46 protein-coding genes, 2 tRNA genes, 3 rRNA genes, 1 other RNA gene and 4 pseudogenes (1 of these 56 running past the window's edge) are annotated in these 57,671 nt (G+C 31.4%); 29 read left to right on the top strand and 27 right to left on the bottom strand.

The features are described 5' to 3' along the window. Both ung and AJ882_RS08040 read left to right on the top strand, forming a co-directional pair. On the top strand, positions 1–256 hold the 3' end of the coding sequence (gene ung, locus AJ882_RS08045) for a uracil-DNA glycosylase (RefSeq protein ID WP_002859767.1). It extends 440 nt beyond the left edge of the window; 256 of the gene's 696 nt are visible here — the last part of the coding sequence; its start codon lies off the left edge, out of view; it ends in the stop codon at positions 254–256. Between the two features lie 119 nt (positions 257–375). After that, positions 376–1,071 (top strand): aspartate/glutamate racemase family protein, encoded by a 696-nt coding sequence (locus tag AJ882_RS08040; protein WP_002867827.1) that lies wholly within the window; start codon positions 376–378, stop codon positions 1,069–1,071. 193 nt (positions 1,072–1,264) lie between these two features. On the opposite strand, the gene cydB is transcribed toward AJ882_RS08040, so the two are convergent. The 3 genes from cydB to AJ882_RS08020 are packed head-to-tail and all read right to left on the bottom strand — an operon-like array spanning position 1,265 to position 4,185. Next, positions 1,265–2,389 (bottom strand): cytochrome d ubiquinol oxidase subunit II, encoded by a 1,125-nt coding sequence (cydB, locus tag AJ882_RS08030; protein WP_002867829.1) that lies wholly within the window; start codon positions 2,387–2,389, stop codon positions 1,265–1,267. Next, on the bottom strand, positions 2,389–3,951 hold the full coding sequence (locus AJ882_RS08025) for a cytochrome ubiquinol oxidase subunit I (protein ID WP_002859765.1): 1,563 nt from the start codon (positions 3,949–3,951) through the stop codon (positions 2,389–2,391). Before AJ882_RS08025 ends, cydB begins: the two co-directional genes overlap by 1 nt. After that, on the bottom strand, positions 3,952–4,185 hold the full coding sequence (locus AJ882_RS08020) for a DUF4492 domain-containing protein (RefSeq protein ID WP_014517161.1): 234 nt from the start codon (positions 4,183–4,185) through the stop codon (positions 3,952–3,954). Positions 4,186–4,297: 112 nt separating this feature from the next. Here AJ882_RS08020 and cdtA point away from each other — a divergent pair, with 112 nt between their 5' ends. The 8 genes and pseudogenes from cdtA to AJ882_RS09680 all read left to right on the top strand — a co-directional run bounded on the left by cdtA (position 4,298) and on the right by AJ882_RS09680 (position 12,077). Next, positions 4,298–5,104, top strand: coding sequence for a cytolethal distending toxin subunit Cj-CdtA (gene cdtA, locus AJ882_RS08015; RefSeq protein ID WP_002854626.1), 807 nt, complete (start codon positions 4,298–4,300; stop codon positions 5,102–5,104). Further along, on the top strand, positions 5,101–5,898 hold the full coding sequence (gene cdtB / locus AJ882_RS08010) for a cytolethal distending toxin nuclease subunit Cj-CdtB (protein WP_011049588.1): 798 nt from the start codon (positions 5,101–5,103) through the stop codon (positions 5,896–5,898). Before cdtA ends, cdtB begins: the two co-directional genes overlap by 4 nt. Positions 5,899–5,908: 10 nt before the next feature. Further along, positions 5,909–6,478, top strand: a complete 570-nt coding sequence (gene cdtC / locus AJ882_RS08005; protein WP_002851967.1) for a cytolethal distending toxin subunit Cj-CdtC — start codon at positions 5,909–5,911, stop codon at positions 6,476–6,478. 171 nt (positions 6,479–6,649) lie between these two features. Continuing rightward, a complete protein-coding gene (locus tag AJ882_RS08000) occupies positions 6,650–8,332 on the top strand; it encodes an L-lactate permease (protein ID WP_002851907.1) in 1,683 nt (560 codons plus the stop codon). A 124-nt stretch (positions 8,333–8,456) separates the two neighbouring features. Beyond that, positions 8,457–9,197: a (Fe-S)-binding protein gene (locus AJ882_RS07995; RefSeq protein WP_002860572.1), complete on the top strand. Its 741-nt coding sequence runs from the start codon at positions 8,457–8,459 to the stop codon at positions 9,195–9,197. Next, positions 9,194–10,633, top strand: a complete 1,440-nt coding sequence (locus tag AJ882_RS07990) for a LutB/LldF family L-lactate oxidation iron-sulfur protein (RefSeq protein ID WP_011049586.1) — start codon at positions 9,194–9,196, stop codon at positions 10,631–10,633. Before AJ882_RS07995 ends, AJ882_RS07990 begins: the two co-directional genes overlap by 4 nt. Then, entirely contained in the window at positions 10,626–11,282 is a 657-nt protein-coding gene (locus AJ882_RS07985; RefSeq protein ID WP_011049585.1) for a lactate utilization protein C, read from the top strand. The genes AJ882_RS07990 and AJ882_RS07985 overlap by 8 nt, the downstream gene beginning before the upstream one ends. Positions 11,283–11,455: 173 nt before the next feature. After that, positions 11,456–12,077 (top strand): annotated as a pseudogene (locus tag AJ882_RS09680) (bacteriohemerythrin). A 240-nt stretch (positions 12,078–12,317) separates the two neighbouring features. On the opposite strand, the gene AJ882_RS07965 reads toward AJ882_RS09680, so the two are convergent. The 3 genes from AJ882_RS07965 to AJ882_RS07955 all read right to left on the bottom strand — a co-directional run bounded on the left by AJ882_RS07965 (position 12,318) and on the right by AJ882_RS07955 (position 15,539). After that, positions 12,318–13,337 carry a Cj0069 family protein gene (locus AJ882_RS07965; RefSeq protein ID WP_138143194.1) on the bottom strand — a complete coding sequence of 340 codons (1,020 nt, stop codon included), beginning with the start codon at positions 13,335–13,337 and terminating at the stop codon, positions 12,318–12,320. Between the two features lie 88 nt (positions 13,338–13,425). Further along, the gene (gene sppA / locus AJ882_RS07960) at positions 13,426–14,322 is read right to left on the bottom strand and encodes a signal peptide peptidase SppA (protein WP_011049582.1); all 897 of its coding nucleotides are present in this window, start codon (positions 14,320–14,322) and stop codon (positions 13,426–13,428) included. Next, the gene (locus AJ882_RS07955; RefSeq protein WP_002867896.1) at positions 14,310–15,539 is read right to left on the bottom strand and encodes a metal-dependent hydrolase; all 1,230 of its coding nucleotides are present in this window, start codon (positions 15,537–15,539) and stop codon (positions 14,310–14,312) included. The genes sppA and AJ882_RS07955 overlap by 13 nt, the downstream gene beginning before the upstream one ends. 90 nt (positions 15,540–15,629) lie before the next feature. On the opposite strand from AJ882_RS07955, the gene aroQ reads away from it, so the two are divergent. Genes aroQ through fliY form a run of 8 tightly spaced genes read left to right on the top strand, consistent with a single transcriptional unit; the run spans position 15,630 to position 21,874 of the window. Next, on the top strand, positions 15,630–16,109 hold the full coding sequence (gene aroQ, locus AJ882_RS07950; protein WP_002852001.1) for a type II 3-dehydroquinate dehydratase: 480 nt from the start codon (positions 15,630–15,632) through the stop codon (positions 16,107–16,109). Positions 16,110–16,111: 2 nt separating this feature from the next. Beyond that, entirely contained in the window at positions 16,112–16,585 is a 474-nt protein-coding gene (gene folK, locus AJ882_RS07945) for a 2-amino-4-hydroxy-6-hydroxymethyldihydropteridine diphosphokinase (protein ID WP_002851803.1), read from the top strand. A 9-nt stretch (positions 16,586–16,594) separates the two neighbouring features. Further along, positions 16,595–18,049, top strand: coding sequence for a flagellar biosynthesis protein FlhF (gene flhF / locus AJ882_RS07940; protein ID WP_011049581.1), 1,455 nt, complete (start codon positions 16,595–16,597; stop codon positions 18,047–18,049). Then, on the top strand, positions 18,042–18,908 hold the full coding sequence (gene flhG / locus AJ882_RS07935) for a flagella biosynthesis ATPase FlhG (protein WP_002851985.1): 867 nt from the start codon (positions 18,042–18,044) through the stop codon (positions 18,906–18,908). The genes flhF and flhG overlap by 8 nt, the downstream gene beginning before the upstream one ends. 18 nt (positions 18,909–18,926) lie before the next feature. Next, positions 18,927–19,283 carry a membrane protein gene (locus AJ882_RS07930; protein ID WP_002851727.1) on the top strand — a complete coding sequence of 119 codons (357 nt, stop codon included), beginning with the start codon at positions 18,927–18,929 and terminating at the stop codon, positions 19,281–19,283. After that, positions 19,264–19,956, top strand: coding sequence for an RNA polymerase sigma factor FliA (locus tag AJ882_RS07925; RefSeq protein ID WP_002851943.1), 693 nt, complete (start codon positions 19,264–19,266; stop codon positions 19,954–19,956). Before AJ882_RS07930 ends, AJ882_RS07925 begins: the two co-directional genes overlap by 20 nt. Next, positions 19,956–21,035 carry a flagellar motor switch protein FliM gene (gene fliM / locus AJ882_RS07920; protein WP_002851710.1) on the top strand — a complete coding sequence of 360 codons (1,080 nt, stop codon included), beginning with the start codon at positions 19,956–19,958 and terminating at the stop codon, positions 21,033–21,035. The genes AJ882_RS07925 and fliM overlap by 1 nt, the downstream gene beginning before the upstream one ends. Further along, on the top strand, positions 21,032–21,874 hold the full coding sequence (gene fliY, locus AJ882_RS07915) for a flagellar motor switch protein FliY (RefSeq protein WP_002859752.1): 843 nt from the start codon (positions 21,032–21,034) through the stop codon (positions 21,872–21,874). The genes fliM and fliY overlap by 4 nt, the downstream gene beginning before the upstream one ends. A 48-nt stretch (positions 21,875–21,922) precedes the next feature. On the opposite strand, the gene AJ882_RS07910 is transcribed toward fliY, so the two are convergent. Both AJ882_RS07910 and AJ882_RS07905 read right to left on the bottom strand, forming a co-directional pair. Further along, the gene (locus tag AJ882_RS07910) at positions 21,923–22,519 is read right to left on the bottom strand and encodes a C39 family peptidase (protein WP_002867895.1); all 597 of its coding nucleotides are present in this window, start codon (positions 22,517–22,519) and stop codon (positions 21,923–21,925) included. Continuing rightward, positions 22,504–23,358 (bottom strand): hypothetical protein, encoded by an 855-nt coding sequence (locus tag AJ882_RS07905; protein WP_070279729.1) that lies wholly within the window; start codon positions 23,356–23,358, stop codon positions 22,504–22,506. The genes AJ882_RS07910 and AJ882_RS07905 overlap by 16 nt, the downstream gene beginning before the upstream one ends. Positions 23,359–23,490: 132 nt before the next feature. Here AJ882_RS07905 and AJ882_RS09390 point away from each other — a divergent pair. The 4 genes and pseudogenes from AJ882_RS09390 to mnmA all read left to right on the top strand — a co-directional run bounded on the left by AJ882_RS09390 (position 23,491) and on the right by mnmA (position 26,965). Beyond that, a pseudogene (locus tag AJ882_RS09390) lies at positions 23,491–24,005 on the top strand (hypothetical protein). Between the two features lie 69 nt (positions 24,006–24,074). Then, positions 24,075–25,223, top strand: a complete 1,149-nt coding sequence (locus AJ882_RS07890) for a Cj0814 family flagellar-dependent secreted protein (protein ID WP_014517158.1) — start codon at positions 24,075–24,077, stop codon at positions 25,221–25,223. Between the two features lie 120 nt (positions 25,224–25,343). Next, entirely contained in the window at positions 25,344–25,949 is a 606-nt protein-coding gene (locus AJ882_RS07885; RefSeq protein WP_002867890.1) for a TIGR00730 family Rossman fold protein, read from the top strand. Beyond that, positions 25,949–26,965, top strand: coding sequence for a tRNA 2-thiouridine(34) synthase MnmA (mnmA, locus tag AJ882_RS07880; protein WP_002851977.1), 1,017 nt, complete (start codon positions 25,949–25,951; stop codon positions 26,963–26,965). The genes AJ882_RS07885 and mnmA overlap by 1 nt, the downstream gene beginning before the upstream one ends. Before the next feature lie 51 nt (positions 26,966–27,016). Here mnmA and AJ882_RS07875 read toward each other — a convergent pair whose 3' ends face one another. From AJ882_RS07875 to ffs, 6 genes are all read right to left on the bottom strand, one after another. Further along, positions 27,017–27,238 carry an anion permease gene (locus AJ882_RS07875; protein ID WP_002887116.1) on the bottom strand — a complete coding sequence of 74 codons (222 nt, stop codon included), beginning with the start codon at positions 27,236–27,238 and terminating at the stop codon, positions 27,017–27,019. Positions 27,239–27,360: 122 nt separating this feature from the next. Continuing rightward, positions 27,361–27,624: an anion permease gene (locus AJ882_RS07870; RefSeq protein ID WP_002867888.1), complete on the bottom strand. Its 264-nt coding sequence runs from the start codon at positions 27,622–27,624 to the stop codon at positions 27,361–27,363. Next, positions 27,539–27,754 carry an anion permease gene (locus AJ882_RS09275; protein WP_002867887.1) on the bottom strand — a complete coding sequence of 72 codons (216 nt, stop codon included), beginning with the start codon at positions 27,752–27,754 and terminating at the stop codon, positions 27,539–27,541. Before AJ882_RS09275 ends, AJ882_RS07870 begins: the two co-directional genes overlap by 86 nt. Beyond that, positions 27,697–28,041: an anion permease gene (locus tag AJ882_RS07865; protein ID WP_002851927.1), complete on the bottom strand. Its 345-nt coding sequence runs from the start codon at positions 28,039–28,041 to the stop codon at positions 27,697–27,699. The genes AJ882_RS09275 and AJ882_RS07865 overlap by 58 nt, the downstream gene beginning before the upstream one ends. Positions 28,042–28,263: 222 nt before the next feature. Further along, positions 28,264–28,413 carry a hypothetical protein gene (locus AJ882_RS09730; RefSeq protein ID WP_002857729.1) on the bottom strand — a complete coding sequence of 50 codons (150 nt, stop codon included), beginning with the start codon at positions 28,411–28,413 and terminating at the stop codon, positions 28,264–28,266. A gap of 226 nt (positions 28,414–28,639) precedes the next feature. Continuing rightward, positions 28,640–28,736, bottom strand: an RNA gene (gene ffs / locus AJ882_RS07855) — signal recognition particle sRNA small type. A gap of 183 nt (positions 28,737–28,919) precedes the next feature. Between ffs and AJ882_RS07850 the strand changes: the two genes are divergently transcribed. Both AJ882_RS07850 and AJ882_RS07845 read left to right on the top strand, forming a co-directional pair. After that, the gene (locus AJ882_RS07850; protein ID WP_004315859.1) at positions 28,920–29,684 is read left to right on the top strand and encodes a hemerythrin family protein; all 765 of its coding nucleotides are present in this window, start codon (positions 28,920–28,922) and stop codon (positions 29,682–29,684) included. Continuing rightward, entirely contained in the window at positions 29,641–31,512 is a 1,872-nt protein-coding gene (locus AJ882_RS07845) for a FapA family protein (protein ID WP_002851645.1), read from the top strand. Before AJ882_RS07850 ends, AJ882_RS07845 begins: the two co-directional genes overlap by 44 nt. Positions 31,513–31,515: 3 nt before the next feature. On the opposite strand, the gene AJ882_RS07840 is transcribed toward AJ882_RS07845, so the two are convergent. The 4 genes from AJ882_RS07840 to AJ882_RS07825 are packed head-to-tail and all read right to left on the bottom strand — an operon-like array spanning position 31,516 to position 36,226. Continuing rightward, positions 31,516–33,153 (bottom strand): flagellar hook protein FlgE, encoded by a 1,638-nt coding sequence (locus tag AJ882_RS07840; RefSeq protein WP_002805291.1) that lies wholly within the window; start codon positions 33,151–33,153, stop codon positions 31,516–31,518. A 3-nt stretch (positions 33,154–33,156) separates the two neighbouring features. Beyond that, positions 33,157–34,041: a flagellar basal body rod modification protein gene (locus AJ882_RS07835; protein ID WP_032584451.1), complete on the bottom strand. Its 885-nt coding sequence runs from the start codon at positions 34,039–34,041 to the stop codon at positions 33,157–33,159. Between the two features lie 52 nt (positions 34,042–34,093). Continuing rightward, the gene (locus AJ882_RS07830) at positions 34,094–35,887 is read right to left on the bottom strand and encodes a flagellar hook-length control protein FliK (protein ID WP_072233161.1); all 1,794 of its coding nucleotides are present in this window, start codon (positions 35,885–35,887) and stop codon (positions 34,094–34,096) included. Positions 35,888–35,902: 15 nt separating this feature from the next. After that, a complete protein-coding gene (locus AJ882_RS07825; protein WP_002782892.1) occupies positions 35,903–36,226 on the bottom strand; it encodes a hypothetical protein in 324 nt (107 codons plus the stop codon). 134 nt (positions 36,227–36,360) lie between these two features. On the opposite strand from AJ882_RS07825, the gene typA reads away from it, so the two are divergent. From typA to AJ882_RS07810, 3 genes are all read left to right on the top strand, one after another. Then, entirely contained in the window at positions 36,361–38,169 is a 1,809-nt protein-coding gene (gene typA / locus AJ882_RS07820; protein ID WP_002859745.1) for a translational GTPase TypA, read from the top strand. Further along, positions 38,169–38,816 carry a hypothetical protein gene (locus AJ882_RS07815; RefSeq protein WP_002851804.1) on the top strand — a complete coding sequence of 216 codons (648 nt, stop codon included), beginning with the start codon at positions 38,169–38,171 and terminating at the stop codon, positions 38,814–38,816. Before typA ends, AJ882_RS07815 begins: the two co-directional genes overlap by 1 nt. A gap of 177 nt (positions 38,817–38,993) precedes the next feature. Then, positions 38,994–40,037, top strand: coding sequence for a c-type cytochrome (locus AJ882_RS07810; protein WP_002851947.1), 1,044 nt, complete (start codon positions 38,994–38,996; stop codon positions 40,035–40,037). 23 nt (positions 40,038–40,060) lie between these two features. Here the strand turns inward: AJ882_RS07810 and AJ882_RS07805 are convergent, their stop codons facing one another. After that, a complete protein-coding gene (locus tag AJ882_RS07805) occupies positions 40,061–41,410 on the bottom strand; it encodes a DUF2130 domain-containing protein (protein WP_002876427.1) in 1,350 nt (449 codons plus the stop codon). Between the two features lie 103 nt (positions 41,411–41,513). Here AJ882_RS07805 and AJ882_RS07800 point away from each other — a divergent pair, with 103 nt between their 5' ends. Together AJ882_RS07800 and AJ882_RS07795 are read left to right on the top strand one after the other, a co-directional pair. Then, positions 41,514–42,716, top strand: coding sequence for a multidrug effflux MFS transporter (locus AJ882_RS07800; RefSeq protein ID WP_070279727.1), 1,203 nt, complete (start codon positions 41,514–41,516; stop codon positions 42,714–42,716). Further along, positions 42,713–43,414 carry an SIMPL domain-containing protein gene (locus tag AJ882_RS07795; protein ID WP_052801279.1) on the top strand — a complete coding sequence of 234 codons (702 nt, stop codon included), beginning with the start codon at positions 42,713–42,715 and terminating at the stop codon, positions 43,412–43,414. The genes AJ882_RS07800 and AJ882_RS07795 overlap by 4 nt, the downstream gene beginning before the upstream one ends. Before the next feature lie 29 nt (positions 43,415–43,443). On the opposite strand, the pseudogene AJ882_RS07790 reads toward AJ882_RS07795, so the two are convergent. The 8 genes and pseudogenes from AJ882_RS07790 to AJ882_RS07750 form a co-directional block, all read right to left on the bottom strand. Then, positions 43,444–46,174 (bottom strand): annotated as a pseudogene (locus AJ882_RS07790) (pentapeptide repeat-containing protein). Between the two features lies 1 nt (position 46,175). Further along, a complete protein-coding gene (locus AJ882_RS07785) occupies positions 46,176–49,922 on the bottom strand; it encodes a class I SAM-dependent DNA methyltransferase (RefSeq protein WP_070279725.1) in 3,747 nt (1,248 codons plus the stop codon). A gap of 60 nt (positions 49,923–49,982) precedes the next feature. After that, positions 49,983–51,379, bottom strand: a pseudogene (locus AJ882_RS07775) (PD-(D/E)XK nuclease family protein). A gap of 105 nt (positions 51,380–51,484) precedes the next feature. Beyond that, positions 51,485–51,601: ribosomal RNA gene (gene rrf, locus AJ882_RS07770) — 5S ribosomal RNA — on the bottom strand. A 256-nt stretch (positions 51,602–51,857) separates the two neighbouring features. After that, positions 51,858–54,913, bottom strand: a 23S ribosomal RNA gene (locus AJ882_RS07765). Positions 54,914–55,446: 533 nt separating this feature from the next. Next, positions 55,447–55,523 (bottom strand) — tRNA-Ile (locus tag AJ882_RS07760). 8 nt (positions 55,524–55,531) lie between these two features. Continuing rightward, positions 55,532–55,607, bottom strand: a tRNA-Ala gene (locus AJ882_RS07755). Between the two features lie 102 nt (positions 55,608–55,709). Then, positions 55,710–57,222, bottom strand: a 16S ribosomal RNA gene (locus AJ882_RS07750). Together the 16S, 23S and 5S rRNA genes with 2 tRNA genes alongside form the textbook arrangement of a ribosomal RNA operon. Between the last annotated feature and the right edge of the window lie 449 nt (positions 57,223–57,671).

The raw sequence follows: 57,671 nt of genomic DNA, 5'->3' as shown, positions 1-57,671 counted from the left end.
GTGGGGTTGGCAAGAATTTAGTGATGCTATAATACATAAATTAAGTAATGAAAAATCAGGGCTTGTTTTTATGCTTTGGGGAAATTACGCAAAAAACAAGGAGATTTTGATTGATAATACTAAGCATTTGATTTTAAAAGCAGCTCACCCAAGCCCTTTAGCTAGAACAGGATTTTTAGGTTGTAAGCATTTTTCAAAGGCTAATGAATTTTTAAAAAAAGTTGGTAAAATTCCTATAGATTGGAAAATAGTTTAAAAAATTATTTTAAACTTTAATAAAAATATTAAAATATATTTATTTATTTAAAAATAAATCATATTTCTATGAAATATATTGTAATAAAACGACTCAAAAATTAATTCTTAAGGAGAAAAATGAAAACCATTGGTATTATAGGCGGAATGAGTTTTGAAAGCACTATTACTTATTATAAAACAATAAATCAAGCTATAAATGATAAATTAAAATCTTTAAATTCTGCAAAAATTTTACTTTACAGTGTTAATTTTGAAGAAATAGAAAATTTACAAAGCCAAGATAAATGGCAAGAAGCTGCACAAATTTTGACTCAATGTGCTAAAAAATTAGAACTTGCAGGGGCTAATTTTATAATAATTGCAACTAATACTATGCATAAGGTTTTTGATGAAATTCAACAAAATATAAATATCCCTATTTTACATATTGCAAAAAGTTCTGCTAAGGCTTTAAAACAAGAAAACATACAAAAAATTGGTTTATTGGGTACTAAATACACAATGACTCAGGATTTTTATAAAAAAATGCTGATTGAAGAAAATATTAGCGTTATTATTCCTAGCGATGAAGATATAAAAATCGTTAATGATATTATTTTTAATGAGCTTTGTAAAGGTGAAATCAAGCAAGAATCTAAAGAAAAATATTTAAATATTATAAAAAAACTACAAGAAAAAGGGGCAAAGGGAGTGCTTTTAGCTTGCACTGAAATTGGTTTATTAATATCCAAAAATGATACAAATATCAAAATTTTTGATACAAGTCTTATTCACGCCCTTGATGCTGCTAATGAAGCTTTAAAAGATTTATAATTAAAAGATGCCCAAAAATGGGCAAATTGCAATATTTTGAAAAGATTTATACTTATATCGGTTTAAATCTTATCTTGCTTTATAGTTTGCTATCTTTTTCTAATTGATTGATATTTAGCATGATAAATTTATAGCTTAGATAAATTACTAAAGGCCAAGCCAATAAAAACAAAGCATGTAACATTTTTTCTCCTTAATATGCGTGATCATCGTTTGCGATTTCTTCGCGTGTGATTTTTACTTTATCCATTGCATTCCAAACATAGATAATATAAGCTAAAACAAAAGGTACAAGTAAAGACACATAAGCCATGACGCTTAGAGTATAATAGCTTGAACTTGCATTTTTTAAAGTTAAAGAACTTTGCAAATCACTTAAAGATGGGTAAAAAGCACTTTGACCTAAACCAATGCTTGATAATAAAGCAAAAACTGTTAAAACCGTTCCAAGTCCTAGGGTAAAAATAGCTTTAGAGCAACCTTTTGCTCCTTGAACCATACCTAAAAGCACTAAAATCACACCAACAACAAGCAAGATAGCAAAAATCATTTGATTTAAGAAATTATATAAATACAAATTCGCACTCATGCTTACAACTCCATTTGCATCTACACTAAAACCATCTTTTAAGAAAATCCACACTAAAAAACCTAAGAAAAAAGGTAAAAATAAAATGCTATTGACCATGAGTTTTTTCATAGCTCTTATTTTGATATTCTCATCATTGATATTGTTCATAAAATACGCTGCACCTAAAAGCCTTGCTAAAAATACTAAAGCTAAGCCTAAGAGATAATTAAAAGGATTAAGTAAAAGTTCTAAGCCATGCAAAGGATTTTGCCAAGAAACAAAATTATGCTCATTTAAGATAAATTCAGAGCCGCTAAAAAAGCTACTTACCGCAACTCCGATTAAAAACACACCTAAATAGCCATTGATTTTAAGAAAAATTTCATAGGTTTTAGAGCCATAAACATTATTTTCTTTTTTGCGATATTCATAAGCTACAGCTTGCAAGATAAAACAAAATAAAATACAAAGCCAAGCCCAATAAGCACCGCCAAAACTTGTACTATAAAAAAGTGGAAAAGCCGCAAAAGCTGCTCCACCAAAAAGTACGAGAGTTGTAAAACCAAGCTCCCATTTACGCCCTAAAGAATTGACTAGCATGGTTTTTTCAAGCTCATCCTTGCTAAGCTCATCGATTAAAGTCTGTCCACCTTGGACAAAAAACATAAAAACCAAAAGTCCGCCGAGTAAACTTAAAATCAACCACCAATAAATTTGCAAACCTTCAAGTTCTAAACCAAAAAACATTATTTTTCTCCTTTGCCCATAAGTGGAGTATGTCCTGCATGTGCGTCAAAACCTTTTTTAATCTGAGTAAGCATGATTTTAACTTCTGCAATCAATAAGGCTGTAAAAAGTACTGCAAAAATCCAAAATGAAATTTGAACATTGACTTTTCCAAGTTGTGTTGCTGCGATATGTACAGGAAGCAAGTCTTGAATTGCCCAAGGTTGTCTGCCTACTTCAGCAACAATCCAACCTGCTTCAGCGGCAATATAACCCAATGGAATGGATAACAAACACACCCAAAGTACTTTTCTAAATTTCTCAATATCATTTGCCATGGTAAGATAAAGCGTAACGATGAAAAGTAAAAAGAAAAAACTTCCTAAAGCAACCATGATATGAAAGCTATAAAAAGTTAAAGCCACAGGTGGAATAGTATCGCTTGGTTTTTCTAAATATCCATAACCAAAATCTTTAAAATGAGTTTCTAAAATGGATTTGTGATTTGCCATAGCTATTGTATCATTGTTTTCTTTAGCAAGTTTATAGTCTTTTAGAGCTTGTATAGCGATTTTTCCTCTATCGATACGATTTTGCATAGGTTCTATACCTTTGCTTTCATTTCCATAGATCAAATCTTCAATTCCTGGAACAAAAGAATTTGGATCACGGTTTCCTAATATAGAAAGAGCGTAAGGTATAGTAATGTCAAATAAAAACACACTTTCGTTATTATCTATGGTTTTTTTAGGATTTAAAATTCCAAAAGGTACAAGTCCTGCACGATGTTCACCTTGATAAACCCCTTCCATAGCTGCAAGTTTCATAGGTTGAGTTTGAGTTACACGGTAAGCGCTTTCATCTCCGCTGAAAAACAAAAAGATTGAACAAACCAAACCAAAACTAGCTCCTACAACTAAGCTTTTTTTAGCCTCGATAATATGGCGTCCTTTTAACATAAACCAAGCTGAAATTCCCATTACAAATAAAGCTGAAATCACATAACCACTGCCTATGGTATGTAAAAATTTTGAAATAGCTACAGGAGAAAGTGCTACTTCAAAAAAGCTTTGCATTTCATTTCTTGCTGTGTCAGGGTTAAAGCTCATTCCTACAGGATATTGCATCCAACCATTTGCCACTAAAATCCAAAAAGCAGAAAGATTACTTCCTATAGCCACACACCAAGTTGAAAGTAAGTGAAAACCCTTGCTTACTTTATCCCAGCCAAAAAACATAACTGCAAAAAAAGTAGCCTCTAAAAAAAATGCCATAATACCTTCAACCGCCAAAGGTGCACCAAAAATATCACCCACAAACCAGCTATAATTTGCCCAGTTTGTTCCAAATTCAAATTCCATTATAATGCCTGTAGCTACACCGATAGCAAAATTTATAGCAAATAATGAAAGCCAAAATTTGGTGATTTTTTTCCATCTTTCATTTTTAGTTTTTACATAGATGGTTTCCATGATAGCGATCATAAAAGACAAGCCTAAGGTTAAAGGCACAAACAAAAAATGATAAAGTGCAGTTAAAGCAAACTGCGCTCTTGACCAATCAACGCTACTAAGTTCGTTCATTTATTTTCCTTCGAATGTAAGATTTTTGAGTACAAAAGTGCTTTTTTCTTTGTCGCTTTTAAAAATAGAATTAAAATTTACATCAAAAACAAAAAGTTTTAAAATCACAAACATAACAAAAAGTTTGATAAAAATAATTTTCCAAAGGGTCTTTCCAAGAGTTAAATTTTTAAAACCTTCTTTGTAAAAATTAAAAATTTGAGAGATGCTAAAATATAAGTGTTTAAGATACATGTAAATTCTACCTTTAAAAACAACAAAATAAAACATTTTTAAAAAGCGGAAAATTATAATGAAATTTATGTTATTATTTTCTTAAAAATTTAAATACATATCAAGGTTTTTAATGCAAAAAATTATAGTTTTTATTTTATGTTGTTTTATGACTTTTTTTCTTTATGCATGTTCTTCTAAATTTGAAAATGTAAATCCTTTGGGGCGTTCATTTGGCGAATTTGAAGATACTGATCCTTTAAAACTAGGACTTGAACCTACTTTTCCTACCAATCAAGAAATTCCAAGTTTAATTAGCGGTGCTGATTTAGTACCTATTACTCCTATTACCCCACCTTTAACTAGAACAAGCAATAGTGCCAACAATAATGCAGTAAATGGGATCAATCCTCGCTTTAAAGACGAAGCTTTTAATGATGTTTTAATTTTTGAAAATCGCCCTGCGGTTTCTGATTTTTTAACCATTTTAGGCCCTAGCGGAGCAGCTTTAACGGTTTGGGCTTTAGCACAAGGAAATTGGATTTGGGGCTATACTTTAATCGATAGTAAAGGATTTGGCGATGCTAGAGTTTGGCAACTTTTGCTTTATCCTAATGATTTTGCAATGATTAAAAATGCCAAAACCAATACTTGTCTTAATGCTTATGGTAATGGAATTGTCCATTATCCTTGCGATGCAAGCAATCACGCACAAATGTGGAAACTTATCCCTATGAGCAATACAGCGGTTCAAATTAAAAATTTAGGAAATGGAAAATGCATACAAGCACCTATTACAAATCTTTATGGTGATTTTCACAAGGTTTTTAAAATTTTTACCGTAGAGTGTGCAAAAAAAGATAATTTTGATCAACAATGGTTTTTAACTACTCCGCCTTTTACTGCAAAACCTTTATATCGCCAAGGAGAGGTACGATGAAAAAAATTATATGTTTATTTTTATCTTTTAACCTTGCTTTTGCAAATTTAGAAAATTTTAATGTTGGCACTTGGAATTTGCAAGGCTCATCCGCAGCCACAGAAAGCAAATGGAGTGTTAGCGTAAGACAACTTGTAAGTGGAGCAAACCCCTTAGATATCTTAATGATACAAGAAGCAGGAACTTTACCAAGAACAGCCACTCCAACAGGACGCCATGTGCAACAAGGTGGAACACCTATTGATGAATATGAGTGGAATTTAGGAACTCTTTCAAGGCCTGATAGGGTTTTTATTTATTATTCTCGCGTTGATGTAGGAGCTAATCGTGTAAATTTAGCTATAGTTTCAAGAATGCAAGCTGAAGAAGTGATTGTTTTACCTCCACCTACTACAGTTTCAAGACCCATTATAGGAATTCGCAATGGAAATGATGCTTTTTTCAATATCCATGCTTTAGCTAATGGAGGAACAGATGTAGGAGCAATTATCACAGCTGTAGATGCACATTTTGCAAATATGCCTCAAGTTAACTGGATGATAGCAGGGGATTTTAACCGTGATCCTTCTACTATAACAAGTACAGTGGATAGAGAATTAGCAAATAGAATTAGAGTGGTTTTTCCAACTAGCGCAACTCAAGCAAGCGGAGGGACTCTTGATTATGCAATTACAGGAAATTCAAATAGACAACAAGCCTATACTCCACCGCTTTTAGCTGCAATTTTAATGCTTGCAAGTTTAAGATCTCATATAGTTTCAGATCATTTTCCAGTAAATTTTAGAAAATTTTAGGACATTTAATATGAAAAAAATTATTACTTTGTTTTTTATGTTTATAACTTTAGCCTTTGCAACTCCTACTGGAGATTTGAAAGATTTTACCGAAATGGTTTCTATAAGAAGCTTAGAAACGGGAATTTTTTTAAGCGCTTTTAGGGATACCTCAAAAGATCCTATTGATCAAAATTGGAATATTAAAGAAATTGTTTTAAGCGATGAGTTAAAACAAAAAGATAAATTAGCTGATGAACTTCCTTTTGGTTATGTGCAATTTACAAATCCAAAAGAAAGCGATCTTTGTTTAGCCATCTTAGAAGATGGAACCTTTGGAGCAAAATCTTGTCAAGATGATCTAAAAGATGGTAAATTAGAAACTGTATTTTCTATAATGCCAACAACAACTTCAGCTGTGCAAATTCGTTCTTTAGTTTTGGAATCTGATGAATGTATAGTAACTTTTTTTAATCCAAATATTCCTATACAAAAACGCTTTGGAATAGCCCCTTGCACCCTAGATCCTATTTTTTTTGCTGAAGTAAATGAACTAATGATTATAACCCCACCTTTAACAGCTGCTACCCCTTTAGAATAAGATTTTTATCTTGTTCTATTTTTATATTTATTTAATATTTATGATATTACTAAAATACACAAAATAATTAATAATAATACAATGTAATTTACCTTACTCTATAATTCTTTTATTTTAATTTAATTTTTTGTTACAATAAATTTATACATAATAATTATCAAGGAGGAAAAATTGGAACAAATTTTAACATGGCAACAAATTTATGACCCTTTTTCAAACATTTGGCTAAGTGCTTTAGTGGCATTTTTACCTATACTATGTTTTTTAGTTTGTTTGGTTGTTTTAAAACTTAAAGGCTATCAAGCAGGTTTTTTAACTGTTATACTTGCTACTTTGGTAGCTTTATTTGCCTATAAAATGCCTTGGAATTTAGTGGGTGCAAGTTTTATTCAAGGCTTTACAAATGGTATGTGGCCTATAGCTTGGATTATCATCGCGGCAATCTTTCTTTACAAACTTTCTATCAAGTCAGGTTCTTTTGAAATCATTAAAAAAAGCGTGATGAGCATTACTCCAGATCATAGAATTCAAGTGATTTTAATAGGTTTTTGTTTTGGTTCATTTTTAGAGGGTGCTATAGGTTTTGGTGGCCCTGTGGCTATAACCGCTGCACTTTTAGTAGGACTTGGCTTGCGTCCTTTACAAGCTGCAGGGCTTTGTCTTATCGCAAATACCGCTCCTGTTGCTTTTGGTGCGGTGGGAATTCCTATTATTGCTATGGCAAATCTTGTCGGCATAGAACAGCATTCAGTTTCTGCCATGGTAGGTAGAATGCTAGTTCCTTTAAGCCTTACTATACCTTTTTTCATAGTTTTTTTAATGGATGGATTTAAAGGTATTAAAGAAACTTTTCCAGCTATTTTAGTTGCGGCGCTAAGTTTTACAACTACTCAATTTTTAAGCTCAAATCACCTAGGAGCGGAATTACCTGATATTATTTCAGCTGTGGTTTCTTTAGCAGTTACGACTGTATTTTTGAAATTTTGGAAACCAAAAAATATTTTTAGATTTGACAATGAAAGCAATTTCACTCAAGATAACACCTTAAGTTTTAATCAAATTTTAAAAGCTTGGTCACCTTTTATTTTACTCATTGTTTGTATTATCATTTGGACACAACCTTGGTTTAAAGCTCTCTTTGATAAGGACGGAATTTTAAGCTATACAAGTATTACTTTACAATTTAGCAATATCACAACTGGAATTTTAAGCCCTTCTATCACAGGCATAGGAGAAGCTAAGCCTTTATCTTTGGCCTTGGGTGTAGATTTAATCAATGGAAAAACCGTAGCTCAAGCAGGAACAGCGATTTTACTTGCCGCTTTTCTAACTATAGCTATTTTAAAAATCAAAGCCGAAGATGCTGCAGAATGCTTTTGGGTTACCTTAAAAGAAATGGCTATACCTTGTATCACCATAGGTTTGGTTGTGGCCTTTGCTTTTATCTCTAAAAATAGTGGTATGAGCACTACTTTAGGACTTGCTTTTGCACACACAGGTGATGCTTTTTCTTTCTTTTCACCAATCATTGGCTGGATAGGGGTATTTTTAACAGGCTCTGATACAAGTGCTAATTTACTTTTTGGAACCTTGCAACAAGTAAGCGCTCAAAAACTAGGTATTAGCGAAGCTTTATTTTTAGCAGCTAATTCAGTAGGTGGGGTTGTTGGAAAGATGATCAGTCCACAAAGCATTGCTATAGCTTGTGCAGCGGTTGGACTTGTGGGAAAAGAATCTGATCTTTTCAAATTCACATTAAAATATTCTGTAGCTTTTATTATTTTAATAGGAATTTGGACTTGCATTATAGCTTTTTTCTTACAAGGAATCATCCCTGAAGTTATAGTGAAATAATTAAAAAAAAATTAAGTTTTATTTCAACAAATATTCGTTTTTAGAATATTTGTTAGAAATTTTACTTTGCTTTTATTTTTACAGGATTAGAATATTTATCCTAAATTATCCTAAAAGGAGAAAAATGATGAAAAAAGTGTATTTTTACGCCACATGCTTAGGAAGTGCTGCTATGCAACAAAGCGTTTTAAATGCGATAAAACTTTTAAGGCGTGAGGGTATTGAAGTGATTTTCAAAAAAAATCAAACCTGTTGCGCCCAACCTTCTTTTAACTCAGGTTATTTCGATGAAAGTCGTGAGATCGCTTTATATAATGTAGATTTATTTGATAAAGATTATCCCATCGTTGTACCCAGTGGTTCTTGTGCGGGTATGATGAGTCATGACTATAAAGAGCTTTTTAAAAACAGACCTGAATTTTCCAAAATAAAAACTTTTAGCTCTAGAGTGATAGAACTTTCACAATACCTTGATGAAGTTTTAAAAGTAGATTATGAAGATAAAGGTGCACCTATAAAAGTAACTTGGCATTCTAATTGCCATGCTTTAAGAGTGCAAAAAAGCATACAAGCGAGTAAAAATCTTATCAAAAAACTAAAAAACGTAGAATTAGTAGAACTTCAATACGAAGAAGAATGCTGTGGTTTTGGAGGAACCTTTTCAGTAAAAGAGCCTGAAATTTCAAATGCTATGGTAAGAAGCAAAATCAAAGATATACAAAATAGCGGTGCAAAATATCTCATCAGTGGTGATGGAGGTTGTCTTTTAAATATAGATGGCACAATGAAAAGAATGGGTTTGGATATAAAAGGCATACATTTATATGACTTTTTACTTAAACGCTTAGAAGGAGAGAGACTATGAGTCAAAAAATTCCTCACGAACAAATCGTTCAAATTAAACTCAATGACAAACAAATGCAAGAAAATTTAATGACTGCCATGCATACTTTGCAAAAAAATAGACTCAATGTTATTGATGCTAGATTTAAAGACTGGCAGGGTTTAAGATCTAAAGCTAAACAAGCTAAAAACAATGCCTTAATGAGTTTAGAAGAAAGGCTTTTAGAATTTGAAAAAAATGCTACAAAAAATGGCATTAAAGTGCATTGGGCAAGTAGTGATGAAGATGCCTGTGAAATCGTCTATGAAATCATGAAAGAAAAAAATATCACCAAGCTTTTAAAAGGTAAATCTATGGCAAGCGAAGAAATAGGCCTAAATCACTACCTAGAAAAAAAAGGGTTAAAAGCTATAGAAACCGATCTTGGAGAGCTTATTTTGCAACTTAACGAAGAGCCTCCTTTACATATAGTTGTACCTGCTATACATAGAAACCGTCATGAAATCGGAGAAATTTTCAAAGAAAAATTAGGAGCAAATTTAGAAAACGATGAACCTGAAAGTTTAAATGCGGTAGCTAGAGAACATTTAAGAAAAGATTTTGAAGGCTTAAAACTTGGACTTAGTGGGGTCAATTTTGCCATGTCAAGAGAAGGGGCTTTTTGGCTTATAGAAAATGAAGGAAACGGTAGAATGTGCACTACAGCACCTGATATTCATATCGCACTTTGCGGCATAGAAAAAGTCATGGAAAGCTTTGAAGATGCGGCTACTATGGTTTCTTTGCTCACTCCTTCAGCCACAGGACAATTTATACCAACTTATAACAATATCATTACAGGCCCTAGAAAAAATGGGGATTTAGATGGCCCTAAAGAAGTACATGTGATTTTATTTGATCACAATCGCTCTAAAATGTTAGCTCATGAGGATTATTATGAGGCTTTGCGTTGTATTCGATGTGGGGCTTGTATGAATTTTTGCCCTGTTTATGATCAAATCGGCGGACATGCCTATCAAACCACTTATCCAGGACCTATAGGAGAAGTAATCAGTCCTAATATTTTTGGTATAGATCATACAGGAGATATTTTGAATTTCTGTTCACTTTGCGGGCGTTGTTCTGAAGTTTGTCCAGTGCAAATTCCTTTGGCTGATCTTATTCGCAAATTAAGATGCGATAAAATAGGACAAGGTAAAAATCCACCTTTAGGAGCAAACAATGTTCATCACAATGCCCTAGAAGCCTTTGCTTTTAAACAATTTAAAAATATCGCAACCAATGGAGATAAATGGCGTTTTTCACTTTCAAAAGCACATTATTTCAACTGGGCAGTGCAAAATTTCGCAAGCATTTTGCCTGTGATTAAAAAATGGTACGCTTTTAAAGAATTACCTCAAATTAAAATGGATCTTTATAAAGAAGTGCAAAAACTAGAAGGAGTAAGCTATGAGTAAAATCGATGAAATTTCAAGCAAAAGTAAAGCAAGTATTTTAGAACATCTTAAAAAAGCTTACAAAGAAACAGACTTTACGCGTATTGAAAGTATAGATCCTGTAGAACATATCCAAACCACCCAAGATATGCTTGCAGAAATGAAGCAAAAAATGAGCGATAACAAATACATCGTTGAAAATGCTACAAAAGATACCTTAGAAGAAAAAATCAATGAAATTGTCGCAAAATATGGCTTTAAAAGTATGATTTATGGAGCGGATTTAAATTTAAATTTAGAACAAATCAAAGCAGAAAAAAAGATTTGCTTTGATAAAGAAATCGAAAATTTAAGATCTGAAGTTTTTCATAGTGATTTTTCCATCATTCACGCAAGAGCAGGGGTAAGCTCTCACGGAGTTGCACTTATACCTTCAAGTAAAACCCAACCTAGAATGCTAAGCCTTGCACCTAAACTTTGCATAGTATTGCTTAAAAAAGAAAATGTTGTTAAAAGTCTTAGCGAAGCTTTAAATTTAGTAAAAAAAGAAAATGAAATTTTACCTACTAATATCTTATTTATAGCAGGGCCTTCAAGAACAGCAGATATAGAACTTATCACTGTTTTTGGTGTTCATGGGCCACAAATTGCACATATTATTATTTACTGATTCTATACTAGAATCAGTAAGTCTTAATTTTTAATATTAATTATATATATTTTTTATATTATACAAATATAAATAAAATAAATAATTTCTAATTAATAATATTTTAATAAAATATTATGTAATATTTCACTCAAATATATTAAATTAATTTTTAAATACAAAAATTAAAGAAGGTGCTTTTAGATAAACTAATTCCAACTTGGAATGAAAATACAGTATTCATGACACAATGATTAACATTCAACACCAAAAACTTTGTGAACTTGCAAGCAAGGTTGAAAGTGCTGTTTATAAATTTGTAAAACGAGAAGAACTCAAAGAAATTTTAACAGAACTTTTTAACTATATGAAAGAACATTTTAGTAATGAAGAAGATTATATGCAAGAAATTCATTATCCTTATTTAAATGAACACAAAATCATGCATAAAATATCATTCGTGATATGTCTTATCTTATACAAAACATAAAAACCACTAATGATTTAAAAGAGAAGCTTTACACAGTTTCTAAAAAATGGCTTTTAGAACATATACTCTATAAAGATGTGAAAGTTGAACAATACAGAAGATCTTCTTTAACTTCTGAAGATGATGGGGAAGTAAGCTTTGAAGAAGTCAAAGAAGAAAAAGATGATGAAAATACAGTTTATCTTTATACATGCGAATGCGTAGAACAAATGCATGATGTACCATTTGAAATTCATCAAAAAATTCAACTTAAGGGCGTAAAATTTAAATGTAAAAAATGCAAAGAAGCCATACAGTTTTATAAAAAATATTCAGAAAATTTCTAATTAACTATTTATGCGTTAAAATAATAAATAAAGTATAAGTTAGACAAAGAAGGAAATTTAAGGATAAAAAATAAAATATTTTATTTTGGATAAATTTGACTATTCCTATCCTATGCTAACCAAAGATACAAAATGCTCATTTTGTGAAAATTTTTTCTCGATAGAATATAGCTCAAACTTAAAAACAATAGAAAAAGAATGTCCATTTTGCAATAATAAAATGGACATTAAGCTTAAAGACTAAGCCTTAGTTTTACTTACAATATTAATAATATTTGAAGCTACTTCATCAGCAAGTTCTAAATGAGAAGTAAAGCCTACACAAGAACAATTAATCTCGCCTAAAACATATTTATCATTGCCCTTTTCATCAGTATCTAAAATAAAATCAGCCGTCCAAATCAATGGTAAGTCGTAATTGCCTAATTTTTCCCTTACCTTAGGAAGCTCGCCTAAAAACATATCCACCAAAGTTTTCCAATCTTCTGGCTTATCATAGCGATATTTTGCCCCACTAAAAAGCGTAGCAGAAAAAGCATCAGCATCTTCAGCTGGTTTTTTATGCACTACATTTACAGGGGTGTTATAAAGCATTAAAAGTCTGATTTCACCTTCTTTAATGCGCGGTAAAAAAGTCATATCCACAAGCATACCATTATCACCTATGATATATTGCTCACAAAAATCCATAAATTCCCCAAGCTCTCTATGTTCTACATGATTATCCTTAGCTTCTGTGCATTTGATTTTTGCGTTTAAAGGCAAACTATCTCCACTAGCATTACCCTCTACACTCACACGCCAAATTCCCTCTCCTGTAGAGCCACGATTTTGTTTTAAAACCCTTTCACCTTTAGCCAAACTTTTTGGAAAATTTTCTTTAAAAGTCTTAATATCATAGTAAGCATAAGTATCGCTTGGAACAAGATCAGTATCTGCTAATTTTGTAAGTGCATCTTTAGCACCATAACCCATCATAGCATCAGGATGAGGCATACCTACAAGCTTATCGGCACAAAGTTTTCTTAACATATCAAAATACTCATTTTCTTCTTTAAGATTGCCAGGATTGATGCGAGAAACATAACCATCAAAATTTTCTTTTACATATTTGTAAATTTCATCTTTTTTACCCACTTCAAAAAAAATCACCTCAGCATTCCAACCCTTAGCTTTTAAGGCATTTACCATAGGCATGGTATCTTTTCTATAGCCATCTTCACCTTTATCACTCCCACCTTTAACTTCGAAAAAAACAATATTTTTTCATTATTTTACTCCTTATCTAAGATATAAATAATTATTCCATAAAAATATTACAAAAATTAAATAAAAATATTTATATATTTTATCTAGCGTTTATAAAACTGCTATTAGTTTTATAAGCGATTTCGATTAAGCTTTTACTTATCAAGCTTGATGTTTGTCCTTCTAGGCGGTTAAGAAATTTATCAATCTTATCTTCTTCTTTCCAAACAGGATTTGAAACATTAGCAAGTTTTTCAAGCTCCTTTTTAGCATTTTCATAATTACTAAGCTCATCTATAAGACCAAGCTCCTTAGCCTTGGCAGCTAAAAACACTCTTGCATTTGCCCATTGATCTTTTTTATTAAGATCTAATGCTCTTTCCTTGACAACAAAACCTGTAAAAAGATCATAACTTTGATCAATTAAACCCTGTAAAAAATTTCTTTCATTCTCATTCCAAGCTCTTGCAAAAGTTCCAGCACTTTTAAATTCACCCGCTTGAATAGTTTGTTCTTTAATACCGAGTTTATTAGCCAATCCGCTTAAATCAGCTCCTTGCATAATCACACCGATAGAGCCTATAAAACTTGCTGGATTGGCTAAAATTTTATTAGCTCCAACTCCTGCTAAATAACTTCCGCTTGCCATAGTTCCGCTTGCATAAACAAGCACAGGCTTTTTAATTTTTAAATCCTTTATAGCTAGAGCTAGTTCCATACTAGGAGCAAAAGCTCCACCAGGAGAGTCTATAACAAAAAGCACTCCTTTAATATTGCTATCATTTTTAGCATTGATAATTTTTTCCAAAACCGCAGAGCTGTCAAAAATTTCACCCTTTAAATCAATGCGTTCTAAATTTGCAAGATTGGAGCTTGAATTTGCACTAGGCATTAAAATCCATATAACAATCAACAATAAAACAAAGGTTTTAAAATAAGTATTGATAAATTTTATACCGCATCCTAAAGCCTTAAAAAATGATTTTAAAATTTGCATTCTTTTCCTTTTATAAATAATTTATCTACTTCCTTAGCATTTAAAATAAACTGCAAAGGAGCTTGCTTTTTATCACATTCTCCTAGCTCAAATACGTTAAAATCAGCAATTTTACCTTTTTTAAGCTCTCCTAAATTTAAATTTAAAGCCCTTGCAGGATAAAGTGTTACCATTTGCAAAAGCTTAGAGGCTAACTCTAATAAATCAAAATTCTTATGTATAAGCAAATTCGCGCGCATTTCATCAAGTAAAGACAATGAAATATTTGAGCTAAGTCCATCGGTTCCTAAATGGATATTTAATCCACTTTTTAAAGCCGTTTTTAAATCTAAGCTTTTTTGACTTAAAAGGCGATTTGAAAATGCACAATGTGTAATAGAATGTAAATTTTTATCTAACCATTCATATTCTTTTAGATAAACACAATGCGTAAAAAGAGTCCTTACTCCTTTAAAAAGTTTAACAAAATCCTTTGGTGTATAAAGAGGCTTAGGATGAAGTGTGAAATTTTCAAGCCATTTTTTAAAACTCCCTTTAGACTCTCTAAGCCAGATATTTTCAGCCTTACTTTCTAAAAAATGCGTACTAACTAGTAAATTTTGCTTTTTAGCTAAATCAAGAGCAAAATGAGCCAAACTAGGATGAGTTGAATAAGGAGAATGAATCGAAATTGCCGGGATAAAAAAATCATTTTTAAATTTCAAAGAATTTTCAAATCTTTTTAAAAATTCTTGTTTTTTATCTTCAACTTGATTTTCATTTGTACCCAAAATTTCATTAAAAAATACTATACGCATACCCTTGTGACTAGCCTTTAAGCAAGGATCTAAATCACTCCCAAAACTTGAAATTTCACCTATAGTGCCTATACCGCTTTTTTGCATTTTTTTAATACTTTGAAGTATTAATTCTTCTTTGGCCTGTGCATTTAACATGGAACGAGAATTTATAACACTTTTAAGCCAAATTAAAAATTCTCCAAAATGTAAAGTTGTTGAATTTGCACTAAATTCTAAGTGTGTGTGAGGATTTATAAAAGCAGGTAAAATAACCGAATTTTTAGGTGTTTTGATGATTTTAGCCTTGGGATATTTTTTTCTTAAATTATCCAATTCACCCAATTCTAAAATTTTATCTTCAAAAACAAAGGCTTGATTTTCTAGTATCGTAAAATCTTCATCGCATAAAAAAAGATATCTTGCAGTAACTATAAACACGATTTTCCTTTCAAAAATTACATTGTAGCAAAAATTTATTTTTAAAATGTTATAATAAAAGGTTAAAAATAAATTTTTAAGGTTAAATCCATGAAAATAATGATTATCCAAGGCCCAAATGTTAATATGCTTGGCGTAAGAGAAGTGGGAATTTATGGTGCTATGAAAATGGAAGAAATTCATGAGCAAATGAAACTTGCAGCATCTCAAAACAATGTAGAACTTGACTTTTTCCAAAGTAATTTTGAAGGTGAAATCGTAGATAAAATTCAAGAATGTCTTGGCACAGTTGATGGAATTATTATCAACGCAGCAGGCTATACTCATACTTCAGTAGCTATTCGCGATGCTATTGCAGCAGTAGCTTTGCCTACAATTGAAGTACATATTAGCAATGTTTATCGCAGAGAAGAATTTCGTCAAAAAAGTCTTATAGCGCCTGTATGTTCTGGAACTATTGTTGGTTTTGGTCCTTTTGGCTATCACTTGGCTTTAATGGGTATAATTCAAATTTGCGAACAAATAAAAAATTTGCGTGCGATGCAACAAGCACAACAAACGAATAAATAATAATGCTAAAAATTCAAGGAGTAAAACACTTTGAAAAAAGTCGTTTTTTTCCTTTTTTTAGTCAAAATATACGATCTTTTAAATATTTAGCTCTTATAGGCTTAGGAAGCAATATAGAGCCCGAAAAAAAAAGATTTGATATGCTTTTTCGAGTAATGATGGATGATAAAAGATTTAAAATTTTATCCACATCTCCTATGTTGATAAATGAAGCCTTTGGTTTTAAAGAGCAAAAAGATTTTACCAATGCTGTTATGTTGATACAAACTAATTTGCATGCACGAGCACTTTTGAAAGTTTTACTTTATTATGAAGTAAAATTTAAACGCAAGAGAACTTTCAAAAACGCTCCTAGAACGCTTGATTTAGATCTTTTATACTTTTCACAAAAAGTCAAGCGTGATAAGTGGTGTGAGGTGCCTCATAAAGGGGCTAAAGAAAGAGTGAGTGTAATTTTGCCTTTAGGCATGATATAAGGAATATAAATGGGACAACTTATACATACTTTTACTGTTGAAGATACAGAACAAATTATACCCAAAGTAAAAGAAGATTACGGAGATAAAGCTTTAATTATAACAAATAAACAAATTCGTCCTAAAACCTTAAATCGCAGTGCGCTTTATGAGGTTATGGTAGCCATAGAAGAAAGCGACTATGAAGAACACTTAAAAAAACAAGGAAAATCTTTACCTGCAAAAAAAAGCTCGCCAAAACCATCTTCTACCTCTCTTGCAGAAGAAAAAATTAGATCTCAAATCCCTCAAGAAGATGAAGATGTAGTCTTGGATTTCTCAAACACTCGCTTAAATACAAATTTAAACACTGTCAAAAACAATGACTTAACTAAAAAAACCTATCAAGATTTTCCACAAAACAAAATCAACCCTCATCAAAATAAGACTCTAGGCTTTGATGATTTTAAAGAAAAACTAAGTGAAGTTAGCAATGAAATTTCTAAAGTCACAAACACACCTTTAGAAAATTACACCCCTAATCCAAATTATAATAAAAAAATAGAAAATTTTGAAAAGCAATTTGAAAAACAAATCAACAAGCTTAACGATAAAATAGATCTTCTTGCAGATATGATGTGGGACGATAAAGCTGAAGCTAGAAAAAATCTTATTATACCTCCTGAATTTGCAAGTATTTATAAACAAGCCAAAGAAAGTGGAATGCTTGAAAATCATCTAGAAGCGATTATGAAAGCAACTATAGAAAATATGCCAGCTGCTATGAAAACCAACAAAGATGCGGTTCAAAGATATTTTCACTCACTTTTAAGAAATATCTTGCCTTGTCGTGTTGAAAGCGATATAAAAAAACAAAAAATCATGATGCTAGTAGGCCCAACAGGAGTCGGAAAAACAACAACCTTAGCTAAGTTAGCTTTTCGCTATGCTTATGGAGATAAGCGTTATAAAACAGGTATTATTACGCTTGATACTTATAGAATCGGTGCGGTTGAGCAACTTTTTCAGTATGCAAAAATGATGAAACTTCCTATTATTGATAGCATAGAACCAAAGGATTTAGATGAAGCGATAAAAAGCTTAAATAATTGCGAAGTAATTTTAGTTGATACTATAGGAAATTCACAATACGATCAAAGCAAACTTGCTAAAACTAAAGAATTTTTAATGCACTCAAATGCAGAAATTGATGTAAATTTAGTGGTTTCTGCAAACACCAAACAGGAAGATTTAATGGAAATTTATAAAAATTTTTCATTCTTAAATATTGATACTTTGATTATTACTAAATTTGATGAAACAAAGGTTTTTGGAAATATCTTCTCTCTTGTTTATGAAACAAATATTCCTCTAAGCTTTTTCTCTATAGGACAAGAAGTGCCAGATGATTTAGAAGTAGCCAATAGTGATTTTCTAGTTCATTGTATTTTAGAAGGGTTTAACAAAGGAAAAAATAATGAATAACCAAGCAAATAAACTTCGCAATCTCATGAGTCAAAATGGAACCAAAAAATCCCAAAACACTCATTTTATAGCTATTACAAGTGGAAAAGGTGGCGTTGGAAAAAGTACGATTAGCGCGAATCTAGCCAATGTTTTAGCAAATAATGGCTATAAAGTTGGGCTTTTTGATGCTGATATTGGCTTGGCAAATTTGGATGTCATTTTAAATGTACGCATACAAAAAAATCTCTTGCATGTTTTACGCGGAGAATGCTCCTTGGAAGACATTTTAATAGAAGTTAAGCCAAATTTATGGCTCATCCCAGGCGAAAGTGGAGATGAGATTTTAAAATATAATGATAAAAATATTTACGAGAGATTTTTAAATCAAGCAAGTATTTTAGATGAACTTGATTTTCTTATTATCGACACAGGCGCGGGTATTGGTGGAAATATTTTAAATTTTTTAGAAATGGCTGATGAAGTTATAGTAGTAACTGTTCCTGATCCTGCAGCAATCACTGATGCGTATGCAACCATAAAAACAACTTCTAAGACAAAAGAAAATTTACTAATGCTCTTTAATGTTGTAAAAAATGAAAATGAAGCTTTAAAAGTTTTTGAAAATATTAAAAAAGTTGCAGATGCAAACATTAAAAATCCTTTAAATTTAGAATTCTTAGGTCATTTAAGCGCTTCTAAAGATGTAAGTGGTAGTATTAAAAAAAGAACTTTATTTAGCGATGAAAACACAGCCTCAAGTGATGAGATTAAAGCCCTAGCTTCCAAGCTTTTATATAGATTGGAACGGAAAGTGCTTGATAATGTTTCAAATCGTAGTTTTTCAAGTTTTTTTAGAAAAATTATTGAAAGATTTTAGCAATAAAGAGAAGAGATTATGAGGCCAGAAAATTACGTAGCATTTTTCACTGTTTGTGGATTTTTTATAGGACTTGCATTTAGCATTATTAGTATAGATGAAGCCTTTGATATACTGATTTTTACTTGTTTTATTACTTTTATGTTTTATGTTTTTGTTCATATTGCTATTATGAATTTTATAGATGTAAAGAAAATTAGTGGCAGAATCTTTAATAAACACGATTATGAAAAAACTAGCAATAATATTATCAACGATTTAGTTATTCGTGAAAAGAAAATGGATATAATTTTAGAAAAGCTCAATGAAGAAAGAGAAGAGCTAAAGAAAAATGAATTCAAAGAAAGACGAAGAAATGCTAAAAGAGCCGCCTAAAGCTTATGCACAAATGCTAAAGAAAGAGCAAGATGAGCTTGTGCTTTCTTACATGCCAGCTCTGCGTGCTATGGCTTTTAGACTAAAAGAACGCTTGCCTTCAAGTATAGATGTTAATGATCTTATTAGCATAGGCGTTGAAGAAATGATAAAGCTTTCACGCCGTTACGATAAAGAACAAAATGATAACTTCTGGGGTTTTGCAAGAAAAAGAGTTAACGGCTCTATGCTTGATTATCTTAGAAGTCTTGATGTAATGAGTCGAAATAATCGTAAAATTATTAAAGATATTGATGCAATCATGGATGAATATTTTTTAGAACATGAATGCGAACCTGATGATGAGTATCTAGCCAAAAAACTTGATTTAGATGTAGAAAAAATCAAAGAAGTAAGAACAGCTCATGCTATTAGCTATACCCTGCCCATTGATGAGCAAATCGAACTTTATAATGAAGACAATACTTTAGAAAAAATTGAAAAAGAAGAACTTTTAGAAAAAATTCACGAAGTGCTAGATGATCTTAAAGAGCGCGATCAGTTAATTATTCAGCTTTATTATTATGAAGAATTAAGCCTAAAAGAAATCAGTGAAATTTTACAAATCAGTGAAAGCAGAATTTCACAAATTCACAAAAAACTTCTTAAAAAACTTAGAGAAAGGCTAGTGTAATGGCTGAGATACTCTCCCAAGAAGAAATTGATGCTCTACTTGAAGTTGTCGATGATAACACCGACACACCCATAGCCTCAAATTCAAAAGATGAAAAAGATGAAAGAAATATCGTTGTATATGATTTTAAGCGTCCCAACAGAGTTTCAAAAGAACAACTTAGGACAATCAAAGGCATACATGATAAATTAGCAAGAAATTTAGCCTCTCAAATTTCATCGATGATGAGAAGTATTGTTGAAACTAAACTTCATTCAGTCGATCAGATGACTTATGGAGAGTTTTTAATGTCTTTGCCAAGCCCAACAAGTTTTAACGTTTTTTCTATCAAACCTTTAGATGGAAACTGTGTTTTAGAAATCAATCCAAGCATAGCTTTTCCTATGATAGATAGACTTTTGGGCGGACAAGGTGATAGCTATGAAGCTTCGCGTGAGCTTACGGATATTGAGCTTAATTTGCTTGATTCTATTTTGCGTATCATTATGCAAAGACTTAAAGAAAGCTGGGCTACCGTAACTGAAATTTATCCTAGTATAGAAGCTAAAGAATCAAGTCCAAATGTTGTACAAATCGTATCTCAAAATGAGATTGTTATCATGGTGGTAATGGAAATCATCATAGGAAATTCAAGCGGAATGGTAAATATCTGCTATCCTGTAGTACATTTAGAAAGTATATTAAGCCGTTTAGCAAACCGTGATATTATGATGGGTGAAACCTCAGCCAAAAAATCACGCAACAAAGAACTTAAAACTTTAATCGGTCGTGCTGAAGTGGTATATGAGGCAATTTTAGGAAAAACCTTAATTAATGTTCATGAATTTTTAGAACTTAAACAAGGCGATATCTTAAGACTTGATAGAGAAGCAGATGATAAAGCTATAGTAAGCATCGATAAAAAAGATGTTTTCTTAGCACAAATTGGATTGCATCGTTTTAGAAAATCTATTAAAATTTTAGAACTTATACGCACAGATAAAGATGAAATCAAAGAAATTTTGGAAAAATACGAAGAAGAGCGTAAAGCTAAAGCTAGTGTTTATGATGAGCCTGAAGAGGAGGATGAAGAAATATGATCAATGATTTTTTAAAAATGTTTACAAATGAATGCATCAGCACCATTGAAGGTTTAACAGGAAAAAGTGCTGAATTTAGCGAATATAAAGAATTTGATGTCAATGCAAGCGATACTTTAAAAGCACCTTTAGTGTATGCTATATTTAATATAGCAAATGGTGGAAAAATAGGAATTTTAGCTGGTGCTGTTTTAATGAGTGCTATTGGTGAATGGATGATGGGTGAAGAAGAGATCACCAAAAACGATAAACTAGGTCCTGATGAAATGGATGCAGCTAAAGAAGCCATCCAAAATATCATTTCAGCATTTTCTACAACCTTAGGAGCCCAAAAAGACATTCCAAAAATGGATTTTAGCATAGAATCTTGTGAATTTGTGCCTGAAAGCGTAGATTTTAAAGATTTTAAAAAATTATTTTTATATGATGTAAAAATAGGCGATTTAGAAGAACAAGTTTCTTTAGCCATGGATCAAACACTCCATAACATCCTAAGCGGGAAACCTGCTGAAACAGGAAATACAAGCACTGATTCTAATCACAATACTGAAGAAAAAGCGATAATGCTTAGCGAAGAGCTTAAAAATATCAATCTTATCATGGATGTGCGTTTACCTGTTCGTGTGCGTATAGGCAATAAAAAAATGCTTTTAAAAGATGTTTTAACTATGGATATAGGCTCAGTTGTGGAGCTTAATCAACTTGCAAACGATCCGCTTGAAATTTTAATTGGGGATAAAAGAATTGCTTATGGCGAGGTAGTAATTGTCGATGGTAACTTCGGCGTTCAAATTACAGAAATTGGTTCTAAAAAAGAAAGATTAGAACAACTAAGATAAAAAGTTTTAGCCTACAAATTAAGAATAATAAATATAAACGAATTAAAACTAAAACAAACTAAAAGGGCTGAAATCAAAATGTAAAGATTTTGGAGTATTTAACTTAAAAGGTTTTAGCTCTTTTTTAGGAGCAACAATTAAAGCATAACCACCTTTATTATATCTATCCCAAATACTAAAAAATTGACTTTTAGAACTTATATATTCTCCATGACTTGGATCAAGCACTTGTAAATAATTACCTTTATGATTGATAATTATAACAAAATGTGGAAAGCGTGGATCATCTTCAATTTTTACAAGCATTGGAATATTTACAAGTTTATCCAAGTTTTCTCTATTGATTTGATATGAATTGCTTTCATAGCCTAGTTTTTTAACTGCATCGCTTAAATCTGCAAAGCTTACCATATCCGTATAAAGTTCCTGTCCACTCATAATCTTTAAAAGTTCAAGTTCATCAAACTTTTTATCATCAAGTATATTGAGTAAAGTTGCCAAAGATGAAGCCCCACAAGATTGCTCGTAAGTTTGCCTTATTACTCTTTCGTTTTTAATTTCTTGATAGGATTTAACTACCCATTCCGCTTTTGCGCTCAAAGTAAGAATGGGTAAAAATAATAAAATTTTTAGAATTTTTTCCATAAGCTTATCCCAAATATGCTATCAGGAGAAGCAGAGCTTCCTCCAAAACTAGCATTAACAGAAACTGCGGTATCTGAATTAATGCTATAAGTAGAACCTAAACTTAAAGTTGGAATAGAACGCACTTCAGAATTTTGATAACCATTAATTTTTTGCTCGGTTTGAAATCTTTGCTCTGCTCCTAAATCTAAAGTAATTTTAGGACTTAGAATAATAGATAAATCCCCACCCACATAAATACTATTTCCATACTCTATTTTAAGGGTTTTAAATTTTCTTGATTGGTTATAACCAAAGCCGGTATAAATGCTATATACAACAGGATCGCTATATCCCCTTAGACTAGCTTGTAAGCTTTGTGATTTTAGGTAAAAGTTTTTGGTTTGATTGACTGCTTTTTCTCTTTGAACGACTGCAGCTTGAAAGGTAATTTGTGGAATTAAATCTGCAATGCTATCGCCTGTATAAATAAAACCTAGCCATAAACTATCAAAACCTATTCTGTTTTTACTAGAATACTCATTTGTAAAAAAGTTTGTATATTCTTGTCTTGCATAACTTCCGCCCCCTGAAATAAGTATGTCAAACTTAGGTGTTAGGGTATAAATGAAAGTTTGAGTTAAAAACACTTGCTTTGTATCATTCCAAATTGTAGGATCTCCGCCTATTGTTATATTAGGATAAAGAGAATACGAGTTTGCATTTCCTGTGCTAAGTAAAGAAAAGCTTGTAATACTTCTTAAACCTATTTGCTTTTTAAACAAACTGTCTATATTTAGTTCATCACTAGCAAAAACACAACTGACTAAAACCATAAATGTTAAATAAATCTTTTTCATTGTTACCTTTCTAAATATTTTAAAAAATTTTTTTAAAGCAATGAATGTTCCAAATAAAAAAATTTGATTTTAATATATAATTTATGATATTATTCAAATAAAGAGTAAAATAGTTAAGAAAAGGAGAATTATATGTTAAAAAAATTAGTAAATTGTTTAATTTTGGGTTCTTTATTTACAAGTTCTGCTTTTGCTGGGGATTTTTTAGCTAAGGTTAGTAATGGTGCTTTAAGCGATAATTCTCAAGGAGTTAAGGCTCTTAATTTAGATGAGATGAAACAAGTTAAGGTGGATATCAAGTTCTTACAAGCAAACTTGGAAATTCTGAATATATAGCATTAGCTATTCCAGATAATACAACAACATATAAACAGTTGGTAGCCATTTATACCGTAACTGGCGATAACACTTTTTCAAATACATTTTTAGGTTATACAGTAAAAAGAAATATCGCAATATCAAGCTCGGGAAAACCTTATGTTCTTTTTAACTATGGTGTTGCACTACTTGATAGACAAACGGGGTTGCATAGAGTTAATTCGAGTGAGATTTTAAATAATAATCAGGTTATTAAAGAATTAACTATGAAATATAAAACTCAATTTGAAAGTAATCTTGGTGGCTGGACTGCTAGAGCTAGAAGATAAAAAACTTATGAAAAAATCATTTTTGCCGATTTATCTTATAAATAAAACTTTACTTACAGGAAGGTAAAAATGATTAATGGTATAAATTCTTATTCAAGCTACAATTACACAAATACTTTTAGTAATAATACTTCAAATATAAAATCATCTAATGTTGCAAATGATAACTCAAGCCTTGTAAGCGATAAATCTAGGGCAGTAAGTAAAATGCTAGGATATGGCGTAGATAAAGATGGCTTTTTTACAAGCGATTTTAACGAAGCTGCAGGCTTACCAAAAGATTATAAGATTTATGCTAAAGATATAGAAAATTTTGTTAATATTCAAACAAAAAGTCTATTATCAAGTTATATTAATATTGATATAGCAAAAAGTATAGGAAATGCTTATAAAGTATTTTCACAACTTTTAAATGATGAGTTAAACAATAAAATCAATTTTACAAAAGAAGACTTAGTAAAAATACCACAAGGTTTCGAATTTAATCAAAATACTTTGGAGATAAATAAAAAATATAATTTAAATGATAAAGAGTATAAAGATTTTATATCTAATTATCAAAATTACTCTCCGACTTCCCATAATATAAAAATAATGACTTTTTTCTCACTTGATGATAAAAGTGATATTTTTAAATATTCTTTAATAGATCCTACTCCTTATAGTAATAATGATAAAACTATAACAAAAAGTGGTATTTTTATGACTTTCTTTACTGGATTTCAAGCAAAAAACTATTTTATCGAAGGACAAACAAGTATTTTAGGCAAAATGCAAGGATTTGATAAAACTATGAGTCAAAGTGAAATTGATAATTTAAACAAATTCATAAGTGAAAATAGTATGAATTTTAAAGGAGATATTTTTAAGCTTTTTGATTTATTAAATTCAGATATGAGCATTGATGATTTTAAACAAAAAATACTAGAACAAAAAGAAAATTTAAACAATCCTACAAAAAATACAAATAACAAAGAAACTTCAGAAGAAGACAAAAAAAAGTCATTTAAACCTATACAAGCGCAAAGTTCAAGCGAAACCTATAAAGATGATAATAAAATGAATGAGCCTTTAAAAAAGCTACTGGAAAATAAATTTGGCACAAGCGATGAGTTAGAACTTCTTTTTGGTATGAAATTTAGTGATGATAACACAGGAGAATTTAACAAAATTATTTCTCAAAATACTGCACAAAAAAGTATAGATATTAAAGCTTAAGGATTTAAAAGTCTTTAAATTCCTAATCTTAATAAAATAAACCTATTAAAACTTATATAATAAAGAACTTATTATAAATTTTTAGCTAGAATGGAATTTATTTTAACTAAAGGTTGAAAAATGAATGAAAAAATAAGCCAAGATTTAGAAAAATTTGCTAACATACCAAACCTAAAAAATGCCGTAACTTTTTTTGGTTCAGCAAGACTTAAAGAAGATAATTTTTATTATCAGCAGGCTAAAATTTTGGCACAAAAATGTGTTCAAAATGGTTTTTGTGTGATAAGTGGTGGAGGTGGTGGTATTATGCGTGCAGCCAACGAAGGTGCTTTTTCACAAAACAATAATACAAATTCAATGAGTTCTGTAGGGTTTAATATATTTTTACCTCACGAGCAAAAACTTAATGATTTTGTAGAATATAATATTACTTTTGAGAGCTTAGCCATACGCAAAATGGCTCTTATTGAAAAGAGTCTAGCTTTTGTGATCTTCCCAGGCGGCTTTGGAACACTTGATGAATTGTGTGAAATTCTTACATTAAAACAGTTAGAATTTAAAAAAGATGTTCCTATTATTTTGTTTGGGAGTGAATTTTGGCGAGGTTTTGATGAGTTCGTCAGAAATTCTTTACTCAAACTTGAAGTGATTTCTAAAGGAGATGAGTTAAAGTATAAAATCACTGACGACTTGGATTTTATAATTAATACTTTAAAGGAAATTTAATGAAAATTCTAGTCGCTATGAGCGGTGGAGTTGATAGTACAGTCACTGCTTATAAACTTAAAAATTTAGGTCATGAAGTTATAGGTTGTTATATGAAACTTCATGGCAAACCAAATTATCACGAAGAAAATATCAAAAAAGTAGAAAAAGTTGCAAACTTTTTGCAAATTCCTTATCATATTTTAGACTTACAAGAAGATTTTAAAAACAAAGTTTACATGCCTTTTGTGGATACTTATAAAGAGGGTAAAACACCAAATCCTTGCGCTTTATGTAACCGTTTTATCAAACTTGGAAAACTTTTAGAATTTGCTAAAAGTTTAGGTTGTGAAAAACTTGCCACAGGGCATTATGCAAGACTTGAAAACAACTTAATAAAAACCGCAGTAGATGAAAGCAAGGATCAAAGCTATTTTTTGGCCAGTGCAGATAAAGAAGCTTTAAAATATCTTATTTTTCCGCTAGGCGAAATGAAAAAAGAAGATGTGAAAAAATTTGCTTCCACTATAGAGGTTTTAAAATCTTTTGCCACCCAAAAGGAAAGTTCTGAAATTTGCTTTGTTGAAGATACTTATGTGCAAGTTTTAGATCAGTTTATGGATACAAAAATTCCTGGAGAAGTATTAGATAGTAGCGGAAAAGTAGTAGGCAAACATGAGGGCTATATGCACTATACCATAGGCAAAAGAAGAGGTTTTGAAGTGCGTGGAGCACATGAGCCACATTTTGTTTTAAAAATCAATCCTAAGCAAAATCAAATCATCGTAGGAACAAAAGAAGAGCTTAAAATCAGTGAATTTAACCTAAAAAATATCAATCTTTTTATAGACGCTAAAGAGCTTGATTGCGAAGTAAAAATCCGCTATCGTTCAAAATCCACACCTTGCAAGGTAGAAATTTATGAAGATAAAAGTGCAAAAATCATCCTAAAAGATCCTGTTTATGGGCTTGCTAGCGGACAAATGGCAGTCTTTTATGATCATGATAAAGTCATAGCAAGTGGTTTTATAGAATAATTTCTAGGAATTAATTCCTAGAAATTATTAATAAAATCCTAAAATTTTCCACTAAACAAGCCCAACAGCTATCATCACTACTATATCAACTATGGAAATCACAAAACCTGTACTCCACCATTTTTTAAGAGTTACACAGCCTGTTCCAAAAATAACAGGAGCTGTTCCTATTGCATAGTGAGTTAATGCCATCATAACATTACCTGAAGCTATCATAATAAAAGCATAAAAAAGTGGTGGTGCTCCTAAGGCAAGCTGCACTATAAAAAACAAAAAACATTGCTGATATATGAGCTGTAATGGAAGCAAAGAAATAGTGTGTATATAAAAAAAGCAAGGCTTAAAAATATCATAATAGAAATTTCCCCAAGTCCCATAGCAGAAGCAAATTCACCTTAAGCTTCAGCTAAAAACTGTGTAACGCCAAGTTTGCCAAGTAAAGTTGCCATCATTACAAGAGCTGAAAACCATACTAAAGTATTCCAAGCAGCTTTTTCAGCCAAAACTTCCCCAAAAGTTAAAACTCCACTAATCAACACCAAAGACAACCCAAGCAAAGCCACACTAGTCGCATCAAGAGAAATTCCAAAAAAACAAGCCCAAAGCTCCAGCCCATAAAAGTAAAAGCGAGACAAAAACACTGAGAATGATTTTTTCACTATTTTTCATTTTTACAAGTTCTTTTAATTTATCTTTAGCAAAAGTAGAAGCATTAGGCGTGGATTTAATTTCTAGCGGAGAGAGAAAATAAAGCACCAAAGGATTTGGAGCTGTAGCTGTAATAAACATAGCTGATGAAATAGGATTGGCTCTTGATAATTTACCAAAGAAAGATAAGTGCCTATTTTATTTTGTGTTCCATCTTCAGGAGTGGATTTAAAACTTCTTGCAATAACTTGAACTATAGGATTTATGATAGCCCCTGCTCTTGCAGTATTTGAAGGAGTAACTGGAGCTAAAATAGTTTCACAAAAAGCTATAGAATAAGCAATACCTAAGGTTTTTTTACCAAGAATACTGATAAAATGATAAGCCAAATGCTCTCCAAGTCCTGTTTTAATAACTCCACGAGCCACAATAATAGAATAACTATAAGCTAAATAAGAGAATTTGAAAAACCACTTAAAGCGTCTTTTATACCCGTTTTAGATTTTAAATTTGATATAGCAGTATTTACCTTTTCATCTTATACTCTTTTGATATAAAAAATCAAGTACTGAAGTATTTAAAGGAAATTTTAGTCTCATCAATAAGTTGTTGCGTAGAAGTTTTCGAAGTAGCTTTGGTGTAAATTTTACTTAGATTTTCAATTGGGTAGTGGTAATGCCACTAAGAGCTACTATGGCAATAGCTATCATACAAACAGGCCCCAAAGGCATTACTTGTAAAATCACTGCCATAATCACAGCAATAAAAAGCCCAAGAAAATGCCAAGAATTATCTTCCAAACCTACAAGGAGTAGGTATAGGCCAAAACACAGCTGCAATAAAATACGCAGCACCAACAAGGGAATTTTCTTTCTATCCATTGTTTATCTTTTGATATTGGTAATGAAATTCTAGTTAACTAATATTTTAATAAATCTTAAAATTATAATTTTTAAATAAATTTTTAATTTATAAAAAAGCTAGCCTGATTGAAAAATAAATAGGGAATTTTAAAATGAATAAAACCCTTCCCCAGATAACTGCGGCACACACTAAAATCAAGTGCTCTGCTGTGTTCCCACCCTGAAGCGGTGCTTAAAATAGCATTGCACAGGTCTAAGAAAAGGCTCTAAAATTATATCACAATATACTTAAAAAGCCTTGAGAATTATAAAACTAAAAAAATAATATATAAATAATAAATTGGTTAAAAATTTTATACATTTTTTAAAATTTATTTATAAAAACTATTATTTTATTCTCTAAAAATACGATATAAAAATAATTTATATCGCAAGGAAAAAATATGAAAGTTAAATGGAGTAGAGATTTTAGCATTAAAAATATGCAATTAGACAAACAACACGAACTAATTTTTGAAATTACCAATCTTGCAAATGATTTAGCTCTAAACATTCAAGATAATAATACACAACACAAAAATGATTTAAAACAAATTCTTGTAAAGCTATTTCAATACATCAAAATTCATTTTAAAGATGAAGAAAAATTTATGGAAAGCATTGATTTTCCTTTAATTGAAGAACATAAAAAATCTCATCAAATATTAGTAGAAAAAACTAAAGAGCTTTTAGAACACTCAAATGATATTGTAAAAATGTCTCAAGAACTTTCCATATTAACCAAAGATTGGATTTTAGATCATTTTGCTAATGAAGATTTATGGATAGCTAATTTTACAAAAAAAACCCTACACCTTCAAGAAATCCATTATACCTTAGAACAATACATAAAACTAAAATCAATCAAACAAGACCTAAGAGCTGAAAAAACTCATGATTATATTTGCAATTGTTCTTTGCGTATCCATGCAGTTCCACAGACTATACATCAAGAGCTTGTTAGCAAAGAAAATACCTTAAAGTGCGAAAAATGTGGGCAAATTTTAGTTCATTTGGATTATTTTGATTTGAATCAAAATTTCGAAAAATTCAATGCTATTTTTGAAGATGCACTACAAAATCACCATTTCACGACTCAAAAAAATGATATGGGGGGGGGGATAGATGAATTTTCAAGTAAAAACCTTAGAAACTTTCAATCCTTTTGAAAGTTTAAATCATGAACAAGCAAACACAGAACAAATTCTTGATTTTAGAGTTATAGATTTTAAACTTCTGTGTTCTAGTGTAAAACCAGCAAAAACAAAAACTTATGAAAGAAAGGATTTTGACTTATTTTATGCAGATGATTTTTTTGTAAAAAACTACAATACCATAGTGCAAAAATTTCTTATAGAAATTTACCCAAAAACCCAAAGTTTTCCTTTTACAGTCAAACTTAGATCCAACTCCAACCTAACCCATCTAAAAGCCAGTATCAACCTTACAGAAAATTTTAAATATTATCCTAATTTAAAATTTGATATTTTGCAAAATATCTACAAAATAATGATCAAACAAAAATTTTTAATCTTAAGACTTGATAAAAATTTATTTGACAAGATTGATGATTTTATCTTATCAATACAAAAAAGTCCATCTATTAAAGAAATAGAGCTTGAAATTGCCAAAGGTGTAGATAAGATTGAACATAAAAGTGATGAAATTATTTATCATAGAGATGTTAACGAAGAATGTTTTGACGAAAATATTAACTATGATGAAGGAAACTACTGTAAACCTATTGAAAAAAATGAGCTACTTTTTGAATACATTTATAGAATTCTTGGAAAAGAAGGACGAAATTTAAGAGGAGAGATACTTCATTTAAATCCAATAGCCTTTCTTGATAATCCTTTTATCATAAAAGATGAAAGCATTTACACAGAAGAATTAGAAGATAGAATTAAATATTTTAGTGCCAATTATGGATTTTTAAACAAAGATCATACAGGATATTGTATCGCAAATAATTTAAAATTATCACAAATAGGGCTTAAAACAACCGGTTCAATCAAAACAAATACCGATGAAAATATAAACTTAGAAATCACTAATTTTGATATAAGTGATGATGCTATTAAATCAGGTATTGTAAATGTTCAAGCTTCAAATATAAAAGTAAATGGGAATGTTGGAGCAACAAAACTTTATGGAAAAAATATCAGTATCAAAGGCTTAACTCATGCAAAAAGCGAAATTTTTGCACAAGATATTTTTATTACAACACACAAAGGAACTTTGCAAGCTGACACTGTATATATAAAAAATTTAGAAAATGGGACAATTATAGCTAAAAATGTATTTGTTGAAAACTGCATGGGTGGAAAAATAGAAGCAGAAAATATTTATATTTGCAATTTACTAACGGATAATACTTTATATCCAAGAAAAAATCTAATCATAACAAACAATATAAAATTTAAAAACAATATCGTAGTTTCACCACTAGTTTCTATTGAAAACAACTCAGATACAGAATGCGAAAATCTTAAAAATCTAAGCCTTAAAATAAAAAGTAAGCTTGATGACACCATAAGCAAAATGCAAAATTACTATGATTATCTAATCAAAAATCAAATCAAAATCATCAAACTTCAAAAGACTAAAAATCCTAGCGCCATAGAAATGAAATTTTCAAATCTTTATCACGATATCATAAAAAAATACAATCATCTTAGCATTTCGTATAAAAAACTTGTAAAATTAAAATATCAAATTGATGCAAAATTAAATTTCTTAAATGAAATGGTTTACAATGTAAAAATATACATAAAAGCCGAAAATATCGGAGAGGATAATTTTTTAAAATTTTATCCTAACACAAACACCAACCTTGAACTAAAACATCATATAAATTTAAAAGACTATGAAAAGGTTTTATATCTTGAAAAAGGACAGCAAGTAAGTTATATTAAATCAAGCCATAATTATAGCGAAAGCGACATAGAAGAAATTAAAATTATTTTTGAAAAATTAGAAAAAGATAATTCCTAAGAATTATCTTTTCATATTAATGGCTTTTTGTATCATCTGATCACTTGTAGTGATACTTTTTGAGCTTGCATCAAAAGCTTTTTGAGTTACGATAAGGTTTGAAAGCTCTGCGCTTAAATCAACATTTGATTGTTCTAAGAATCCGCCTTTAAATTTAGCTGTATTAACAACTTGACCATCTTTCATAATAAAACTTGCATCACCGCTATTTGCCGTTGCTGCAAAAATATTATCTCCCATAGCAACTAATCCTTGCTCATTGATAAAATTATATAAAGCAAGCTTTCCAACTATAGCATTTTTACCATTGCTAAATTGCGCAACAATACTTCCATCATCGGATATATTATATTGTTCAAAAAACCCTTCAGCTACACCATCTTGTTGTGTAACTACATTTTTTTCGACGCCTTGTTTAATATAAATCCCACTATAACCCGAACCAGGCTTGTTAGCATCATAAGGAGAACCTAAATCAATATTAATTGTTCCACCATTTGGATTTGCAATGCTTGTAATATTGTTTTGAAGCAAAGCACCATTTTTATCAAAAACCATATTTCCTTCAGTCGGATTGCCTACGGCATTGCCATTAGAATCATAAATTTGTGCAATAGCTTTATATTGTATATTATCGCCTTCTTGCGGTAAAACTCTTTCAAGTGTAACCCTTAAAGTGCTTTTACTTCCATCTGCATTATAAATAGGGGATTCTAAAATATCTTTATTGGCTTTTTGTTGCTCTGTTGAAATTTGAGCTGTATCAAGCTTGATGCTATTTTCATCCAATCCTTTTAAATCAAGCTCGTTACTTTTAAAATTTAGATTTTCATCTAAAGTCGCTTCAAAGCTTGTTTTTACGCCATTATCATCAGTGAAATTTAAAATAATCCTATCACCCGCTTTAGCACTAAACACATCTTCTTTGCTAACACTACCACTAACTACATATTTTCCATCTTCAGTTTTTGTAATGTTAAATTTACTAGGATCAAGATCTACTTTAACTACTTCTGTTGTTGTGTTAGTATTTAAACTTCCACTCCATTTTACATTTTGAGTTACTTGAGGAGGTAAATACATATTCACAGGTACTTTAATAGCCCCTTGAGAAGCGGTTGTGCCTATACTGAAAGAATTATTTGAATTTACAGTAAAACCATTATTTACCGGAGTTCCTGTGTTAAGATAATCCCCCATAAGCCCAGCAACTCTATCGCTATAGTTAATACCAGTAAAAGCAGGATTCATTGTTCCTAAAACAAAATTTCCATAAGAATCTACCAAATATCCATTGGCATCTCTTCTAAATGATCCATTTCTAGTATAGTAAGCATTGCCATCAGCCCCTAAAACCCCAAAAAATCCTTTTCCTTGCAAAGCCACATCAAATTCGCCATCACTTGCAACAGGAGAACCCTGTTCGAAAACAACTTGAGAAGATGCTGCACCGCTACCATAACCACCTTGAGCAGGGTTGGTTGATTGGGTTGTTATGGTAGTATAAAAAATATCTTTAAATTGAGCATCAGAGTATTTAAAGCCCGTGGTATTGACATTTGCTATGTTATTAGCAGTGATATCAATACCAAAGCTATTGCTTTTTACTCCAGAAATCCCATTATAAAATGAATTCATCATGGCTTATGCCTTTTCCTCTTTGTTGCCATCTTCTGTAGATCCAGACCCAGAAGAATCTCCATCGCTTGAACCACCACTTGAGTCTCCACTTGAACCGCTTCCTCCAGTAGATGAAGATGAACCAAGCTTATAATCTGTTATTTCTTGTATTGCATCAAAAGGAACTTCTTGTCCAGCCATTTTTGCATAGGCAACACCATCTTTAAAAACAACACCTTCGATAGGATAAGTTCCGTAATTTGCAGTGATTTTTTCACCATTTTTATTATTATAAACCATTTTAACAGTGTACTCACCATCACCTGCATAAACCCCATCGTTATTTCTTCCTGGCCACTCCATAGTAAATAAACCTTGAGAAATAGATTTAGCATCGCTTTTTTCACTGAAAACAAGTTTATTATTGCTATCATAAATTTCTAGCGTAACACCGTTTTCATCAGAATCTTCAGGCAAATACATTTTAAGAGCGATAAGCTCATCTGCACCTGTAAGTTTGATTTTATTATCTGAAACAGTTGCCATTTTACCAATAGCCCCTAAAGCTGAAGTACTCATACTTGTACTAAAAGAATCAGAAAGCTTTTGCATAGTTTCAACCATTTTTTGCATAGTTGTATTGGTATTTTGCTGCATTTCAAGTGCGCTAAGCTGCGAAGTTTGAGTAAGCATTTTATCGCTATCCATAGGATCTGTTGGATCTTGATGTTGAAGCTCTATCAAAAGAAGTTTTAAAAACGCATCCTTATCTAAGGTAGCGTTTGGATTGCTCACTATTCCTGAGCTACTGCTTGAATCTGTTCTAGTTGTTCCACTAGTACTTCCTGAAGAAGTAGTACCTGAAGTTGTAGCAGTGGTATTTAAATTCCAATCCGATGATGATATCATTATAAACTCCTTTTTATTTAGTTTTTTATTATTTAAGCAATAAGTGTTCCAATTAAAAATACTTCGCTAAAACAAGCTCTAGATTGACTTTTTCACTTTCATTTTTTCCATCTAAAGCATCTTTAAAACCATATCCACTACGATTTTTTCCTTGATTTTGATTTTGCTCTCTTTTACCTTGATCACTAAAATTCATTTCAAGTCCAGTAAATCCCATATTTACAAGAGAATTTTTAAACTCGGCTTGATTTTGGATAAACAAATTCATTGCATTGGTATTGGAGTTGAAATTGATATGAAGGTTATTGCCTCTTTGTATCAAAGTTACCTCCACTTCTCCAAGATTATTAGGATTTAGAGTGATGCTAAGTTTAGTAATAGGCGCTTTATATTGATCTACAGCCTCTTTTAAATCTTGTGAAAAATGTTGCAAAGTCTCTTTAGGAGTGATATTGCGAGCATTGTTTTGTGTTACTTTATTTAAGTCTTTGACTAAAGAATTTAACTCATCTAAACTATTTTTATCTACATTTTCACTGTGCGTTTTTGTTTGCTCTTGAGTAAAAGTTTCTTTATTAGTAGTATTGTTATTAAAATTTGCATTATTCTCTTTGTTTTGAACTACTTGAGTTTTATTTAAATTTTCAAAATTTAATTTTTGATCAAAGAAATTTTGTTTTATATCTTTATTTTCTTTGTTGTTGTTTTTAGACTCTTTATTTAGATTAAAATCTTTTTGTGTTAAATTGGAAACTAAATTCTGAGTATCTTTAACAATTTCTTTATTTAAATTTTTATCAAGATTTAAATTTTGATCATTGTTCTTTAAATTTTTATTTTGATCTTGTATATTTTCTTGATTTAAATTGTTTTTTTCTTGATTTTTATTTAACTCTTTATTAAAATCTTTGTTTAAGTCTTTGCTTTCTTTATTTAAATTATCTTGGTTTTTTTGATCTTTTATATTTAACTCTTCTGTTAAATTTTTTGCAAACTCATCATTTTTGATATTTTTTAAAGTATTTTTAGCATCTGTGGTATCTTCTTCTATTTTTGATTTAACTTTATCGTTTTTTTCGTGTTTGCTTTCTTTGGATGAAAGTATGGAATCTAAATTTTTTAAAGTTTGAGAAAGCAAAGAACCGCTATCTTTAGAATTTGTTTTTTGCATAGAATGAGTGCTTGTAGTATGAGTTGTATTTTCTAAATTGTGATTTAAATTTTTACTCACATTGGAAATTTTATTATTGATGATTTCTTTAAAAACATTATCCACAGCACCCTTAAAAAAATCAGCCTTATCTAAATTTGGAAAAGTTGCTTTAAGATCAAGAAGACGATCTACTTTAATATTTTTTACATTTAAGCCCAGATCTTTAGCTATGTCCAAAAGCTCACTAAGATTTGATGCACCTTTTAAAGCATTAAAATTAGCCTCTGTTTTAATAAGACTTGAAAGTTGAGTAGAAAGATTTGCTAGTTTAACATCTGCTGTATCTGTTTTTAGCTTATCCAACAAAGAAAGAATTTGCATAAAAGAAGCAGATTCGAAAATGCTTATCTTATCGCTCTCATCAAAAGCTCCTTTTTGAAGTCTGCTCATCGCTTCATTAACAACTTCTTTTTGACTGATCTTCATATGATCAGGTAAAAATTCATTGGTTTCATTGATAGAATTAAGCAAAGAATTTAAAAAACTTTCCGTATCATCTTGAGTTGAATTTTTACTATCACTACTTTCATGTTCTTTATTTTTACTAGTTTTACTAAAAGAACTGCTAGTAGTAGAAGTTTTACTCGGCGTAAGATTTAAAACATCATTTTGCGGAGCTAAATTTGACATCACTTTTCCTTCAAAAAATTATTTTAAAAATTTATCTACCATTACATTAGGAAATTTTTCTTTCAAATAAGAATCTTCATATACTTTAATCATCTTATCTTCATTTAAAGCAGTTAAGATATTTAAAAGCTCTTCTAAATTTTTAGCATTTAAAATTTTCTCTAAATTTTCTTCATTTTCTAAAATTTCTGTAAGCTCACTTGAAATTCTTGCCATTTTTTCGTTTTCATCTGATCTAAAAGTTTCTAAAAGCTCTAAAACTTGAAGCAAAACTTCATTTTTTCTTTCAGCTAGATCACTTTTAAATTCAACAAAAATCTCTTCATTTAATGGTTTTGACATTTTAACTTCCTTTTTAAAATTTTAATTTCATAAGTTTTTAAAGCAAGAAGTGTTCCAAGTTTTGATACTTTGTAGTTTAAGTTAAATTTTTGTATAATTTAAGCTTTTAAAAATTTAGCTTTGGAGAAGAAAATTTGGAAAACATTAGAAATATAGCAGTTATAGCTCACGTTGACCATGGTAAAACCACTATGGTAGATGAATTATTAAAACAATCAGGCACCTTTAGCGAAAGAGAACAAATTTCGGAACGCGTTATGGATAGCAACGATATAGAAAAAGAACGTGGCATTACCATACTTTCAAAAAACACAGCGATCAATTACAAAGGTACAAAAATCAACATCATAGATACTCCAGGGCATGCTGATTTTGGCGGAGAAGTAGAACGTGTTTTAAAAATGATTGATGGAGTTTTGCTTTTAGTAGATGCTCAAGAAGGCGTTATGCCACAAACTAAATTCGTGGTTAAAAAAGCTTTATCTTTAGGGCTTAAACCTATAGTTGTAATCAACAAAATAGACAAACCAGCTGCCGATCCTGAAAGAGTGATCAATGAAATTTTTGATCTTTTTGTAGCCCTAGATGCAAACGATGAGCAACTTGACTTTGCTATAGTTTATGCTGCAGCAAAAAATGGTTATGCTAAGCTTGATCTAAACGATGAAAGTGATAATATGGAGCCACTTTTTAAAACCATACTTGAACGCGTTCCAGCTCCAAGTGGTAGTGATGAAAATCCTTTGCAACTTCAAGTTTTCACTTTGGGGTATGATAATTTCGTAGGTAAAATAGGCATTGCTAGAATTTTCAATGGGGTTGTGAAGAAAAACCAAAGCGTAATGCTTGCAAAAGCTGATGGTACCAAGGTAAATGGTAGAATTTCAAAACTCATTGGCTTTATGGGCTTAGAAAAAATGGACATCGAAGAAGCAGGAAGTGGAGATATTGTAGCTATAGCAGGTTTTGAAGCTTTAGATGTTGGCGATAGCGTTGTAGATCCAAACAATCCCATGCCACTTGATCCTTTACACATTGAAGAGCCGACTTTAAGCATAGTATTTTCTGTAAATGATGGACCATTAGCAGGAACTGAAGGAAAACATGTAACTTCAAATAAAATCGCTGAACGTTTAGAAGCTGAAATGAAAACTAATATTGCTATGAAATACGAAAGCACAGGCGAAGGTAAATTTAAAGTAAGCGGTAGGGGCGAACTTCAAATCACTATTTTAGCTGAAAATATGCGTCGTGAAGGTTTTGAGTTTTGCATGGGAAGACCTGAAGTTATCGTAAAAGTTGAAGATGGAGTTAAAACAGAACCTTTTGAACATTTAGTTATCGATGTGCCTGAAGAATTTAGCGGTGCAGTAATAGAAAAACTTGGCAAAAGAAAAGCTGAAATGAAAACCATGGCACCAACGGGCGATGGACAAACAAGACTTGAGTTTGAAATTCCAGCACGCGGACTTATAGGTTTTAGAAGTCAGTTTTTAACCGATACTAAAGGCGAAGGTGTGATGAATCATAGCTTTTTAGAATTCCGTCCTTTTAGCGGTGCGGTTGAAAAGCGTAATAATGGAGCGTTAATTTCTATGGAAAATGGCGTGGCTTTAGGGTATTCTTTGTTTAACCTTCAAGAGCGTGGAGTACTTTTCATAGAGCCTCAAACTAAAGTTTATACCGGTATGATTATAGGTGAGCACTCTCGTCCAAATGATTTAGATGTTAATCCTATCAAAGGAAAGAATCTTACCAATGTAAGAGCAAGTGGAAGCGATGATGCAATCAAACTTGTGCCACCTAGAAAATTAAGTCTTGAAAGAGCTTTAGAGTGGATAGAAGAAGATGAACTTGTAGAAGTTACACCTGTAAATGTGCGTGTTCGCAAACGCTATCTTGACCCAACTCAAAGAAAAAGAATGGAAAAAGCAAAATCTTAATGGATTTAAAAAGCTTAGAAAATAATAGACTTTATATACTTAAACGCTTAGGAATCTTAAAATTCCTAAGCATTATCGAAGCCTTACTTGTAGGTTTTTTAGCCTTTGTTTTTATAAGAGATGCCTTAATCGCAGTAATTTTAGCTGTTTTTGTGGGTGTTTTTTTCTTTCGTTTTACAGCCAAAAAACTAAAACTCGCACAAAAAGAATTACAAATTAATGCTTTAAATTTGTTTTTGCGTCGTTTTGGGGCGAAATTTAAAAAGCAAAGTTTAAGTCAAAAAGACTTTTTAAAACTAGGACTTACAAAGGATTTGAAAGAATTTAAAAGTCAAAACTGCTTTGAATTTAAGGATTTTAAAATTTATGATATTCAGTTTTTAGACGAAAACAAACGCTTTTTTTGCGGAATTTTGCTCGAAATTTCAAAAGCAAACAAAAATCCTAGCTTTGAAAACGAAGAACAAATTTATATCAAACTTACAGATAAAAATTTCACTTTAAATCATATCTTTTCTAAAGAAAATCATTATCTTATCACTACTTTAAGCAATCCTTTTTTTATAGATATAAAAAAAGATTTTGAAAACAATTTCAAAAATTTAGAAGAAAATCTAAACTCTATAAAAAACAAACTATTTAAATAATTAACATAAAGTTAATATCATAAAATTTTAATAAATGTTAATTATATACTTTAAAAATATATTACTTTTAGTAACACTTTAAAATTTAATTTTATTTAAATTATTCTTATTATGCTTAATATTTAAGAAAAAATACACTAAAATCAATTTGAACTGCAAATAAAAAGGAGGAAAATCATGAAAAAAAACATTTTATTGCTTGGCTTATGTCTTAGTTTGAGTCTTAGTGCTAAAAGCGTGAGTGATTACAAAGTAGGAGAAGAATTAAGCGACAAGGAAGGAGTAGAGTATTTTAAGGAACTTTCCAAAAGACCTGTGCAAGAATGGCCAAATAAAAATTTAAGCATCAATGATGTTCCAAAAGGCAAGCAAGGGGATTTAATCCGTTATGGCATAGAGCTTTTAAGCAAGACAGAAAGTACTCTAGGACCCTATAGCAAGCTAAAAAAGACAAGCAACGAAGTAAATTGTATTTCCTGTCACATGGACAATGACGGCAATGGTTTGCCAGGGACAAAAAAATATGTTATTCCATTTTTAAATATCCTAAACAATTATCCAAGACTTGACATAGAAACGATGAAAATCATCTCTGTTGAAGATAGAATTCGCGGAATGGGCGGAACTGACTCTCATAGATTTCCTAATGATTCTAAAGAAATGAAAGCAATTTTAGCTTATTTTAAATGGCTAAAAGAAGCTTATGGTATCAAAGACGGCGTAAAGCTTGAAGGAGATTTTTTTGCTAAGATGAATTTTCCAAATCGCCCAGCTGACCCTGTGCGTGGGAAAAAGCTCTTTGAAGAAAATTGCGTTGCTTGTCATGGCGAAAGAGGACTTGGGGTAAAAAATGATAATTACGAACAAGGTAGCGGACATTTATATCCATCTTTACTTATCTATCCTGATGGTGGACACATGGCTATGATACCATTTTTAGCAAGATTTTTAAAATCAGCCATGCCTTTTGGTGCGAGTGCGGATAATCCTATATTAAGCGATGAAGATGCACTAGATATAGCAGCTTATGTCAATACAGGTTTTGTAAGAATGCCTATAACTACTACAGAAAATCGTGCAGGACTTGATACAGCTTATAGCAAATCCCCATCATTAAAACCTGAGTATTTTGCCTCACCGCAACAAAATTTAGACCCTAAAGAATACATAAAAGTAAAATACGGACCTTGGAAAAATCCAAATCACTTCCCAGGAGAATGATTAATTTTGGGCTTAGCCCAAAATTAATCCTCATCTTTGGCTAAATTTTCAAGACTTTTAATCCCTTCTTCGCCTATCAAATTTCCACCTTGTAAGTCGCTAAATATCGCATTTAAAGAACTCACTATGGCAGTGGAATTAAAACTTAGATTTTCTATAGCTCTTTCTCTTTTTTTCCATATATTTTGCAAAGCTCTTTTTTCAGCTTCTAATTCTTCTTTCATATTTTGATAAGTTTTAAGTATAAAAGTGATTTGCGTATTAAATTCCTTGGAATTTAAGTATTCGTATAAAATGTGATTTTTTTCATCTTTGTTTTGTAAAGCATTTTTGAGTTTATAAGCGTTTATAATGCTTTCTCTAAGCACTGCTAAAACACCTTTGAATTCATTAAAAGTACAGATCAAAATTCCTTCTTTAAAATGCGTTTTTTCTTTATCTTTTGGCATAGTTTTTGTGATCAAAACCGCTATATCACTTTTTGCGGCTATGCTGTCTAGCTTAAGCTTATCAAGCCATTCTTTATTAAATTCTTTAGTGCGTTTGCTCTCATACAAAATACTTCCGCAAATATTTCCAAAATTATCCTTTACTATATGCAGACAATCAGCTCCATTTACGCCTTTTGGCACTTCTTTTACTTCATCGCTTAAATACTCACTTTGTATGTATTCTTCTATGAGTAGTTCGGCTGCTTCGCCTTGGAGTTGCTGTGAGCCTTGTTCTATCCTGCGTTGTGCGTCTTCTAGCTTTTGAGCTACACTTTTAAAATTCGTTTCTAGTTCTTTGTATTTAAGATCTTGCTCTTGAGTGCTTTTTTGAAATTCAAGACGCATTTTTTCTCTTTCAAATTCCAAATTTTTGCTTTCTTGTTCTTTAAATTCTTTAAAAGCCTCTTCTTTGGCTTGAAATTTCAGTCTTTCTTCATTTTCTTTTTGCTCTCTTTTGAGTCTTTCATTTTCAGCCTTTATGCTTAAAAACTCGCTAAGCTCTTTGCTTTTTTTCTCGAGTTCTTCTTGCATGATTTTCATTTCATTTTCATGCTCTTTGTTAAATTTCTCGCTGAATTCTTTTTGGAAATTTTGCTTTTGTATAAGAAGTTCTTGTTCAAATTTTTGCTTTTCTAAAAGAAGCTTTTGGCTTACTTGCTCGCTTATAAGTTTTTCTTGTTCTATCTTTTGAGCTTTTAAATCGTTTAAAGCTTTGGTATATTCAGCTCTTTTAGCATTTACCTCATCATCAAATTCTTTTTTTTGTTTTAGCATTTCTTGCTTAGCTTTATCTAAAATTTGAGTATATAAAGCAGTGCTGATATCGATAAAACTTCCGCAACTTGGGCATTTGATTTGTTCATTTTGATTTAAATTTAGCATAAAAATTTCCTTAGAATTTTTCTCTAAATTTAACATAGAAAAACAAAGATTATTCTAAGATTGACTTGTTAAAATCATTCTTTTAGAATAATTAGGATTACAAATGCAAAAATACACCAAAATTTACGGCTTTGCTAAATTTAAACTCATCGTTATCCTTGCTTTGATGTCAAGCATAGCGCCACTTTCTACAGATATGTATTTACCCGCACTTTCTCATGTGGAGCAAAGTTTTCAAACTAATTCTTTTTTAACCCAACTTAGTATCGCAAGTTTTTTTATCGCTTTTGCTTTAGGACAGCTTATATATGGGCCTTTAAGTGATATTTTTGGGCGTAAAATTCCAGCTTTGGTGGGGATATTTTTCTTCATCGTTTCGAGTTTGTTTTGTGTGATTATCGATGATATTTATGCTTTTATCGCTTTGAGATTTTTTGAAGCACTTGGGGGTTGTGCAGGTGTGGTTATCGCAAGGGCTATTGTCAATGACTTGTTTGAGATCAAAGAAGCTGCAGGGATTTTTGCTTTGATGATGGTTTTTAGTTCTCTTGCTCCTATGCTTTCGCCAACTTTTGGGGGAATTTTGCTAGAGTATTTTTCATGGCATAGTATTTTTGCGACTTTGTTTGCTTTAGGAATTTTACTTTTTTTGATGATACTTTTTGGTTTAAAAGAGTCCGCACCTCATCTTAAAAACAAAAAATTTTCCCATCATGAAGCGATGAAAAGCTACAAATTTGTTTTAAGCGATAAACGCTTTTTAGTTTATATACTATGTGCTTCTTTTGCTTTGGCGGCGATGTTTGCTTATATCACAGGATCAAGCTTTGTTTTTACGCAGTTTTTTAGCTTAAGTGAGCAAAAATTTGCCTTGCTTTTTGGGGCAAATGCTTTAGGTTTTGTCATCTGTGCAAATATCAATGCGAGATTGGTTTTAAAATACGAAAGCGAAAAAATTTTGGCAAAAGCTTTGATGATAATGTTTATATCGACTGTGATTTTACTTGCAAATGCCTTTTTTCACCCAAATTTCTTGCTTTTTGAGCTTAGTATTTTTACAAGTATCGCTATACTTGGTTTCATCGCACCCAATACCACGACTTTGGCTATGGCAAGGTTTAAAGAACATAGCGGAACTGCTTCTGCGGTGCTTGGAACGGTGCAATTTGGTTTTGCAGGCTTTATCTCCTTCGTGGTTGGGGCTATTAACGCAAATACGCCGATAATCCTTGCTTTTGTAATGTGTGCTTGCGTATTGGTTGCAAATATGATATATTTTCTAATCAAAATAAAGGAGAAAAAATGAAAACAAATAATATCTTTATGGCTTTAGCCATAGTTTTGGCAAGTTTGATTCTAGCTTTTGGATTTAACAAGGCTTTAAGTGATTTTAAAACACTTGAAAGAAGTGTAAGTGTAAAGGGTTTAAGTCAAAAAGAAGTCGAAGCGGATACTTTGATACTTCCTATAAAATTCACAAGATCAAACAACAATCTTACAAATTTATACGAAGAACTAGAACAAGATAAAGAAAATATCATTAAATTTTTAAAAGAACAAGGCGTAAAAGAAGATGAGATCAGCTACAATTCGCCAAATATCATAGATCGTTTAAGCGATCCTTATAGCAACGACACTCAAGCTACATACCGATACATAGGCACTGCAAATTTACTCATCTATACGCAAAATATAAAGCTTGGAAAAAGCATACTAGAAAACATTTCAAGTCTTGCAAAATTTGGCATAGTAACGAAAATCGATAATTATGACATAGAATACCTTTATACTAAACTCAATGAGATAAAACCTCAAATGATAGAAGAAGCAACGCTCAATGCTAGAAATGCAGCGATAAAATTCGCACAAGATTCAAACAGCCATCTAGGCAAGATAAAAAAGGCTTCTCAAGGGCAATTTAGCATCAGCAACAGAGATAAAAACACCCCTTACATCAAAACCATAAGAGTGGTTTCTACTATAGAATACTACTTAAAAGACTGATGATGAATTTTCAAGCTAAGCTTTAAGGCTTAGCTTGGCACTATGGAATTTTTTCGTGCGGTTTTTTGGAGTGAAAATATACAAAGCAAAAGGATAATGCCATATAAAACACCAGTGGATTTTATGGTGTTTTCTGTAATCTCGTCTTGATTTATAATCTTTAAAATCCCTTCAAAACTTGATTTAAATTTCAAAAGAGCCAAGACACTTTTTAATTTATCTTGACTGTCTTTTTGATCAAAAAGAGCCATTTGCTCAGGTGATAGTTTTTCAGATATAGAAAAATTACTTTTTATCGCATATAAAATATCTATTTCTTGACTAAAATTTAATTTTAAAAATTTATTAAGTTGAGCAGATACAACGCTATTGTTGTTTTTATTGTCTATCTCTTCTATGATATTTTTTACATTTGATGTGTTATTTTCTAGCTCATTTAAAACCTTTTTATAATCACTTACATATTTATCATTATACACTTTAGATAAAATTTCTTTTAATTTTTCTTTATTTGCTATTATCAAAGCTTTAGCTGAATTTAACTCTGTAAAAGAAATATTTTGATCTTTTAAATGGAGATTAAAATCATTTTGCAATATGCTTGCTAGATTTATAATAGCACTCGTATTTAAATCATTTAACCTTTTTTCAAATTTACTTTCATAAAGTTTATCTGATGAAAAAATTCCTACAAAAGGATTGATAAGTTGAGGTTTTAAAATAACAACCCCAATTAGACAAATATAGGCAAACAATCTCGAAATAAAAACAAAAAGTTTAATTTTACAGATAAATAAAAGATAGGAAATTAATATACCTACAAAATAAATTAAAAAATAAAAAGCTGGAATGTATATTGGTGATAAAAATGATACTATGCTGATTATAAAAAGACTATAAATAAGAAATAATAAAATAGCACCATGTTGATATAATTGCCTTGTAAGGCTAATAAAAATAATTAATAACATTAATAAAACGATATAATTCATTGCAGCTATTGTCCATTGGACCAAAAGATAATATAAAATCCATATTATTTAAAAATAATAAGCCAAAAATAGCATATGATGAAATCATTAAAATCGTAAAATTTAAAATTTTTAAGAAATTTGTATGATGATTACTAGTATTCCTATAAACTTGCAATAAAATACAATCAAACCATAAAGTAAAATCTAGCATTTTTCTTCCAAAAGTCATTAATTTTTTTATACAATGATTAAATTTTACTTTCCAAAAAATTATAAACTTATTCCATTCTAAAGGCCTAAAAGATATATAAAAATAATAAAATAATTTTAATATTTTTGCTATTATTTGTACTATTATAAAAATAGTACAAAATAAATGAAATGGTAAAAATAATGTATGCGCCATTGGTAATAAAGAATAAAAAATTAAAGGCATTAATTTTGATTTTAATGTTTTTAGTCTTGAAGAATTTATTTTTTCATAATCCTTAGGATTATATACTTGATTTTTAGATTCTTTTTTTAAATTGTCATTTTTATTTTTACTTAATTGAATTTCCAATTCTTTCTCTTTCGCATAAAGTTCTAATTTATGCCATTCTTGAGCTTCTAAGGTATTATTTTGAGTGATTAAAACATCTTTTATAACCCTGAAAGAATCTTTTAAATTTTTAGCATATCTTAATCTATATTCATTTTGAATTTTAAAAATCTCTTTTTCATCTTGTATTCCTTTGGTTTCGTTTTTGTAACTTTCATCTTTATAATTATCTTCTATATATTTCTCCACTGATTTAAAATCTAGCTTATCTATATCGACATTGATTAAATTTACAGCTTTTGGTTCTTTAAAATAACAAGCGCTAAAATTCGGAGTTTTATAAAACTTCACTCCATAAAAACAAGCTATATCATCAAATTCACACTCGTGAAAATCAGCATAACTATAAAATTTAGAATTATTAAAATAAGCATTATCTTCAAAATGAGCATTTGAAAAATTTAATTTAATATTTTCATTGTTTTTGTTTCCAAAAACAGAATCCATAAAATAACATCTATTTTTAAATTTATTTTTCCACAAATTAATATTATTAATGGTGGAATTTTGGATATATAAAAATTTATTAAATATATTTTGTTCTAAAATTAATTCGTTAGTGTAAATATCCAAAAAATCAATTTCATTGTAAAAAATATTATATTTAAAATTACATTGCTTTTTAAAATTGCATTTAAAAAACCTTAGGTATGAATTTTCATTAAAATTTACCCATTCAATAAAGACATTTTTGAGAAAGTATATATTTTCAAAAACAATTTGTTTGCCAATATTAATTCTAGCGATACAAAACTCTTTATTAAACTTACAATTTGAAAATTTCAAAGATTTATTATAGTTTTCTCTTTTAAGGGATAGTCCATTGGTAATTGATAATTGATTGAGAATCAATCCATTATAAAATTCAAAATTAAATTTTGTTAGCAAATTAGATTCTAGTTTAATTCCAAGCTCAAAATCACTTACAATAAATGTATTTGAAAGATAATTATATTTTATATGACTTTTATCTAAATGAAGAGTTGAAGAAATCAATTTCCACCAATTATCCAACATATCACAAACTAAAATACAATTGTTAAAAATTCTATATTTTATATAAATTTCAAAACAATAACACATATCTTTTTTAAGATAGATTTTATGTGAAGGGTTAATTAGCATATATAAATTATTAAGCTTGAAGTTAATATAAGCATTTTTAACTATCCATTTATATTTCATACTATCTTCCTTCAATGATTTTTATTTCTTCTTCAGTTAAGTTATAGAGTTTATAAACCAAAGAATTGATTTTGTTTTCTAGTTCTTGGGTATTTGCGTTTTTGTCTTGCTCTTTAACTTTTAAAATTTCATCGACTAAATTTATAAGCTCATCGGCTATTTTTTGATTTTTAGAATTTATTTTTGGTATAGGAAGTTTTTCTAAAAATGCTTTTTTATATCTAAAACCATTTTCTCCTAAATTTCCACCTGCATAAAATGTTTTAAAAATGAAAGCGACAAAATCGTTATTTAAAAAAGCAATAAGATATTTTAAATTTTCACCTGTTAAAATAAAACTTGTAGCTTCTGCATAAAAATTTAACTTTGTATCTAAATAAAATTGTGGCTTTCTTACAATTTCGCTATACACTATCTTTTCCCTTTCAAACTCTTCGATATACGCACAATTTCTAAGATTATAAGGAGTCAAGCCTTTATCAGCTCTTTTTTCTAGTTGCGGATAAAATTCATCAAAATGCTTTTTTAAACTAGGATAATTCTCTATATTTATCGCTTCTACTTTTTCTCCATTTTGATTTTTGTAACCATTATGAGCATTTATCACCCAAAGTCCCGCCCACTCGTAACTATATCTTTTTATATCGCGTCCGCGTAGCATTTTGCGTATGAGTTTAGCGGTGCGTTCTTTTTCGGCTTCATCTTTGCAATTTGCTAAAATTTCATTTCTTTTTTCAGTGGTGATGATAAAGGCTTCATTATAGCCTGTTAAAATTCCACGATATATATTAAGTCCTTGCCATTCTTTAAGCGGAGTTCCTATGCGTTCTATCTTAGCCTTTAAGGCACTAGTATTCTCATCGCTAAAAGTGAAGCTTTCTTTGCTTAAAGAATTTTGCGAAAATTCTGCATAGTCCTTATATAAGCCAATGTCATAAGCACAAGTTTTTAAAATTTCATTGCTTAGGGCAAGGTATTTGAATTTATTATCTTTGCTTTTTGATTTTTCAAAACAAAGTATAGAAGTATCCACTGTAGCACTATCAAAAACTTTTATGCCATTTAAATCAGTGTATTCTAAAACCTTAACATTTTTAAGCAAAAATTCACGCAATGCTCCCCCATATCCTGCACGCGTGTATTTGTTAGAAGTGATATAGCTCAATACCCCCCCCCTATCTTTTAAAACATTAAATCCTAGTTCATAAAAATAAGTATAAATATCGCTCGTGCCTTTATAAACCTTATAATTTTTAGCTAAATGGGGCTTGAGTTCTTTAAGCTCTTCTTGTCTTATATAAGGTGGATTGCCGATGATGAGATCAAAGCCTTTGAAATTTCCATCATCGTCCAAAATTTCAGGGAATTCAAAACGCCATTCAAAAGGATGATTGCTTTCTAGGTTAAAGATATTGTCGTATTCTTTTTTAAGATTTGCAAATTCTTTTGTGGCTTCTTTTTCATCAAAGTCAAAAAGAGTCAAATTCGCACTAACAAAGAATTTCAAATTTTCATCATCTACGGCTAAGAAATTTCCGTATTTTTTAGAGTATTTTTCACATTTATCGTTAAAGCCTTTCATTTCTTTTTTAAATTTATCCGCAAAGCAGAAATTTTTAAAAGAAATTTTGAGATTTTTTATCTCTTGGTTGATGCGGCTTTTATCTGTGTAAAAGCCTTCTTTATAGTCTTTTACTATGCGTTTGTATTTGTTGATACGTTCTTTGATGTTAGGATAGTGGTTTAGGCTTTTGCCTGTTTCAAAGTAAGATACCAAAGAATTTCCGCATTTTATGTTTATATCGATATTTGGCAATGTTTTAAGATCGTGATAATTCCCATCATCAAAGCTTTGATAAAAGCTATGTTTTAAAAGCTCTATCCAAAGCCTTAGCTTGGTAATCTCACATGAGTTGGGGTTGATATCGACTCCAAAAAGGTTGTTTTCTATGATGTCTTTTTTGGTATGAAAAAGTTCTTGCTGGATAAGATGGGCTTTATCTTTAGGCGTGCTTGGGCGTTTATACTCTATAAACTCGCCTTTTCTACCCGTGATGAGAATTTCATCGTTTTGCACTTCTAGATAAAATTCTTCATCAAAAAGATTTAGCTCATCATAAATGCTTAACATAACATTTAAAGCAGAAACCAAAAAATGCCCGCTTCCCACTGCAGGATCGCAAATTTTTATAGAGTTTAAAAGCTCTTTTTGTGCTTTTTTGTCTTCTTTTCTTAAAGACTTTCTTAGTTCGCTTATATCTTTAGCATCAAGATCAAATTGAGCGTTGAATTTATCAAGTACAACTTTTGTGATGCTTTCTTTGCACATATAAGAAGTGATAAAGCTTGGCGTGTAAAAACTTCCTTCTTTGTAGCCATTGAGTTTTTCAAACACATTTCCTAAAACACTTGAACTTATGAGTTCTTTTTGGCTTAAAATTTCGCTTTGCTCATCATCGCTACCAAAATCAAAGCTATCCAAAAATTCAAACAAGTATTCTAAAAGCCCCACTTGTCCTTTTTTAGCTTTACATTTATCATCTTTTAGCACAGTGTTTTTATAGTAAAAAAGCTTTAAGTCATTGCTTAAGCTTGAAATTTCAAGTGTGTTTTCTATGCTTTGTTTTTCAAACAAAGAAGAATTTAGATAAGGCAGATAGGCAAATTCGCTTTTCTTTCTCGTGCTTTTTTCTTTGGCTAAAACTTCAAAGAAAAGTTCGCTAAGCTTGTCAAAATCAGGGATTTTTTTGAAATTTAAAAATTTCAAATTTTTATCATCATTAAAACGCACCAAATTTGACTCTATAAGCTTTAAAAACAAAATGCGATTAAGCCATAAGATCAAAAGTTTTAAGATGGTTTCAAAATTTTCTTCTTTAAGCTTAGAATTTATAGCGGTGTAGAAAGTGCCTTGCTCTTCTTTGCTTTCTTCACTTTTTGCGATGATGAGTTTTGAGTTTTGTTTGCTCTCACAAAGCCCTAAGATATATAAAAGCTCTTTGTAAAAAGCATTGTTGAGTGAATTTGCATCGTTGGGGTTAAACTCACTTAGCAAAAAGTCTCTATGAAAAGTTTTATAAATACTTGCTAGGTTTTTAAAATTTGATTTTTGTTTGTCTTTTAAAAACGTCAAGTCAATCAAAAAGCCTTTTAAGTTTTCTTTGGAATTTTCTATGAGTTTGGCTACTTCTTTATAGAATTCTTCAGTATTGCCTTTGAAAAGTGAATTTGGGTTGCAAAATTCTTCAAAAAGTTTTTTAAAACTTGGATTTTTATAAAAAAGCTCTTCAAACTCACTAATTTTAAAAATGTAAAATTTATAAAAATCTGTGATGATAATAAATTTTAAGCTAAAACTATACTCTCTATTTCTAAAATAATATAAAATAGTCTCGTGTAAGGCTTTAGAATTTACCTTTGTATGAGTGATAAATTCTTTTGAATTTGGCTTTTTAGCCTCAATAAGAACTTCTAAGTCTTTACTAAACTCATCTTTAGAGATGGATAAGTCAATCTCACTTTTGCCTTTTTGCTTGGTTTTGATGTGGGTTTTGAAATTTAACATGGTTAAAAATGGACTAAGTGCATTAGCTACAAGATAATCTTCATTTTCACTTTGCGAACTTTCAAGTCTTTCTAAATACTGCATTAAAGCCTTGTTAAATATATCAAATTCATTTTGCATGATTTGCTTTTTGCGGTAGTATGGGTTGAAAAAATCTTTTTCATTTAGCAAAGTGAAATGCATTTTTAACCTTTATAAAAAATATTTTGTATTTTATCAAATTTTACTTTTATATAAAATTTTTTAAGAATTTAATATATCATTAATACCTTTATATGCTTCCTGTATAGGTTTTTTAATAAAAAAATCATTTAAAATTTGAATAAAATCTTTTTTAGAATTTTGATTTTCAATCAACCAATAAATAAAAGCGTATTCTCCTTCTAATTTTTCATTGTTTATTAATTTATCACAATAATAGTGATTTTGATATTTTCTAACATTTTCTTCTTTTACATCTTTAAATAATTTTAAACATTCTTTATATTTTTCATTTTCTATATCTTCTTCATCATCATTTGAAATTTCAAATGTCAAACCAATAATATCATAGTATTTTTTTTAAAATAAATATATATACATGGATATATGCTTTCATTCTTATAATCAATAGGATAAAATATAAACACACCATGATTAACACGATTTTCTTCTATTTTATTGCCGATAAAAGTTATATCACCTATTTTAATTTCCTTGTGTTCAAAACTATCAAAAAATTCTTCTATTATATATTCGCAGATGTTGCTCCATTTATGCTGGATAATATCTTTAACTTTCTTATAGTTTTCTTCATTTAAATTTTTAAGCTCTGATTTGTTTTTGTTATATCTATATAAAATCATCGCATTTTTTAAATTTTGCATTTTTATATTGTTTTGAAAAATAAATTCTAGTACATCATCTCTTTGAGTATACTCATCTGTCATATACCATTGTAAAATACTTTTGTATTGATTTAGAGTAAAAATAATGTTTTGTATATCAAGAATAAATTTTTGATCTTTGGTTGATTTTTCTTCATATATTTTTATACACTCATCAATCCATTCCTTAATCCATATATAATCCATCTTCAAATAATAGCTAACATTATTTTCATTTTTATCTTTAATCAAATTTGTCTTTATTGTAAAATTTCCCAAACTATAATCACTAGGACTAGCACACTCATCTTGATGCAAATATATAGTCAATATGTTTTTATAACAATCTTTTATATTTTTGATATTTTTTCTTACAAAATTAATATAATCTTTCAATTGATTTTTTTGATCTTTTGCATAAATTTTATTTTCTATTATAATATATCTTTTATCACTTAATGTTATTAAAATATCTATCCTTCTATTATCTTTTATGCAGGCTTCTGTTTCTACGCTTTTTATATCTTCTATGTTTAAATTTTCAAATTTCGTATTTACTAAACTCTTACCAAGTTTTTCTAAAAATACCTTTGCAAAATTTTTTTGATAATGATCCTTATTTATATCAATTAAATAAGCTATAAATTTAGAATGATAATTTTCTTTTGTTTCAATATTCAAAGCATCAAATATATTTATATCACTCAAACCATTATTCACATCTTTTTCAAATTTAATATCTTCTTCAAGCAACCTTTCAATAAATTTTTCCATGTATCACTTTCCAAATTTTATACAATTTTACATGTAAATAAATTTTTAATTACAAACTAAAAAAACTGATTATTAATTTTATAGGCAAGTTAAGTAGAATTAACAAGTCCGCAATGAGCTACTTTCCCCCTGCCAGTAAGGCGTAGTATCATCACCCACGATGTGCTTAGCTTCTTGGTTCGGGATGGAGCAAGGCGTTTCCACATCTGTATAATCACGGACATTGTTATTTAAATATTCTTTGAAAGATTGAATTTAAAAAATAAAGCTTAATCTTTTATTTCTTTACTTTTTTCTTTATTCTCTTTCTTCTTTTCTTATCTTTTATCTTTGATAAGTTTTTATATAGAATACTTAAAAAACAATGTTAAGAGCAAGTTCTAATACAAACTCTACTTGAAAGATTTCTATTAAACTCTAAATATTATCTATATTCAAAGTCTTCTTAAAAACCTTAACAAGGAAGTGATGCTTTATTAAAGATAAGCCAAACGCTCTATTAGTACTGGTCAGCTAAAGGACTTTCATCCATTACACACCCAGCCTATCAAACTAGTAGTCTTCTAGAGAGCTTAGAGAAGATTCATCTTAGAGTTGGCTTCACGCTTAGATGCTTTCAGCGTTTATCCTTTCCAAACTTAGCTACGCTGCGATGCTCTTGGCAGAACAACAGCTACACCAGTGGTTTGTTCAACCCGGTCCTCTCGTACTAGGGTCAAATCTCTTCAATCTTCTTACGCCCACGGCAGATAGGGACCGAACTGTCTCACGACGTTCTGAACCCAGCTCGCGTACCGCTTTAAATGGCGAACAGCCATACCCTTGGGACCTGCTCCAGCCCCAGGATGCGATGAGCCGACATCGAGGTGCCAAACCTCCCCGTCGATGTGAGCTCTTGGGGGAGATCAGCCTGTTATCCCCGGGGTACCTTTTATCCTTTGAGCGATGGCCCTTCCACACAGAACCACCGGATCACTAAGACCGACTTTCGTCTCTGCTTGACTTGTATGTCTTGCAGTTAAGCTGGCTTATACCTTTATACTCTACGAACGATTTCCAACCGTTCTGAGCCAACCTTTGTAAGCCTCCGTTATTATTTGGGAGGCGACCGCCCCAGTCAAACTACCCACCAGACATTGTCCCACTTGAGGATAACTCAAGCTGGTTAGCTACCCAAATAAGAAAGAGTGGTATCTCAACAATGGCTCATATACAACTGGCGTCATATACTCAAAGCCTCCCACCTATCCTGCACATTCTTATCCAAGTAGCAGTGTCAAGCTGTAGTAAAGGTCCACGGGGTCTTTCCGTCTTGCCGCGGGTAGGAGGAATTTTCACCTCCACTACAATTTCACTGGATCCCTCTTTGAGACAGCTCCCATCTCGTTACGCCATTCATGCAGGTCGGTATTTAACCGACAAGGAATTTCGCTACCTTAGGACCGTTATAGTTACGGCCGCCGTTTACTCGGGCTTCGATCAAGAGCTTCGCTAATGCTAACCCCATCAATTAACCTTCGAGCACCGGGCAGGCGTCACACCCTATACATCCTCTTACGAGTTAGCAGAGTGCTGTGTTTTTGGTAAACAGTCGGGAGGGACTCTTTGTTGTAAGTTTCCTTGCTTTCGGAGTAAATCCTAATACAAAGCTAACCACACCTTATACCGAAGATACGGTGCTATTTTGCAGAGTTCCTTAAAGAGAGTTCTTCCACGCGCCTTAGAATACTCATCCCACCCACCTGTGTCGGTTTACGGTACGGGCAACATTAGCTAAACTTAGAAACTTTTCTTGGCTCGACGGCATCAGGGGTTCTTCTATCCATCCGAAGACTTCAAAAAGCCTTTCAGTTCTCGGAGTATTGTTATACGGATTTGCCTGTATAACCTCCTACGACCTTAGACTAGCACTTCCATCCGCTAGCCCCCTTAGCCCTAAGCGTCCTTCCATCGCACACTAATGTTGGTATTGGAATATTAACCAATTTGCCATCGTCTACCCCTTTCGGACTCGACTTAGGACCCGACTAACCCTACGATGACGAGCATCGCGTAGGAAACCTTGGGTTTACGGCGTTAATGATTCTCACATTAATTATCGCTACTCATGCCTGCATGCTCACTTCTATTCGCTCCAGCACTCCTTACCGGTATACCTTCGACGCAAATAGAACGCTCTCCTACCACTTGCACACAACTTAAACTACTTAACTTTAGTCTAAGAATATTTTTACTGATTTTACTAAGTTTTATTTCTATCTTTACTCTATAAAAATCAGTAAAAATATAACTAAACATATAACTTAGTTTCTCATATTCTAAACTTAAATAATCTAAGTTGTGTGCAAGTCTACAGCTTCGGTACTTACTTTAGCCCCGTTATATTTTCCGCGCAAAATCACTAGACCAGTGAGCTATTACGCTTTCTTTAAAGGATGGCTGCTTCTAAGCCAACCTCCTGGTTGTTTAAGTAACTTCACATCGTTTTCCACTTAAGTAAGATTTAGGGACCTTAGCTGGTAGTCTGGGTTGTTTCCCTCTTGACGACGGATTTTATCACTCGCCGCCTGACTGCTGTGATTACATATAAGGTATTCGGAGTTTGATAGGGTTTGGTACATTGGTGTATGCCCTAGCCCATTCAGTGCTCTACCCCCTTATATTACGACACAACGCTATACCTAAATATATTTCGGAGAGAACCAGCTATCACGAAGTTTGATTGGCCTTTCACCCCTATCCACAAGTCATCCCGGGGCTTTTCAACGCCTATGGGTTCAGTCCTCCACTAGTTCTTACACTAGCTTCAACTTGCTCATGGATAGATCACTTCGTTTCGGGTCTGCAGCATCTGACTAAGCGCCCTATTCAGACTCGCTTTCGCTACGGCTTCGCGTTTGCTTAACCTTGCCAGACACCACAACTCGCAGGCTCATTATGCAAAAGGCAGTCCATCACCCTGTATTGCTACATAGGGCTCTGAATGATTGTAAGCAAATGGTTTCAGGTTCTATTTCACTCTGATCACCTCAGTTCTTTTCACCTTTCCCTCACGGTACTTGTGCACTATCGATCTGGTATTAGTATTTAGGGTTGGATCGTGGTCGACCCGGATTCAGACAGGATTCCTCGTGTCCCGCCCTACTCAGGATACTGCTAGCTAAGGTTTGTTTTTCGCATACGGGACTATCACCCTCTATGGTTATACTTTCCAGAATGTTCTGCTAAACTTACCTCTTGCACATTGCAGTCCTACAACCCCCAGTGCAAGCACTGGGTTTGCCCTCTTGCGCTTTCGCTCGCCGCTACTGACGCAATCTCTATTGATTTCTTTTCCTGAGGGTACTAAGATGTTTCAATTCCCCTCGTTCGCTCCTATATAGGTAATGTATATCTCTATACATTGGGTTGCCCCATTCGGAAATCTACGGATCAAAGCTTCTTGACAGCTCCCCGTAGCTTATCGCAGTCTAGTACGTCCTTCATCGCCTTTACCAGTCAAGGCATCCACCATTCGCTCTTAGTAGCTTACCTTTTTTACCTTTTATTATTGATTCTAAAACGCATCACTTCCTTGTTAAAGTTTTTATGATAAGACTTCTTTATCTTAAGACGGAAAGCATTCAAACACTTAATATAAAACTAAATGATTTAGTCTCAACTAAGCTGTGAGTTTGAAACTTGTCTTTAATTTATAATCCTTAAATCTAATATTCTCTTTATTCATAGAAGAGAAGACAGCTAAAAGTTAAGTTAAACTAAAGAAAAGATAAATAGGTTTTATCCTTTAACAAGTCCTGTAAAATTGTTTTTATTAAAACTTGCTTGTGACTCTTAACAATGATAATTAAAAGAACATTTAGGTTTAAAACCTAAAGGAAGTATATATATTAACATAATCATTATAAATATAAATGCATAATGTATATGCTACTTATATCTATTAAAGTATATTCTTTTATAGTTAAAGATAAAAATAAATCTAAGTATAGAGTTTATATTTTATATTTAATCTATTTTATATACTTGCTTTAGATTTTAAAGCTTCTTTATTCAAATCTTTTTTATGGTGGGCCTAACAAGACTTGAACTTGTGACCTCACCCTTATCAGGGGTGCACTCTAACCAGCTGAGCTATAGGCCCTTAATAAATGGTGGAGAATAGCGGGATCGAACCGCTGACCTCCTGCGTGCAAAGCAGGCGCTCTCCCAGCTGAGCTAATTCCCCATAAACAATTAGCTTTATCATCAATCTTTGAAATCTAAACAAGAATCAATTGAGTTTATATATTGAAGTAATAGTTGTGAGACTTATTACTTTGTACTCTAGAAAGGAGGTGATCCAACCGCAGGTTCTCCTACGGTTACCTTGTTACGACTTCACCCCAGTCGCTGATTCCACTGTGGACGGTAACTAGTTTAGTATTCCGGCTTCGAGTGAAATCAACTCCCATGGTGTGACGGGCGGTGAGTACAAGACCCGGGAACGTATTCACCGTAGCATGGCTGATCTACGATTACTAGCGATTCCGGCTTCATGCTCTCGAGTTGCAGAGAACAATCCGAACTGGGACATATTTTATAGATTTGCTCCACCTCGCGGTATTGCGTCTCATTGTATATGCCATTGTAGCACGTGTGTCGCCCTGGGCATAAGGGCCATGATGACTTGACGTCGTCCACACCTTCCTCCTCCTTACGAAGGCAGTCTATTTAGAGTGCTCGGCCGAACCGTTAGCAACTAAATACGTGGGTTGCGCTCGTTGCGGGACTTAACCCAACATCTCACGACACGAGCTGACGACAGCCGTGCAGCACCTGTCTCTAAGTTCTAGCAAGCTAGCACCCTCTTATCTCTAAAAGGTTCTTAGGATATCAAGCCCAGGTAAGGTTCTTCGCGTATCTTCGAATTAAACCACATGCTCCACCGCTTGTGCGGGTCCCCGTCTATTCCTTTGAGTTTTAATCTTGCGACCGTACTCCCCAGGCGGTACACTTAATGCGTTAGCTGCATTACTGAGATGACTAGCACCCCAACAACTAGTGTACATCGTTTAGGGCGTGGACTACCAGGGTATCTAATCCTGTTTGCTCCCCACGCTTTCGCGCCTTAGCGTCAGTTGAGTTCCAGCAGATCGCCTTCGCAATGGGTATTCTTGGTGATATCTACGGATTTTACCCCTACACCACCAATTCCATCTGCCTCTCCCTCACTCTAGACTATCAGTTTCCCAAGCAGTTTAATGGTTAAGCCATTAGATTTCACAAGAGACTTGATAATCCGCCTACGCGCCCTTTACGCCCAGTGATTCCGAGTAACGCTTGCACCCTCCGTATTACCGCGGCTGCTGGCACGGAGTTAGCCGGTGCTTATTCCTTAGGTACCGTCAGAATTCTTCCCTAAGAAAAGGAGTTTACGCTCCGAAAAGTGTCATCCTCCACGCGGCGTTGCTGCGTCAGGGTTTCCCCCATTGCGCAATATTCCCTACTGCTGCCTCCCGTAGGAGTCTGGACCGTGTCTCAGTTCCAGTGTGACTGATCATCCTCTCAGACCAGTTAAGCGTCATAGCCTTGGTAAGCCATTACCTTACCAACTAGCTGATACTATATAGTCTCATCCTACACCGAAAAACTTTCCCTACTCAACTTGTGTTAAGCAGGAGTATAGAGTATTAGCAGTCGTTTCCAACTGTTGTCCTCTTGTGTAGGGCAGATTAACTATACCTTACTCACCCGTGCGCCACTAATCCACTTCTAGCAAGCTAGAAGCTTCATCGTTCGACTTGCATGTATTAGGCACGCCGCCAGCGTTCACTCTGAGCCAGGATCAAACTCTCCATAAAAATTATAGATAGTTTAATCTTTTTCTTCAAAGAAAAAGTTATGAAAGATTAAAAGAAAAACTTTTAATCTTTTTAATTATTAGATTGAATAGATTTTACATAATTACTTATGCCTAAATCTTTCTGGCTCAATCGATCACTTATTTAGATTTCAAAGATTGACTAATAAGATTTGAATAACAATACTAAGTTAAAAGAACAAAACAAAAAATCATTTTTAAAAGAAAAGTTTTTAAATTAAAAAACAAGATTTATAAAAAAGCTTTTAGTTTATAAGACAAAAACCAAAAGAGTTAATTTATAAAATCTACTAAGCTAGTGAAACTTTATAATTTAAAAGATTTTAAGTCCTTTTTTCAAAAAAAGGAAATGAAAGTATAACCAATTAAACTTAAAAGGGGATTAAACAAAGGATTAAATAGTATAAATATTTGTGTAAGTATTTATAT

Source organism: Campylobacter sp. BCW_6461 (assembly GCF_001762735.1).
Lineage (GTDB): Bacteria > Campylobacterota > Campylobacteria > Campylobacterales > Campylobacteraceae > Campylobacter_D > Campylobacter_D jejuni.
The sequence above is the reverse complement of the archived record's forward strand: the minus strand, read 5'-3'. Positions and strand labels throughout refer to the sequence as shown.

Coding starts and splice junctions, on each gene's coding strand:
- AJ882_RS07810 (WP_002851947.1), top strand. CDS start 38,994: ATGAAAAAAAACATTTTATTGCTTGGCTTATGTCTTAGTTTGAGTCTT.
- AJ882_RS07995 (WP_002860572.1), top strand. CDS start 8,457: ATGATGAAAAAAGTGTATTTTTACGCCACATGCTTAGGAAGTGCTGCT.
- AJ882_RS07845 (WP_002851645.1), top strand. CDS start 29,641: ATGAATTTTCAAGTAAAAACCTTAGAAACTTTCAATCCTTTTGAAAGT.
- flhG (WP_002851985.1), top strand. CDS start 18,042: ATGAATAACCAAGCAAATAAACTTCGCAATCTCATGAGTCAAAATGGA.
- aroQ (WP_002852001.1), top strand. CDS start 15,630: ATGAAAATAATGATTATCCAAGGCCCAAATGTTAATATGCTTGGCGTA.
- AJ882_RS07835 (WP_032584451.1), bottom strand. CDS start 34,041: ATGATATCATCATCGGATTGGAATTTAAATACCACTGCTACAACTTCA.
- fliM (WP_002851710.1), top strand. CDS start 19,956: ATGGCTGAGATACTCTCCCAAGAAGAAATTGATGCTCTACTTGAAGTT.
- AJ882_RS07890 (WP_014517158.1), top strand. CDS start 24,075: ATGATTAATGGTATAAATTCTTATTCAAGCTACAATTACACAAATACT.
- AJ882_RS07795 (WP_052801279.1), top strand. CDS start 42,713: ATGAAAACAAATAATATCTTTATGGCTTTAGCCATAGTTTTGGCAAGT.
- AJ882_RS07885 (WP_002867890.1), top strand. CDS start 25,344: ATGAATGAAAAAATAAGCCAAGATTTAGAAAAATTTGCTAACATACCA.
- AJ882_RS07985 (WP_011049585.1), top strand. CDS start 10,626: ATGAGTAAAATCGATGAAATTTCAAGCAAAAGTAAAGCAAGTATTTTA.
- AJ882_RS07910 (WP_002867895.1), bottom strand. CDS start 22,519: ATGGAAAAAATTCTAAAAATTTTATTATTTTTACCCATTCTTACTTTG.
- AJ882_RS07840 (WP_002805291.1), bottom strand. CDS start 33,153: ATGATGAATTCATTTTATAATGGGATTTCTGGAGTAAAAAGCAATAGC.
- cydB (WP_002867829.1), bottom strand. CDS start 2,389: ATGTTTTTTGGTTTAGAACTTGAAGGTTTGCAAATTTATTGGTGGTTG.
- mnmA (WP_002851977.1), top strand. CDS start 25,949: ATGAAAATTCTAGTCGCTATGAGCGGTGGAGTTGATAGTACAGTCACT.
- AJ882_RS08020 (WP_014517161.1), bottom strand. CDS start 4,185: ATGTATCTTAAACACTTATATTTTAGCATCTCTCAAATTTTTAATTTT.
- cdtA (WP_002854626.1), top strand. CDS start 4,298: ATGCAAAAAATTATAGTTTTTATTTTATGTTGTTTTATGACTTTTTTT.
- AJ882_RS07925 (WP_002851943.1), top strand. CDS start 19,264: ATGCTAAAAGAGCCGCCTAAAGCTTATGCACAAATGCTAAAGAAAGAG.
- AJ882_RS07825 (WP_002782892.1), bottom strand. CDS start 36,226: ATGTCAAAACCATTAAATGAAGAGATTTTTGTTGAATTTAAAAGTGAT.
- flhF (WP_011049581.1), top strand. CDS start 16,595: ATGGGACAACTTATACATACTTTTACTGTTGAAGATACAGAACAAATT.
- AJ882_RS08040 (WP_002867827.1), top strand. CDS start 376: ATGAAAACCATTGGTATTATAGGCGGAATGAGTTTTGAAAGCACTATT.
- AJ882_RS07990 (WP_011049586.1), top strand. CDS start 9,194: ATGAGTCAAAAAATTCCTCACGAACAAATCGTTCAAATTAAACTCAAT.
- AJ882_RS07905 (WP_070279729.1), bottom strand. CDS start 23,358: ATGAAAAAGATTTATTTAACATTTATGGTTTTAGTCAGTTGTGTTTTT.
- sppA (WP_011049582.1), bottom strand. CDS start 14,322: ATGCAAATTTTAAAATCATTTTTTAAGGCTTTAGGATGCGGTATAAAA.
- fliY (WP_002859752.1), top strand. CDS start 21,032: ATGATCAATGATTTTTTAAAAATGTTTACAAATGAATGCATCAGCACC.
- AJ882_RS08025 (WP_002859765.1), bottom strand. CDS start 3,951: ATGAACGAACTTAGTAGCGTTGATTGGTCAAGAGCGCAGTTTGCTTTA.
- cdtC (WP_002851967.1), top strand. CDS start 5,909: ATGAAAAAAATTATTACTTTGTTTTTTATGTTTATAACTTTAGCCTTT.
- AJ882_RS07805 (WP_002876427.1), bottom strand. CDS start 41,410: ATGCTAAATTTAAATCAAAATGAACAAATCAAATGCCCAAGTTGCGGA.
- AJ882_RS07800 (WP_070279727.1), top strand. CDS start 41,514: ATGCAAAAATACACCAAAATTTACGGCTTTGCTAAATTTAAACTCATC.
- folK (WP_002851803.1), top strand. CDS start 16,112: ATGCTAAAAATTCAAGGAGTAAAACACTTTGAAAAAAGTCGTTTTTTT.
- cdtB (WP_011049588.1), top strand. CDS start 5,101: ATGAAAAAAATTATATGTTTATTTTTATCTTTTAACCTTGCTTTTGCA.
- AJ882_RS07815 (WP_002851804.1), top strand. CDS start 38,169: ATGGATTTAAAAAGCTTAGAAAATAATAGACTTTATATACTTAAACGC.
- AJ882_RS07850 (WP_004315859.1), top strand. CDS start 28,920: ATGAAAGTTAAATGGAGTAGAGATTTTAGCATTAAAAATATGCAATTA.
- AJ882_RS07930 (WP_002851727.1), top strand. CDS start 18,927: ATGAGGCCAGAAAATTACGTAGCATTTTTCACTGTTTGTGGATTTTTT.
- AJ882_RS09275 (WP_002867887.1), bottom strand. CDS start 27,754: ATGTTTATTACAGCTACAGCTCCAAATCCTTTGGTGCTTTATTTTCTC.
- AJ882_RS07785 (WP_070279725.1), bottom strand. CDS start 49,922: ATGCATTTCACTTTGCTAAATGAAAAAGATTTTTTCAACCCATACTAC.